Raw genomic sequence first — 52,849 nt, 5'->3', positions numbered from 1 at the left:
GAATTCTATGATTGACCCATATTTGATGGTGCAGACTCCAGAATTAAGGGGCTGAACCGATTTTGTATGTTCTTTCGTACAAACCGCTCTGTCAGGCGCCTTATGGGCGCGTTTTTGTACGCTTTTTCGTACAAACTCTGCTAAGCCGATCGGATGAAGCACGGGTTGATCGGACTATGTGGCGAATCTGAGCGATGGTAGGTACCTTTGTTGGCGGGACGAGGCACGGTTGGTGGAGCTACGTGACCATTTTGAGCGATAGCGCACACTTTTCTCCTCATTTCCGAGGCTATGTGACCATTTTGAGCGATAAGCGCCGACTTTCGGGCGAACGAGTCACTCTTGGCGGGGCTATGTGTGTATTTTGAGCAATAGGCAGCGGCATTAGGAGAGCAGCGTTATTGCGATCAGGTTATAGACGGGGGCTGGAGCAGTCTTATAATGTCGTCCTCAATTTTGGCCGGCTCGTCCGTCGGGCCGAAGCGTTTGACGATGCGGCCTTCGCGATCAACCAGGAATTTGGTAAAGTTCCATTTGATCGATTTCGATCCCAGTACGCCCCTTGCTTCCTCTGTTAGCAACCGGAACAACGGATGCGCCTCTTTTCCCTTCACATCGACTTTGGAGAACAACGGGAACGACACCCCGAAGTTGATTTCACACGCCTGAGCAATTTCACTGTCTTCACTTTTCTCCTGATTGGCGAATTGCGAGCATGGAAAGCCGAGCACGGCAAACCCCTGCTCGCGATACTCATCGTGCAGCTTCTGCAAGCCTTTAAATTGCGGTGCGAACCCACAGCCTGTCGCAGTATTGACGATCAGCACGACTTTGCCTTTATAGGGGTCCAGCGTTCCCGACTCCCCACGTATGGACTTCACTTCTATATTGTAGATAGACTTCTCCGACATCATTCAATTCCTCCCCAAAAAAATAGATATGATCTAATTAAATTGTATACAATTTAATTTGTCATGTCAAAGATGCCGTATACACACTGTCGCGTAAACCGCCCCATATTGCATTCCGACGCAACAAGTCCCGCCGGCTCATGCACGAACCGACGGGACTATACATTAGGACTGTACATTGAGACTGTACATTGGGACATGCGCATTGAGACTGTACATTGGGACCGCACACCAAGACTGTACAATGAGACTGCACGTTGGGACTGCACACCAAGACTGTACATTGAGACTGCAAGTTGAGACTGTACGTTGGGACTGCGCATTGGAACTCCACGTTGGGACTGCACACCAAGACTGTACATTGAGACTGCACGTTGGGACTGCACGTTTCTGCATCGTTGGGACCTTCGGGAACGCTGCAAGCTATCGCGATGTGATCGCGCCGAGAGCGCCGACGACTGCGCCAAGCAGAGCGCCCGCTGCAACTTCTCTTGGCTGGTGGCCGAGCGATTCCTTCAGCTTCTCGCTTCGGCGCTTGTGATAGATGCCGGGATGATGGCCGGCAAGCTGCTCCACATCCGCATCCAGATCGTTCACCTGGATCGCGATCTCTCCCGCATGTCTGCGAATATTCATCGCATCGTACATGACGATAATGCCAAGCATGGATGCAATCGCGAACTCAGGCGTCTTGACGCCATGCTTCATCGCAGTGTAGGCGGCCAGCGCCGTCACTCCGCTGGAATGGGAGCTGGGCATGCCGCCGGAACCGATAATCTTCCCTGGCTTCCATTCTCCCGACTCCTTGTAATGACACGGTATTTTGAGCAATTGCGCAATGCCGACCGCAGCCAGCGCTGTACCTAATCCTCGATTGGCCACACCGTCACCCTTCCTGCTAACGTATATGAGCGTTAGCGTTCCCCTATCGGTTGCATACGATGCGACAGGCGAAATACATGAGCAACGGGTGCCGGTCCTTGCAACTGGGACTCCGGCAATCTGACGGCTATTCCCTCGTCTTCCCTCTTCCATTCCAACGCAACCGGAGTCTCTCCCAGCAGCACAACTTCACTCACTTCTTCCTTATAAGGGAGTTCCACCCACTCTGTTAAGATGCTATCCTCGGAAGGATGCAGGTGGAAGCCGTACACATCGGAACCTTTGCAAGTAAAGGCCCATTCGCCGGTGTAATACGGGGCGCATATGCGCGTGCCGTAGATGGATTCGCCATACACCTTCAGCCAGGCGCCAAGCTCCTTCATCCTCCGGATGGCCCCTTCCGGCAGTCGTCCGTCCGGCTGCGGGCCGACGTTCAGAGCCAGATTGCCGCCCTTGGCCACGACTTCTACCAGCATATGAACCAATTGGCGAAGCGGCTTATACTCGTCCTCATAGCGGAAGGAGAATGACGTTCCCATCGTAATACAGCTCTCCCATGGAATACTCATGGGGTGCTCCGGAATCGTCTGCTCCGGCGTCACGTAATTCTCATACGGACCGCCTACCGTCCGATCCGCCGATAGAAGCCATGGCTGTCCGGCTTGGCGGGCCCGCTCCACAGCCTCGCCTAACCTGATATCTTGTCCCAAGCGTCCTGCCCTTACCCAGCCAGCATCCAGCCACAGAATATCGATACGCCCATACTCCGTCAACAATTCCTCGAGCTGAGCATGGGTGAATTGCACGAATTGCTCCCACAGTTCCGGATGCTGCTGCGGATCGTAGGACGGTCCACGCCAGGTCGTCTCGCTTCGTTCCATCCCGGGAGCCCAATAATGGGGCGTATGCCAGTCCGCTTTGGAGAAGTAGGCCGCGATCGGAAGCCCCTTCTCCCGGAAAGCATCGAATAGATGTCTGCATATATCCGCCTTCGGATGACGATGGAACGGCACCTTCTTATCGGTTATGCGATAGTCTGTCGTCTTTGTATCCCACATACAGAAGCCGTCGTGATGCTTGGTCGTAAAGATCAAATACTTGAACCCATTGTCCGCGGCGAGCTCCGCCCACAGTTCCGGCTGGAAGCGAATGGGATTGAACGTCTCATTCAAGCCGAAATACTGCTGCTTGAACTGTTCCCCGTCCACTTCCCAATCGATGCCATTGCGCGACCATTCCTCATCCTCGTCGCTAAGCGCCCAAGACTCCACGATGCCCAGCTGGGAATAAGGTCCCCAATGCATCATCAGGGCAAGCTTCTGGTCCTTGAACCATTCCAGCCGCTCCAATGTCTGCTCGTTGTCAGGCTTGATCCACTCTTTCTCGCTGCTGAAGGAATGGACGCCTTCCTGAACGCCTTCTTGCTCTTCGTATTCCTGCTGCTCTTGTCCCTGCTGCTCTTGTCCCTGCTGCTCTTGTCCGTGCTGCTCTTGTCCCTGCTGCTCTTGTCCGTGTTGCTCTTGTCCGTGCTGCTCTTGTTCCTGCTGCTCTTGTCCGTGCTGCTCTTGTCCCTGCTGCTCTTGTTCCTGTTGCTCTTGTCCGTGTTGCTCTTGTCCCTGCTGCTCTTGTCCGTGCTGCTCTTGTCCGTGTTGCTCTTGTTCCTGCTGCTCTTGTTGCGCCTGCTGCGCTTCCGCCATAAGCTTTCCCTCCAACTGTAGATGAACTGCGAACGAGTGCCGATCGCCGCCGCGGCCGCTATTCAAGCTCTACGTAGCCAACGCTCTACTCCCCCGCATAATGGAAGGAGAGCGAGCGTATCGCAGGCTCTCTGTCGGCTTCCGTCACTTCCAATATTACGCCCCGCACCTTCACGGCCGGCAGCCGGATGATCGCCTTGTGCCCGATATTGCGGCCTTCATACACCGTCTCCGCTCGATGCGACTTGCTCGTAATAATCGTAATTTTATAAGAGCGGATGAACTCGCCTTCCGTCAAATCTTCCTGCACCACAATATGATCCAACAAATGCGCCGTATCCGTGCGGTATATCCACTGATTCCCGTTGCGCTCGCATTGCTCCAATGTGGCGACTGGGCTCCCGAATCGCCGTTCGATTTCCTTGCCGAGCTCCTTCAATCGATCTACGTCCGGAGCCGGCAGCAGCCCTTCACGGTCAGGCCCGATATTGAGCAGCAGATTGCAGCCCCGTCCGATCGACTGGTAGTACAATCCAACCAGCTCATCCCTGCTCTTGAGCGTGTGCTCATCATGCTCGCTGTAGAACCAGTTCGAGCGCATCTGCACATCGCATTCCGCAGGCAGCCATAACGGGCCGTCCAGCTTCTCCTTCTCCTCCGTCAATATGGAGAAATCTGTGGAGTCCACCACGTTCCAGCATGGGACCGGCGCGATGCCGTCTTCGTTCCCCACCCAGCGGAAGTCGGGATCGCCCATATTGAAGATGAGGATGTTCGGCTGCATGCGTCTGATCTCCCGAATAATTCTGGGCCAATCATACTCATGTCCTTCCGAGCCGCAGCCGTCGAACCACAGGATGTCGATATCGCCATAGTCCGTCAGCAGTTCGGTAATCTGGTTCACGAAGTAATCGTCATAGGACTTGGCGTCAGCGGCATAGAAGTCCGCTGAGCCGTCGAAGGGAGAGTAATACAAGCCAGGCTTTACATCGTATTTGCGGCAAGCAGCCACAAATTCGCCCACGACATCCCCCTTCCCGTCCTTCCATGGCGATGCCGCAACGCTGAAGCTGCTGTATGCCGTCGGCCAGTTGGAGAAGCCGTCGTGATGCTTCGCCGTCAATACCGCATATTGCATGCCCGCTTCCTTCGCCGAGCGAATCCATTGCTCGCAGTCCAGCCCATCCGGCCGGAACGCTTCGGGCGACATCGGCCTCTCATCGAAATCCGCATAGCCTTCATAGAAGGTTCGAAGGCCGAAATGCACGAACAATCCAAATTCCCAATCTTGAAAAGCCAGTTGTCTGGCCGTAGGTTTCACTGTACTTGTATTCAACACATAAACACACCTTCCCAGGCTAGTTTGAGCCCGACAGTCCTCTCTGATAGACTTCCTTGTATTTATCCACCTGGAGACCGTCGAAGCCTTTTACATAATTCTCCCAATCCTTCTCGATATCCTTGCTGCCGGTAATAAACTGTGCCATGTTGGACGTGACGTAGTCCCGGATTGTCGTACGCAGTTGCGCCGCAATCTCCGCATCCTCCAACGGAATGAAGACGCTGGTCGGGTACATCTCCGCCGACTGGTACGGTTCATACTTCGCAGATTCCCGCTTCAGCCGCACCTCGTAGGCGCCTTCCGCCATCGGGTCCTGCAGCGCTACCCAGGAATCGCGATATTGGTACGTGCGCAGCGATGGCCCGATCTGCTCCCAGCCGTCGTTATGCGTCGGCTTTACTTCCTCTTGCGGAATGAGATAATACTTCGCCTGATCCCCGTTCATATCCAACTCGCCCGCTTCCGCCTTGCGCCAATTGACGCCTTCAACGCCGCGCTCCTGCTGAACGATCGCTTCCTCTGTATACAAGTAGTCCGCCAGCCGGACAGCTGCAATCTGTTGCTCCTTAGTCGCTTTATTGGTAATGGCCATCTGCGAATTGCCGACGCCGCCGAAGTAGCTCGCTTGCTGAACGCCGTTCGGCCCTTTCAGCGGCGGAACAGTTACATATTCCTTATGGCGCGGATGGTCGTCGTCCGGGCTAAGCGCATAGCTGATCAGCGCCGTCGTAATTGCACCCAATACATTATCCGGCTCCCGATTGCCAAGCTGGTTGATCGCATCGGCATTCTGTGTGAATGATGCAGGATCGATCAGACCTTCTTTGTACAATTTGTTCAAATAGAGCAGTCCTTGCTTCCACTCTTCTTTATCCGCTACCAGATCCACCTTGCCGTCTACGACGCGCAGCATCGTTCCGCTCTCCTTCGAGGAATAATCGTCGATAATGAAGCTGTTCATCAGGAATGCGGCGATATTGCCCGCCCACATATCGTCGGAGCCCGTCAACGGAATTTCATCGGCTTTGCCGTTGCCGTTCGGGTCCTGCTCCTTGAATGCCTTCATCACTTCATAGAATTCATCGGTCGTTGTCGGCATGCTCAATCCCAGCTTGTCAAGCCAAGCCTGATTGATCCAGAGCTTCTGTGCGAAGTTGCAATGATAGCATTCATTGATTTGCGGCAGTGCATAGATGTTGCCGTCCGGTGCGGTGATGGAGCTCTTCAGATAAGGCAAGTCTTCCATCGCTTGCTTGAAGTTCGGCATATACTGATCGATCAGATCGTTAAGCGGGATGAAGACGCCTTGCTTGCCAAACTTCATCTGCTCTTCTTTCGTCAGACTGCCGTGCAGGATCACCTCCGGATAGTCGCCGCTGGCAAGCATAAGCTGCTTCCGGTCGTTCAAGGAATTATCGGGTACAAGCTCCCAATCGATTTGAATGTTCGTTTTCTCCTCCAGCATTTTGGTGAACGTGTTCGTCGCCATATTTTCGATGCTGGCGAGCTGAGGCGCGAACATTTTAATGGTCATTTTCTCCTTCACGATGGGATACTCGCCCACCGGAGTGAAGAGATCGTCCTTGGAAGCATCCGGCTTCTTGTCCTCGCCGCTTTGTACATTCTGGCCGTCTTGCTTGCCTGTACCGTTATTGTTGTCATTGCTCGAGCTGCATGCGCCGAGTACGAGAGCCATAATAAGCCATGTGGCCAACATGCTAGTCATGATCCGGTTTTTCTTTTTCATTTTGTCGAATCCTCCCTTTTTTTAATCCCGAACTTGTGCTTGACCATTCCTGAACCAAAAACGGAAACAACTCACCTCCCCTCAGAAATTCAAGCCCCACCGCATACTATCCCTTCAGACTGCCGATCATAACCCCTTTGACAAAGTGCCGCTGGACGAACGGGTAGATGATTAAGACCGGGGCGCTCGCCACAACGATAAGCGAATACTTCAGCAGATCCTTCAGCCCTTGTTGTGCCAGCATACGATCGGCATTCATCATCATCGTCGGGTCGATCGTGTTCAGTATGAGAATATTGCGAAGCACGATCTGAAGGGGGAACAGCTCCGGACTCTTCAGGAAGATGAGCGCATCGAAATAAGCGTTCCAATGGCCGACGGCATACATGAGCGTCATAACTGCGATAATGGGCTTCGATAGCGGAAGCACAATGCTGAAGATGAAGCGAAGATCGCTGCATCCGTCCAGCGAGGCGGCTTCCGACAGCTCGTCGGGTATCGTCGTCTGGAAGAAGGTGCGCGCCACGATAACCTGGAAGACAGCGAGCGCTCCCGGCAAGATCATCGCCCAGCGAGTATCCAGCAGATGCAGATTTTTCACCAGCAAGTAATAAGGAATCAGGCCGCCCTCGAACATCATCGTAATGACCAGTATAACCATAATGAGGTTGCGTCCGTGGAACGTCCGGCGTGCCAGCGGGTAAGCCAGCATGACGGTCATGACCACATTAATAAGTGTTCCGGATACCGTATAAATGAGTGAATTCATATAGCCAACCACAATTTGCGGATTATTGAATATGGCCGTGTAGCCCGCCAATGTCACATCGACCGGTAATAACCACACTTTGCCGGAGATAACAGCCTGCGGCGAGCTGAAGGACGAGCTGAAAATATAAACGAGTGGAAAAAGCACAACGATAAGCACAATAGCTAGAAAGACGTATACCCCGTATAAAAATAGACGGTCGCCATTGGATTCTCGAATCGCGTTACGTCTGAACATCGTTCCATTCTCCTTCCCTTGGACGATTTGCCTTTACCACAAGCTGGTATTGGACAATCGTCTCGCCATGTAGTTGACCAGAATAAGCAAGATTAAGTTAATGATGGAATTGAACAGACCAATTGCGGTCGAGAAGCTGAAGCTGGAATTGAGCAGGCCTACCTTGTACACATAAGTGGAGATGACCTCCGAGGTGCTCAAGTTCAACGGATTTTGCATCAAGTAAATTTTCTCGAAGCCAAGCTTCATCAAGTTGCCCAGATTCAAAATAATCAAAATGACCGACACCGGAATGAGGCTGGGAATATCGATATTCCATATTTTCTGCAGACGGGAGGCGCCATCCACCTTGGCAGACTCGTACAGCTCCGGATTGACCCCCGCGAGCGCCGCAATATAGATAATCGCTCCATATCCTGTGAATTGCCATACGTCCGACCACACATATATACTTTTGAACAATCCCGGAATGCCCATAAAGTTCGTGTTCTCTACTCCCAGCCAGGCAAAAAACTTGCTGACGATGCCGACATTGGGCGACAACGTCACGATCAGGATGGAGACCATGATCACTGTAGAAATAAAGTAAGGCGCATATGCGACCATTTGAACCGTCTTCTTGAACAAGCCGTTGCCGACCTCATTCAGCGCCAATGCCAGAATGATGGGGGCGGGAAAGCCCACAAGCAATCCGTACAAGCTGATCCCAAGCGTATTTTTAATGTAAAGCCAGAAGTTGGGCGATTCGAAAAACTGATTGAAATACTTCATGCCTGCCCAAGGGCTGCCCCACATGCCCTGAATGACGTTGTACTCTTTAAATGCAAGAACAATGCCCGCCATCGGAATGTACTTGAATATAATGAGATACGCCATCGGAAGGAGAACGACAAAATACAGCTGCCAATGTCTTCTCATCTTCTTGTAATGGTACTGCAACATCCCTTCCCCTCCATTTCGTCGCTTGTCTATTGCCATTCTATGCGTGGGGCAAACGCCCGAACAAGATACAATAATCGTTGATGAAACCGTTTTCCCGAATTGGAGGCAAACTAATTAAAAACAGCCCCGGACCAAGTCCGAGGCTGCTCGCATTGCGGTACAAACCGATTTCTCATGCCCAACTTTTTTCAACTAGCGCCCTTCCTGGCTTCCCGCTCGCGGAATTCGCTCGGCGTCAGCCCCTTCAGCTTCTTGAACACCCGGCTGAACGATATCGCGCTCGTATAGCCTACCCCTTCAGCCGCTTCCTGAACGGTCATATCCGTCTCAAGCAGCAGCCGCTCCGCTTCCTTCATCCGAATATCAATCAGGAAATCCACGAATTTCTGTCCCGTCTCCTCCTTGAACAATTTGCTGAGATATTTCGGACTGAGGCCGTACACTTCCCCCAGATGATCAAGCGACAAGAGCGGATTGCTATATTCTTCTTTCAAGTAGTGACGTATGCTCCGAATCGTATCCGCATGCTGATTGCCCGCTTGCAATTCTCCGAGCTTATCGGATAGCTGCTGCAGGATGACGCCCGATTGCCGGCCGATCTGATCGACGGATTGACCGTTCTCCATGCAATCGCCAAGCTGCGGCAGTCCATCGCATTCCCATAGCTCCTCCGCCGCCGTGCTAATGGAAGCCATCTCCCTGCCAAGGCTATATATCAGATAGCTCATCAGATGGCGGACCTCGTCTTTCGTCAGCAGCCCTTGCTTCAGTTCAAGGAACAGCTCGTCATGCTTGCTCTTCCAGTCTTCCAGCATGCGGAACGATTGCACGATGGAACGGATCGCATGCAGATGCGCATACACTTCCACCTGCTCCTGATTGGCGATCGTCTCCCACGTAATAATCCGGTTTTCACCCAACGTAATTTTGTACTTCAACGCTTCCTGCGCTTTCCGGAACGAACGGGGGATATCCTCTCTGCTCCGTGCCATCTCTCCGACGCCAATCGTAATCGTGAACTTCAAGTGATGCATCGTCCACTGCCTGACGTTATCCATCATGGAGAGGATATCTGACTCATCCTCCTGGTCCGCATCGACTATGATCACGCCAAGACAGGATGGCGTCACCCATTCGCACCACAGCTTCTTCCCTTCAGCGAGCGCGATCTCCTCCATAATGTGCCTAAGTGCAAACTTCAGCAAGCTCTGATCGCGCGGCGAGAAGCGCTCGCAGAACGCATGAATCTGATCCACCTCCGCGACGAGCAGCAGCTGCGCGTCTGCCGGAGCGGGCAGCAGCATGTCTTCCGCTTCGCGCGCCCATCGCTCCATCGCTTTCGCCTCTCCCTCCGACACCAGCTGCTGGAACAAGTAATTGCGGCGCAACAGCAAGTCTTCCTTGTGCTTCTGTTCGTAATGCTTGAATTCCCCGATCAGATGATCGAACGCCGACTCGATGACGGAGAATTCCTCGATACGTCCTTTCTCCTTCGCATTGAGGCTCTCGGACGGCTGTGTATAGCCGCGGATGCGGCTGACGATCTGCTCCAGCGGTCTGGAGTTGCGGCGGGTGACGAAGATGACCCCCAGCAGCGCGAGGCCTATCATCACAAGGCCGATAATAAACCATACGTTATATAGCGAAGAGATCAGCTTCACGAATTGTCCCTGCATGAGTCCGCTCTCGTAGGTCCATCCCGTATAACCGGACGTATAGCTGGAGAACGTTCTGGCACTGGCAGATTCGGAAGCGCCCTTCGTCAACGCAACGCCGTTCCCGTCCACGATCCTGATGAAGCTCGTCTCCGAATCGTAGAGCCCGCTCGCAAGCGACGCAATCCCCTTCACATCGATATTGACGACGATCATGCCCTTCTCGCCGGACAGGAAGGGAACACCCCGGGCCAGGCTGATCACTGGCTTGTCACCGATGACCGGGAATTCCATGAACGTCCGGACGCCCGTCCATTGCCTGGAGATAACCAGCTCCATATGCCGCTTGATGAAGTCGGCATCCGGGTAGGCGTCCAGATCGCTTGTTGTCGAGTTGCTTAAGACGAACCGGTCGTTGAAGCGGACCAGGTAGATGGAATCAATTAATGTATAGTAGTTCATCAATCTATCCAGCTGCTTGTCCGCATTTATATTAATGTAGACGTTATCGTTCGGCTTTGCGCTGAAGAATGCGTTCAGTGCGGCATTGTTGATCGTCTCCATCATGATCATCTGGTCGATCGCCTTCAGCTGTGTGTCGATTAGTCTGATCGCTTGCTCCGACAGCATCTTGTTCGCTGCTATCGCTTCTTTCCGTTGCTGCTCGCTAAGCATCTGGAAGAAGACGAAGAACAAGAACGAGATGATAATGATGATGATCGGCATGTACGACAACAACAAACGATAAAACCAGGTTTTCCTGAACATAGTACGCCTGCCCTCCATTTCATTTGCTGTATGCATCTTATTATAGCAAACGCTTTCAAGTAATTCGTCTCCGATTCCTCATTTCCTGCTTTCGCACAAAAAAAGCGGGCTCTCTCCATAAGAGAAAGCCCGCTTGCGCGCCGATAGATTATTGCTCCAAAACAGCTTTGATCTCGCCGATCATTTCCGTGACGGATGAAAGGCCGCCGCCGGCCAAATACCAGCTTTCCGCATTCAAGTAACCGATTTTGCCGTTTTTGAACGCATTTGTATTTTCCATAAGCTTGTTCTCAATGAATTCCTTCGCTCCGGCTTCTCCTTCGACGGCCGCATTGCGGTCAAGCACGAACAGGTAATCCGGATTTTTCTCGGCCACATACTCGAACGTCACTTCCGCGCCATGATTGGAAATCTCGATGCCGTCATCGGCCGGTTTCACCCCGAGCACATCATGCGGGAAGCCGAAGCGTGAAGTCGGTCCGTATGCTTTCAGAGTTCCGGAGTTGGCCATGACGAACAGTCCCTTCTTTTCGTCGTTCGCCGTCATATCCGTCACTTCTTTAATCGACGCATTGATCTTGGCCAGTTCCGCCTCCGCCTCCGCTTGCTTGCCGAAGATTTCACCAAGCTGGTTCACGATGGAAGTGAAGGATTCCATATATTTCGTCGTATCGACGTTGAAGTACACGGTAGGAGCGATTTTGTTCAATTCCTCATAGGCTTCCGATGCGCGTCCGGAGATGATGATCAGATCCGGGGAAATGCCGTCAATCGTCTCGAAGTCGGGCTCGAACAGCGTGCCGGCGTCCGTATATTTCTCATCTTTGAATTTCTCCAAATATTTCGGCAGATTGGATTTCGGCAGCGCATCCACCTCTACACCCAGCACATCCAGCGTATCCACTACGCCGTAATCGAATACGACAACAGTCTCGGGATTGGTCTTCACTTTCGCCTCGCCCAGCTCATGCTTCACGACAATTTCAGCTGGAGCCGGCGCCTTGGTAGCGGGCACCTCCGTTGCCGGAGCATTCGTCGCTCCTCCTGTATTGCCGCCGTTATTGCCATTGCTGTTGCTCCCGTTATTGCCGCCGTTCGATCCGCAAGCCGCCAGCACCATTGCGAATACAAGCAGTACCGCAACCATATTAAATGATTTTCTCATTTCTTCCACCCCTATAATGAATTTGTATTATGTGAAATAGACGCCGATACGATTGCCGTTAATGGTCTCGATCGGGATGTCCATATCATAAACGTTCTCAAGCACCTCAGTGTCGATCATGCGGTCCGTCGATCCTTCGTTGACGATTGTCCCGTCCTTCAATGCCACGATGTAATCGGAATAGCAGGAAGCGAAATTAATGTCGTGAATGACGATGACAACCGTCTTCCCCTTCTCCTCCACAAGCCGGCGGAGCACCTTCATAATGCTGACGGAATGCTTCATATCCAGATTGTTCAACGGTTCGTCCAGCAGAATGTAAGGCGTGTTCTGAGCGACCACCATCGCGATGAATGCGCGCTGCGACTGACCGCCGCTTAGCTGATCCAGGAATTTGTCCTGCATCTCCGTGAGTCCCAAATACGCGATGGCCTCGTCGACTTGCTGCCAATCCTGCTTCGTCAGCTTGCCCTGCGAATACGGGAAGCGTCCGAAGCTGACGAGCTCTCTGACCGTTAACCGCAGCGTCAGGTGATTGGACTGCTTCAGAATGGATATCGTCTTGGCAAGCTCGGTGCTGTTCCAGTCCGCCACATCCTTGCCTTGAATAAGCACCTGCCCGGCATCCTTCGTCTGCAGTCTGCTCATCAGGGAGAGAAGCGTGCTCTTCCCCGCCCCGTTGGGACCGATGAAGGAGGTAATCGCTCCTTCCTTGATCTTCAGCGAGACGGCATCCACGACTTTCTTGCCGCCATAGGCTTTCGACACTCCTTTAACCTCGATCATGAGCCCGACTCTCCTTTAACAATAAATATAAGAAGTAGATGCCGCCGACAAAGTTGATAATGACGCTGACGGTCGTATTGAACGAGAATATCCGCTCCACGATCAACTGCCCGCCGACCAGCGCAATAATGCTGATCAGAATAGATGCGGGAATCAGCATGCTATGGCGGTACGTCTTCATGAACTGGTACGCCAGATTGACGACGAGCAAGCCCAGGAAGGTGATCGGGCCGACGAGAGCTGTCGATACCGACACCAGAATGGTCACGATAATAAGCATGTTCTTCACTACGGCGTTGTACGGTATGCCCAGATTGACCGCATGGTCCTTGCCAAGCGACATCGCGTCCAGATACTTGCGGAACCGCAAGCTGTAGACGGCTACGCAGCCAAGCAGAATCACCGACAGCAGCAGCAGCTCGTCGTTCACATTGTTGAAGCTGGCGAACATCCGGCTGGTCAGTATTTGAAATTCGTTCGGATCGATCAATACTTGCAGGAACGTCGATATGCTCTCGAACATCGTCCCCATGACGAGACCGATTAACAGCAGGAAGAACAGATTCTGACCGTCCCGTTGAAACAGCAGCTTATAGAGAATGCCTACAAACAAAATCATAATAATCGTCGTAATGGCAAAGTTCATATGGTCGTTCGCGCTCGGGTAGCTGAGCGAGCCGAATACGAACACGATGAACGTCTGAATGAGCAGGTACAGGTAATCCAGGCCGATCACGCTCGGCGTCAATATGCGGTTGTTCGTCATCGTCTGGAAGATCAGCGTCGCATAACCGATAGCCCCTCCCGTCAATACAATGGCAAGCACCTTCTTCAGCCGTCTGGGCAGTGCGTAATCCCAATTATGCGGCAGGTCGATCAGCACGAAGCAGGCTGCCAATGCGAGCGCCGCTCCGACAAGAATCCACAGTTTAACTTTCATAAGCTCTTCTCCTCAGCAACAAGAACAGGAACACGACACTTCCGATTACGCCTACGGTGAGGCTGATCGGAATCTCATACGGGTAAATGATAATGCGCCCCAGCACATCGCACGCCAGCAGGAAGACGGCACCCATGACAGCGGTATGCACCAGCGTCTTCTTCAAGTTGTCTCCCAGATACAGAGCGACAATATTAGGAATGATCAGGCCAAGGAACGGAATCGTTCCAATCGTCACGATGACGACTACCGAGATAAGCGCCACGATGACAAGCCCTACATTCACGACGAACTTGTGATTGAGGCCCAGATTGGTGGCGAAGTCCTCTCCCATGCCCGCAATCGTAAATTTCCCCGCATACAGATACGCGACGACCAGCAGCGGAATGCTTATGTACAGCAGCTCGTAGCGTCCTGCCATCACAGAGGTGAAGCTTCCCTGCAGCCATGCGGTCAGGCTTTGAATCAAGTCATGCTTATAAGCATAGAACGTCGTAATGGAATTAATGACGTTGCCGAACATGAGACCGACAAGCGGAATGAATATGGCATCCTTGAACTTCAATCGGCCCAGAAATTTCATGAACAGATAAGTGCCGGCCAGCGCGAACGCGAACGCAATCAGCATCTGTACGATCGTGCTTGTCGCCGAGAACAGCAGCATCGACACGACCATTCCCAGCTTCGCGGCGTCGTCCGTTCCCGCGGTCGTAGGGGAGACGAACTTGTTGCGGCTAAGCTGCTGCATAATCAGACCCGCGATGCTCATGCTGAATCCCGCGATAAGGATGCTGATCAGTCTTGGAATACGGCTGATGGACATAATCTGCCATTGCTCCGGCGTCATCGAGAACAGGTCCAACGGCGATATGCCCTTCACTCCGATGAAGAGCGAGGTCAACGATAAGATTACTAGCGCAATCAGCAAATACCAAAGCTTCATTCTTCTACCCTCTAATCTGACTGTAACTTGGTACATCTCTGTGAAATAAAGATAATCATTCTCAGTCAACCCTGAAAAGAAAGCTCCGATGCCCTGGCATGTTGGACTGGGACGAGAGCTTTACTGAAGCCATTATAATATTGATAATGATTATCATAACCATGGATTATGTTACATCATGTGCTCCCCATCGTCAATAGGAAGATGAAAAAAAGATGAAGACTGTGGCAAAAAAGTAAACGGAGCGGCCGTCTCGCGCGACTGGCCGCTCCTTATCGCTATAAAATGACGCCATCCTTGAATATGGCGATTTCCTTGAAGCCGTTGCGCTCATTCAGCGTATGGACTTCACCGGAAGCAATGGCGATCAGTTGCTCCCACAGTTCGTCGCTTAATTCGTCCATGCTCTTCCCTTCCAGCAATTGTCCCGCATTGAAGTCAATCCAGTTCCGCTTGCGCGCGGCAAGCTCGCTGTTCGTGGCAAGCTTCACGGTAGGCACCGGCCCGCCGAACGGCGTTCCCCTTCCCGTCGTGAACAGCACGATATGCGCTCCGCCGGCGGACAGCGCCGTAACCGACACGAGATCGTTGCCCGGCGCTTCCAGCAGCTGCAATCCGCTGTGGCGCACTCGCTCTCCATAAGGCACCACGCCGGAGACGATGGCATGCCCTCCCTTCTGGGTGCAGCCAAGCGACTTCTCCTCCAGCGTCGTAATGCCTCCGGACTTATTGCCCGGCGAAGGGTTCTCGTAGATCTCCTGATTGTGGCGAATAAAGTATTGCTTGAAATCGTTGATCAGATCCACAATCTGATGGAACACCGCCTCATCGGCCGCACGATTCATCAGTATCGTCTCCGCTCCGAACATCTCCGGCACTTCCGTTAATATGGCGGTGCCCCCCGCCCCGATCAGCCGGTCCGACACCGCGCCGACAAGCGGATTGGCTGTTATGCCGGAGAAGCCGTCCGAGCCGCCGCACTTCAATCCCAGCTTCAGCCGCGATACCGGGACCGGCTGGCGAAAGAACGTCTCGGCATAGCCGACGAGCCCTTCGATTCGCTCCAGCGCCTCTTCGATCTCATCGGCCGCTTCCTGCGATTTCATGAACTGGATACGTCTCGCATCATAATCGCCGATCACGGACCGGAACGATTCCACCTGGTTGTTCTCGCAGCCCAGTCCTATGACCAGCACACCTGCCGCATTGGGATGATGGACGAGCGAAGCGAGCAGCTTCTGCGTATAGGTCAGATCGTCGCCGAGCTGGGAGCAGCCGAACGGATGGGCGTAATGATAGATGCCGTCCACCCTTCCCTGGAATGCCGCCGAAGCTTGCCTTGCAATGATTTCACATGTTTTGTTAATGCAGCCGACCGTATTGATAATCCAGATTTCGTTGCGGATGCCGACTTCTCCGTTCTCGCGGACGTACCCCATGAATGTACGATTCGCATCAGGGGTGCTTGACAATGCCTTCGTTCGGTCAGCATCGGCTTGCCGGCTGTCAGACTCATACACATAGTCCAGCAGCCCCTGCAGTCCCGTACGCAAATTATGCGTATGCACCCAACTGCCGGGCTCTATCCGCTCCTTTGCCTTGCCGATGGAATAGCCGAACTTCCGCACATCCATATCCCGCTCCACAAGCTCGGCCGCAATTTTATGCCCTCTTGGCACATCCTCCCTAAGCTCCAGCACTGTCGCGCCATCCTCCAACAGCAGATGCTCTCCAGCAGTGAAGGAACGAAGCGTCACAACGACATGATCATCGGGATGAAGCCGAATCCAATCAGACATGAGGCAATCCCTCCCATACATCCAATTGACTGCTTAATGCTGCCGCCAGCCGATTGCCGGAGGCGAGAGCATTCAGATTGCATCCCCACAGCTCTTCGCGGGACAATAGCTGCGCCACCGTCTCCTGCAGCGGCTGCGCCTGCCGCTCCGCGACCGACCATATTCCGGCGATCAGCTCCAGCAGCTCCTCATCGTCCCTCACTGTATAACGCGAGCCGTTCAGCGCTTCCCCGACGAACCCGTTGTCACCTTTGCTCACCTTATAGTAGCGCAGCAACCCCGCCATGCCCGCCACCAGACCGGCAGGCAGATCAGAATGACGCATCGCATACTGCAGAGAAGGCAGCAGCCTGACCTTGAACTTGCTTAAGCTGTTCATCGCGATATCCGACAGACGGTGGCGAATGAACGGATTCAGGAAGCGCCCGTAGACATCCTGCGCATATTGGCGAAGCTCCGCCGCATCCAGCTCAGGCAGAGCCGGAATGATCTCATGCTCCACGGCCAACTTCACCAGCCGTCCGACTTGGGGATGCTCCATCGCCTCACGGACGGTCTCCAGCCCCAGCACGATGCCCAGCGGCGTCATAAGCGTATGGGAGCCGTTCAGTATTCGCACCTTCCGCAGCTGGAACGGCTTCAGATCGTCGACCCAATGCACATTCAGCCCGGCCTTGCGCAGCGGCAGCAGACGCTCTAGCTCTAGCTCCCCTTCAATTGCCCAGAAGTGATAGGGCTCGGCGGTCGTCAGCATGGGATCGCGATACCCCCACTCCCCGAACCATCGCTCCGTCAATTCCTGCTCCGGATAACCGGTCACGATCCGGTCGACAAGCGAGTTCAGGAAGCGGTTATGCTCCTTCACCCACTGCTTGAACGACTCCGGCAGCTCCCAGTCTTCGCAATACTGCAGCACGCATTGCCTCAGCGTATCGCCGTTCCTCTCCAGCAGCTCGCAAGGCAAGCAGACCAGCCCGGCATCCGGCGAACCGCCGAAGTGCAAGTATCTGCGATACAACAGCACGGTCAGCTTGCCGGGATAGGAGTGTATCGGCTGCCCTTCCGTATACGGCTCCGGCCGGTATGCCAGCCCCGCCTCCGTCGTGTTCGATACGACGACCTTCAGCTCCGGACGCTCCGCCAGCGACAAGAACCTGTCCCATTCCGAATAGGGATCGAACGCTTCGCTGATCGCGGAGATGACCTCTCTCCTCTCGACGGGATTCCCTTCTTCCAGTCCTCGTAGAACCAGGGTATACAAGCCGTCTTGCGCAGCCAGCGCATCAATCTTCGGCTTGCCGCCCGGTCTGGGCTGCGTCACGGCAATACTCCCGTCATACAGACCTTGCTTGCGGCATTGCTCAATCATCCAATCGAAGAAGCCGCGCAGAAAGTTGCCTTCGCCGATCTGCAGTATCGTGACAGGTCCCGCATCTCCTTGCTCTCCTGTATGCCATATATTTCGGTTAATCGTCTGTGCATCCATCCGTCCCATACCCCCTCGTCAATATTGTCATCTATTGCTATTATAAAAAACAAAATAAGCGATAGAAATGATCGATATTCGCATATTTGTACCTTATTATGATAATTGGTACACTATACCTAGCTTAATAAAAGACTGCAATAGGAGGCAGGACGAAAGATGGAGCTATACCGCAAAAAATTCCAATACGATGCCGAATTTCCGTTCGATTATTCGTACCGCGATACGAGGAGCGCACAAAACGAGCTGCCTGACCATATTCACGACTGGTATGAAATCGTCTATATTTATTCCGGCGGCGGCACCTTCTTCATCGACCAAGGCATCTACGAGGCAAGAGCGGGCGATGCACTGCTCATTCCAGGCAATACGATTCATCGCTCCTTCCCTGTGGACAGCGATCCCAAAACATCGACTGCACTATTCTTCAGTCCTTCGCTGGTGCATCATCAGCCGCTTGGCGACTCGTTCTCTTATCTGCGGTTATTCGAGCTGGCCAGAAGGCACCAGTCCTATCGCTTAACACTCGATGCGCAGCAACGGGGACGAATCGAGGAGCTGATTGAGCTTGTCCACCTTGAAATGTCCGAACGGACAGCCGGCTATCGACAAGCCGCGCTCTTGCATCTGCAGCACATTCTGCTGCAGCTTGGCCGCTGCCTAGATCGCGCTCAACCGATTGTCGAAGCAGCCGACAGCCGCACAGCCGTACCCGGCTGGATGAACGGCATTCTGCGTTATATCGAGGACAATCTGGACGGCCGTCTCGGTCTTGCGCAGCTTGCGGAACGGGCTTCCGTCACGCCATCCCACTTCTCTCGCGTGTTCAAAGGACTGACGGGAATGAATGTGACGGACTATGTGACGACCAAACGGATCATCCAGGCCAAGGAGCTGTTGCTGGAGGATGATCGCAATGACGACAATATTGCCGCCATCGCCGCCAGCTGCGGCTTCGACAGCCTGCCTCACTTTCACCGCCGCTTCAAGGGGCTGACGGGCACCACCCCCGCCAAATACCGGCGCGGGATGTAAGCATAGCGGCACGTCTGAGACTGCTGCTTGTCCTTCACATTTCACACCTCCATTTCATACCTCCTCTACATTCCTCGCATGCAAACTCCCTTTCTCATTACCATACTTGTATGGTAGTATGGTAATATCCAATTAGTAATCGAGAGGAGGATGCACGCATGACAAGGTACGATTCACATACATCGTCCCGTTCCACCAGGGATAACGTCTACCAGGCATTGAAGGAGCAAATCGTGAATTTGAAGCTTGCGCCCGGTACGCCGCTTTCCGAGAATGAGACGTCCGTCTCCTTTCAGGTCAGCCGCACTCCTGTCAGAGAGAGCTTCATGAAGCTCGCTCAGGAAGGCCTCGTTCAAGTACTGCCTCAGCGCGGGACGTTCGTCTCGCTTATTGACACGGCGCTTGTAGCGGAGGCTCGATTCATGCGCGAGCAGTTGGAATGCGCCGTCATCAAGCTCGCTTGTGAAGCCATAACGCCTGATGCCCTGCAGCGGCTGGAGACCAACTTACTGCTTCAGCAGGATTGCGTGAGACGCGAAGATGAAGACGGCATGTTCCGGCTGGATCAAGAATTCCACAGACTGCTGTTCGAGAGCTGCGGCAAGAGCAACACATGGAACGCAATGTCCCAGCTGACCGTTCACCTGAGCCGGAGCCGCAAGCTGATGCTGACCGACGATCATGACTGGAGACATCTGTATAATCAACACCGGGAGATGATCGATTGCATTAAACTGCATGACGCCGACAAGGCGGCTTCAATCATGAAGTCCCATATTAGTCTGAACATCGTGGATCAGGCATTACTGAGAGAGAAGTACCCTCACTACTTCACGAATGAAAGTGATTGAATCGCAACTGGAGAATAAAGGAGCTGCAAGCGATGCGCATGACATTCAGATGGTTCGGAGAAGACAACGACACCATACCTCTTCCACATATTCGGCAAATTCCGGGAACGGAAGGCATTGCCTGGTCGCTGCATCACCTGGCCGCCGGCGAGGAATGGCCGATGGAGAGCATTCTGGAAGTGAAGGAACAGGCCGCACGTGCAGGATTGCATATCGATGTCGTTGAAAGCGTTAACGTACATGAGGATATCAAGCTGGGCTTGCCTTCCCGGGACAACTATATCGCCAATTACAAGCGTACAATTCGGAAGCTCGGTCAGGCCGGGGTCAAGGTTATCTGCTATAACTTTATGCCGATCTTCGATTGGACGCGCACCGAACTGCGCAAGGAGCTGGAAGACGGGGCAACTGCCCTGTTCTTTGAGAACAGCCGGATCGACGATGAGCCCGCCCTTCTCGTGGAACGAATTAACAAGGACTCGGCGCTGACGATGCCTGGATGGGAGCCGGAGCGGCTGCGGCATCTGTCGCGTCTGTTCGAAGCTTACCGCAACGTAACCGAGGAGCATCTGTGGCATAACCTTGCCTACTTCCTTCGCGAGATTATTCCGGTGGCGGCAGAGAGCGGCATACGAATGGCCATTCATCCCGACGATCCGCCATGGTCGGTATTCGGACTGCCCCGCATCATGACGAATCGGGACAACTTGCGGAGATTGCTGGAACTGTATGACCATCCCTCGAACGGCATCACGTTGTGCAGCGGCTCGTTAGGCGCCAATCCGCATAACGATATTATCGCCATGATCCATGAATTTTCCGATCGCATTCCGTTCGCCCATATTCGCAATATACGCAGATTCGGCAACGGCGATTTCGTCGAGACGTCGCACCGGACAATGGATGGCTCTGTCGACATTGCAGGTATCGTGAAAGCGTTCCACGACATCGGCTTCGAAGGGTATGCTCGTCCCGATCATGGACGGCACATCTGGGACGAGCAATGCCGTCCGGGCTACGGCCTGTACGATCGGGCGCTTGGCATTATGCATCTGTGGGGACTTTGGGACGGCTATGCATACGTCCGTGCACATGGGGAATCATCCTGAGCTGTTCTATACCGCCGGATCATCCGCATTCATGAATACCACGCAGGGCAATTTGCCATTCTAAGACGAAAGGAGGCCAGCCATTATGACATCATCCAAAAATCGACGCGAGAATGCATGGAATCAGCGCAAGCAAAATCAGCGCCCGCCGCATGGCAAGGTAAAATCGCTGAAGGAATTAAGCGAGGAGTAGCATGACCCGTTTTTGAACAAGATAAAGACACCCCGCACTGCTTTGGCTGGCTGTGCGGGGCATTCCTGTTATTGCTAATGCTGCTGCATCTGTTGCTCTTTCGATTATCGCTATTTAAACGACCTTCATCACAATCTCTTCATGCTTGTCGTCGAAGGAAATGCGAAGCTCCTTATTGTCCAGATACCACAAGTTATCCTCTTCCATATAGAAGGTTATCCCTTCCACCCGCTGACTGAGACCGGGACGCACAGGCTCATCCTTCATGACACCCAGCGACAAGCCGGGATGCACGCTGCCGCAGCCGCCAAGTCTGACGAATATCCGCAGGTGGTCGCCGTCGCGAAGTTCCATTCCGTCCTTGTACCACTTCGCTGCCGCCTGTTCCACTGTCAATTTCATCGCTGTCAGCTCCTTAGAGAATCAGTGGAGAACATATGTGCGCAACACTTATGAACTTATGAATCGTTCTCCCTTACCTCCATTATAACCGCTGCGTGCGTCCCCGACTATCCTTAATCAATGGCGGGACTTCGGCGCAGCAGTGCCGCTGCCCCATACAATACTGCGATAATGACAGCCAGAGCAACGCCGACAGAAGGAACATAATCCGCGGACGAAAGTGTCATGCCGGACGCCAGGGCATAGGCGTAGCCGCTAATTGCACCGGGACTCCATTCCATATATCTCGGCAGCAGACTGGACAGCACACTTAACAGCAAGGACAGTCCCAATGCCGCGAATGCCGCTCCGGCAGCGCTGCGCAGCACCGTGCTGAACAGAATCGTCAGCGTCATGACGAAGCTTAGCCATAGTCCGAACATCGCGAAGCTGGATAAGAACGATGCAATCGGCACGACCTCGATAAGCAGCCATGTATAATACCATGCGGCCAGGTAACCCGCCAGCAACGACCCCCATGCAAGGAGCTGCATAGCCGCCCACTTGGCGCTTATATAAGCGCTGAAGGAGATCGGCTTGACGAGAACAAGCGATGCCGCTCCGCTATTGCGCTCCCCGGATACGGTGCCCATAAATACGAGAACCAGCACCAGCAATCCCATCACGCCGAACTGGGAGAGCGTATCCGCCAGCACTTGACCGCCCTCCGGCATCGGAATTTCGATTACCGTTCCTTCCGGCATATTGCCCGCTTTCTCCAGAATGACCGGCAGATAGTAAGTCGAGACTGGCTGCATAATGCCAAGCAGAATAAAGAGCAGCGGCACCCAGATCAGCTTGAAGCTGCGCTGAAGCTCCAACAATTCCTTCCAAAGCAATACGAACCATCGTGACAACCCGCTCATTCCGCCACCACCTTCATAAACAGATCTTCCAGACTGGAATGGCCAACCTCCAGCCGGTTTACCTTCACGCGTTCCTTGGCAAGCTCGCTCAACAGCCATTCTCTTGCCTTGTCTATATCGTCGACAATGACCTTCATAGCACCTCTTTGATGATGCTCCACTTGCTTGAACAAAGCATGTCCGTTCACCAAGCCTGCCCCGGCGCTCACTTTATCCGCAAAGTCTCGCAGCCAGGACAGTGAACGCTCATCCTCCTCCAGCTGCAGCTCGATCAAGGAACGCCGATGCCGGTTCCTCACGTCGGAGAGTGAGCCTTGAAGCGCAATCTCTCCTCTTCGAATGATGACAACATCATCGCACAGTTCCTCTGCGTCATGAAGCACATGCGTCGAGAACAGCACCGTCGTCTCCCGCTTCAGCTCCTCCAGCAGCTTCAGTACCTCCCGGCGGCCGATCGGGTCCAGCGCCGATACCGGTTCATCCATAATCAGCAGCTTGGGGCGATTCACCAGTGCTTGTGCCAGTCCAAGGCGCTGCTTCATCCCTCCGGAATAACCGCGAATGCGGCGCTTGGCCGCATCGCCTATGCCGACCCGCTCGACAAGCTCAATGGCTCTCTTCTTCGCATCCGATGCTCCCAATCCGCTCAACTTTCCAATGAACGATACATACTCCAGCCCTGTCATCCAGCCGTAGAAGGTGGGGGATTGCGGCAGATAACCCAGCAGGCTTTTTCGTTCCAGCTCCGTACCCGCGCCCTGGAATTGGATATGGCCGCCCGTCTGCTTCAGCAAGCCGGCCAACATGCGTATCGTTGTCGTCTTTCCTGCACCGTTGGGGCCGAGCAGCGCAACGCAGCGCCCTTCATGAACGGTGAAGCTGATTCCCTCCACCGCTCGCGTAGTGCCGAACGACTTGCTTAGATTCTTTACTTGCAGCAGCTCCATTACCCATCCCTCCTCTTGCCGAACAGCAGGAAGGCGATTGGACCAATTAGATTGATGAAAATAATGATCAAAATCCACATGATTTTCGGTCCTCTCGTCTCCTCCGCTTTCACACATTGAATCAAGGCTATAATCATCAAAATCAATTGAATGACAATAATCGGCGCAATAATCGCCAACAGCTTGGACAGCTCCAAATCTTCCGCCATTGCAATGCCTCCCTTTCATATCCATCGTTAGGGATTACCCCAATGATTACCCCAAGCGCTTCGTATTGCCTAGCGCTTCCCTTCTTCACCATCTATCCCGTCTCCGCTCAGTCCGCCGCTTGCGCTTGAACCGCTTCCTTCTTTTCGCTTCAGCAGCCCTTTCCTGACGATAATCCAGTAACAGATCAACGGCAGGGGACATTGAATGAGCCCCCAGATTCCCCAGAACCAGGGCATGCTGTCACGCTTGCGCGCATCCAGAAACAGCCAAGTGGATTGTGCAATCAGCAGAAGCGCGATTGCCGACCAGAAGAGAGGGGACTGCTTCAGCTGCTCTTCCATCCACCGCTCCCCTTTCGTCTCCAATGCATAATTCCCAAGAACAGGATACCGCCCCAGCTCGCGGCAATCTGCAGCGTGACAAACCATATCACATCCTGTGTCCACAGCCAGCCTGCTCCGCCCAGCAGCAGCAGCGCTGTCAGCCAGAACAGCCACAGCTCCTTCCACTGCTTCCGGCGCAAGGAAGATTTATGCTCGCCAATGAACGACTCCAGCTCCTTAATCGAGGGAGCTTCCGCCTCCGCTTCGAACGACTTGTCGAACCTCTGAAGCTCTCCCTTCACATGCCGCTGAAACCACAGTTGGTCATCCATCTCCTCTACGCCTTTAACACCCTTATCTTTGCTCATCGTCCGCAAGCTCCTTTCTTAACTGCTTCAGTCCGGCGTGCAGCCTTGACTTAACCGTCCCTGTCGGCACTTCCAGCATGTCGGCGATTTCCTCTTGCGAATACCCGTAATAATATTTGAGCAGCACCGGCATCCGAATCCGCTCCTCCAGCTGCCCCAGCGCCCGCAGCGCTTCCGGCCAGTCGCCCATGCGCTGCATCGACTCGTACTTCAGCTTGCGAAGCGCTTGCTGCTCCTCTTGCATCCACCTTCGTTCCCTCTCGATCCGCCTGGATCGGTCAATGGCCAGTCGGGATGCAATTGCAATCAGCCAGGTCGAGAATTTCGACTGCGCCTGAAAGCTGCCTATCCGTTCGATCGCTTTCAATATCGTCTCCTGGGTCAAATCTTCCGCGCGCTCCTTATCCATCGTCAGCTTGAGCGCATAATGATAGAGAAAAGAATAATTCCGCTGCACCAATTCCGCGAGCGATCGTTGCTGGCCGCGCTTGGCTTCTCGCACCAGACCAGCTTCTTCTTGTGCAAGCTTGCGTTTATCCTGAATGGGGGGCCCTCCTCCTTGCTCATGCTTCATCTGACAATATGACGCTCAACCTCGTCATTTCGTTCATCGGCTATAAACTTTTTTCAGTTTTCACTGATTTTTATCATAATCAATCGGATTAGCTTCTTTTGTCAACAAGCCAAACAAGTTATAATATCCTACTAGACTTGACCGCAAAACAATGTAAGCGCTTTACGATATGAAATGTTAGAGGTGATGCCAAATGTTCAAGCATTTTAAAATCAAACGCAAAATTCAACTTATTCTTTTGCTTCAAGCCGCAATGATGAGTGTATTCAGTTGGGCTTCAGTCCATGTTTCTTTTCATATCTATGAGAAAAAAATGTATGAGGAGTTTACGGATAAATTTTATCTGTATTCTAAAATGCTTCATTCTACTTTGAATGAAATTGCAGAAATGTCCTTATCTGTCGCCTCCGATCAGGAAATTCAGCAATTTCTGGGCATCATACGTCGGACGCCGGGATCTTATGAAGCCATAGTAGCGGAAGATATGCTTGTGAATAAACTCATGTCATATCCTACAAGTAAACCGTACATCGAGTCCATGGCTATTCTGACAAATCATAAGCAATACAGCGCCGGCATGAACGTTCTGAAGTACAGCGACAAAGAGACAGCAAACTTGATCCGTCTTGCTTCGGACAAGAAAGGGGGAGACTCCTGGGCCCAGTCGCTCGACAGCAGCGGAGCGCTTAATTTCGCAAGGCAAGTACTGGAGATTGAAGGTCTGAGTCTGAATGCATTAGGAAGCGTCGTGATTCGCGTAAGCATGGATAAGCTGCTGTCCGCCGCCAGGTTTCAAATTTCCAACTATAACTCGCGGCTCCTGCTGTTTTCCGGCGACAACCTCCTCTATCCCATTCGAAGCGGCGGGGATTTCACAGAAGTGACGTCCGTCAGTCCGGGGCGGCAGGCGGGAGGTTATCAGATCGTTACAGTCGAAGGCAGCAAATACTTACGAACATTTGCCGAGTTCCCTCCCGCCGGTTGGACATTCGTGCATTTGATTCCTTACGACAAGCTCTTCAGCGACATCGTTCGGATGAAGATATTGATCATCTTGCTTCATATTCTTATGTTCGCCTTCATTATGTATATCGGAATAAGGCTGGCCAGAAGCATTACGACACCTATCGAGACTTTAACGAGAAAGATTGAAGCGGCCGGTAAAGGATATTTTGAAGCTGGGAAGGACGCTGGACCGATGAACCGGGATGAAATCGGATTGTTGAACCGCGATTTCAACAAAATGACGGACAAGCTGGACGCATTGATAAAAGAAAACTATTTAAAGCAAATTGTGCTTAAAGAAACGGAATATCAAGCATTGCGAGCCAAAATCAACCCTCACTTCTTATACAATACGTTCGAATCAATCAATTGGCTGGCAATCATGAACGGACAGGAGCAAATATCCCGCATGATTAAAGCGCTTGGCGATTTACTAAGATGTTCAATTTCGGCCGAGGAGTCAATTACTCTCAGAGAAGAGCTCGCCAACTTGCAGCATTACGTCACGATCCAAAAATTTCGCTTCCAAGATAAATTGGTGTATCGGCAGGACATCGATGAAACCTTTCACCAGCTGAGCCTTCCTTCATTTGTTTTGCAGCCTCTGGTAGAGAACTCTATTATTCATGGAGTTGAAGAATCCTCGGGTGAATGCATCGTTACCGTTACAGCGGAGCATTACGGAGACCGCTTGAAGCTTGGTGTTCACGATACGGGGCCGGGCATGGATGAGATCATGCTGGAGAAACTTCATCGCGGCGAAGCTGTCAATACAGGTACCGGTGTTGGGCTTATCAATATCGACAGCAGAATAAAAATGATGTTTGGCGAGAAGTTCGGCATCAGAATCGGCAAGCCTTCTTCCGGCCATGGAGTTTCCGTATTCATTGAACTACCCTATAAAAAGGAGCTGAAGAAGAATGTTCAAAATCTTGATTGTGGATGACGAGATGCTTATTCGAGAGGGAATTAAGTCCTCGATTAATTGGCATAGCCTGAATATTAAGCAAGCGAATACAGCCAAGGATGGAGAAGATGCCTACAAAAAAGCGGCGGCAGAAGAACCGGACATTATTATTACGGATATAAAAATGCCCAAAATGAATGGATTGGAGCTCATTCGCAAACTGCGCAAGGAGAAGAAGGAAACCAGATTCGTCGTGCTGTCCGGATACGGCGAATTTCAATATGCCCAACAGGCGATGAGCGACGGCGTAAGACATTATTTGTTGAAGCCCACAAACATTGAGGAAATTACGAAAGCACTAACGGAAATTACTGGGGAGCTTGCGGTAGGGAGTGGAAGGGATGATGACAACGGCATTATGCCCGGAAACGATGTCGTTCAACAAATGCTGGAGCTTGTACGGCTGCATTATAGCAAGGAAACGCTGTCTTTAGGCTGGATCGCCAAGGAGAAGCTATTCATGAATACTGACTATTTAGGCAAGCTGTTCAAGAAAGAGCTGGGAGAAAGTTTTTCTCAATATTTGATGAAATATAGAATGACACAGGCCAGGGAACTGCTGATGTCTCCAAAAGGATGGAAAGTTTATGAGATTGCTGAGCGGACTGGCTTCGGAACGAATCCCCAATATTTCGCAAAAGTCTTCAAAAAAACGATGGGCATTACTCCCCATCAGTATAAACAAGTCCGGCGCAATCACTGATAAGTGCAATTATTGGTCTGATATATTCCTTTTGGCGTCGGAATTAAGCGTTTACAATGAAAAGCAAGCTGCGGCATTAGACTTATAGAGGAGGAATTTTTTTGAAAGGTATCAGGTTGTTATCGTTCATGTTGCTTGCTGTCGTTCTTGTGATCTCAGGGTGCGCTGGCGAGAAGGGGACTACGGAGAGCGGGAAAAATGCAGGACAAGAAACCGACAAGTCGACTGGTACTGAAGAACGAAACGGCGTCGGGGACGAAAAGGTTACGATTCGAATGAGTTATTTTGCGGGATCGCAGGCAACAATCGATTTGACTAATCAAATCATTGAGTTGTTCATGAAGAAGTATCCTCATATTTTCGTGGAAACCGAATTTGCCAACTACGAAAGCTACTTTGAGAAATTAAGCGTTCAGGCCGCTTCGAACAGTCTTCCGGATATTATTAGGCAAGATTATGCTTTCATCGCGCAATATGCGGAGAAAGGACTGCTAATGCCGCTCGACGAACAGATCGCAAGCGGTAAGATCGACATGACCGATGTGCATCCCTCCAATCTTGAGGGAGGAATTGTCGATGGAGGTATGTACGGTATTAATATCGGCAATAACGCGATAACCCTCATTTATGATCCTGCTTCGTTCGAGCAAGCGGGAGTGAAGCCGCCTCACGAGCATTGGACGTGGGAAGATTATGAGCAAGCGGTGCTGACACTCCATGAACAAACCGGATTATATGGAGATTCTCATCAGACTTTTCCCTCTTTCGGAATATTTCTGAGACAGCACGAGCAGCATTTGTATAACGAAGATGGAACTGCTCTTGGCTATGAGGATGACAAGCTGTTCATTGATTTCTATGAAATGCAGATGCGGTTGCAAAAAGCGAATGCAATATCCTCAGTAGCTGAAGAGATGGAGTCGAAAGGGCTAGAAGACAATGTTTTTGCGACAAAAAAATCGGCAATGGGCACTTTCTTCAGTAATAACATGGAGAATTTGCAAAAAATGAGAGGCAGTTCTTTGGCCATGAGCATGCTGCCGGGATCGGGCGAAGGGAATGGCATGTACGTTAAGCCTTCGCAATTTATGTCGATTGCACAGTCATCCAAAAATCCGGAGGAGGCCGCTTTGTTTATTGATTTTTGGATTAATGATATCGAAGCGAACAAGCGGATGAATACTTATTTCGGGTTCCCGTATGCCCCAAAAGTCATCGAAGCTATGGAGCCGCACTTCACCGATGCGCAAAAGAAAATAGCTGAATATTTGGAAACCGTGCAAAAATATGCAGCTCCTATTGATCCGCCCGATCCGAATCGCGCATCGGAGGTTACGAAGCTGCTGACCAATGTGAGCCAGGAGTATTTCTTCGATCGCATATCGGTTCAGGAAGCGGCGGCTAAATTCAGGGAATCCGCCAATGCTATTTTAGCCAAAAACAAATGATCGGCGGTGATAAAGCTTGACTAGCAATATAGCGGCAGTTCGAACGCGGTGGAAGGAGCATCTCACCGGTTACGTATTTATTGCTCCATGGCTGCTTGGTTTTATAGGATTCGCCTTATTTCCTTTGACTTCATCCTTGTATTTGTCTTTTACGGAATATGATTTGCTGTCCGCGCCCGAGTGGATCGGCTGGGACAATTACAGGCGGATGCTGTTCGAAGACGAGCGCTATTGGAATGCCGTTCGAGCCACATTAATTTATGTTGCAGTTGCCGTTCCCTTGAAGCTTCTGTTCGCGCTCATAGTGGCACTTATTCTGAATCAATCGCTTCGAGGCATTGCCATTCTTCGTTCAGTCTACTACCTCCCGTCGATTATCGGCGGGAGCGTAGCGGTAGCGGTCATGTGGCGCCAGCTATTCGGAATGGACGGCGCTGTCAACTCGTTTTTGTCCATGCTCGGCAAGACAACGAATGTCTCGTGGATTATGAATCCCGATACGGCGATCTATACGATAGTATTGCTGGGCGTATGGCAATTCGGCTCTTCCATGCTAATCTTTCTTGCTGGACTCAAGCAGATCCCGAGCGGTTTGTATGAAGCGGCGGTTATCGATGGAGCGGGAAGATGGCAGCAATTCCTCAAGATTACGTTGCCACAGCTGACGCCGGTCATATTGTTCAATCTCATTATGCAAGTCATTGCCGGCTTTAAGGTGTTTACCGAGGGCATGATTATAACCGGGGGCGGTCCGTTCGATCAGACACTCTTCTACGCATTGTATTTGTACGAGAAATCGTTCAGCTCCTTCGAGATGGGCTACGGCAGCGCGATGGCATGGGTGATGTTGCTCGTTGTCGCCTTGATAACGGCACTTATATTCAAGAGCTCTACCTACTGGGTTCATTATGAAACAAAGGAGTCGTAGACGATGGGGAGTGGTTTGAAACGAAGCATGCGTATATTGACCTATTCAGGAGTATTTGTATTGGCGTATTTGATGGCTTATCCGATTTTGTGGATGGCAGCCAGTTCTCTGAAGGATAACTCGGAAGTATTTAATCACGCGCACAGCCTTATTCCCAATGAATGGCGGTGGGACAACTACGTACGGGGATGGGAAGGCTTCGGCGATTACACATTTTTCACGTTTTTCAAAAATTCGTTTGTGATTACGATAGCAGCCACTGTCGGTGCCGTCAGTTCTTCCGCACTCGTTGCGTATGGTTTCACGAGAACGATGTTTGCGGGGAAAGGTCTTTTGTTTGTATGCATGATGATGACGATGATGCTGCCTGCACAAGTGCTGGTCATACCGCAATATGTGTTTTTTCAGAAAATCGGCTGGGTTAATACGTTTCTTCCATTGATCGTGCCGGCTTTCTTTGGTTCGGCGTTTTTCATCTTCTTGCTCATGCAATTTATTCGAGGGATTCCAATGGATTTGGATGAGTCGGCTAAAATCGATGGTTGTGGGAAGTTTGGAATCTTCTTCAAGATCATGCTACCTCTAATTGTGCCGGCACTTGTGACCGCTTCTATTTTTCAATTTTATTGGGTATGGGACGACTTTTTCAGTCCGTTGCTTTATCTAAATGAAACAAAGCTGTTTACAGTATCTCTAGCATTAAAGCTATTCTCCGATCCGCAGAACGCGACTGACTGGTCAGGCATGTTCGCAATGTCGGTATTGTCTCTCCTTCCGGTTGTGATCATATTCGTGTTATTCCAACGCTTTATCGTCGAAGGAATCAGCACAACCGGCATTAAAAGTTAACTTGCATCAAGTCGAAGACGGTCGTATTACCGGTCAAGGCGGGCCCAGCCATTCTGTTCAACGACCGCTGCCTGGATATGTCCACTCCCAATCGTTCGCAGGAAGTGTGCTGGAGCGTCGATCACGCTGTCAGCCGACGAATTAGAATCCTGTGCCACAGGCCCGGCTTACTCGCTAGATGCTATACTCATCCTGAGCGGGTGGCTGCGCTGGAGGTCTGGATGGCCGGGCGTCCGGAGCACGAGCAATAACAAGGCCAAGCGGCGTGAAAGAAATAAGCCTCCAACTCGCGCGCTTCATACGAAGTTGGAGGCTGCTTAGCTGGATTTTGAGTAGTTATTATGGTAAAAATTCTCATCCAATACCCTACAAGTGGAAATTATACAGTTAAATCCGACATTATCACGCTAAAACTCGTCTCTTAGCCAGATTAATAGCATAAAATCCAGTTCATTTGTCATAAGTGGGAGTAATTCAATAAATGAATGACATGAACTACAGTTAGATTAACCTCCCGAGCTTCATTGCTTCATCCTCATAAAAAAACTCTGGCAACTCGCTCGCATAGCTTGCGATTGTTGCCAGAGCTCAATGCTTATTCTATTCCTGCTCCATTCCGGCTATACCAGCGCCATACCGGCTCCACATCTTTCTGGTTCAAGCAAGCGACACCATACCCAAGCGAGCTGCCAAGCGCGTGCACGGACAAGGAAATGACACCGTTGCGCCGTTGCCCTCGCGTTCGCTTCACTTTCATCACGACGATGCGCGGCCGCCGGGTGAAGTAAGTCGTACGGTTAATGACACGCCGACGCAACGTCAACTGCCCGTCCTTCAGCATCATGCCGGCTGCGCGATGACAGCATACTCTCCACCATGCGACAAGCGGCAAGAGCAACAGGGACCAGACGGCGGGCCAGCCAAAATAAGCGATACTCCCCGCACATGCCGCCGCTGCGAACAACAGCGGGAATCGCATGTAGTAAATAAGCGATCTGCGCGGAGCGACTGTCATACCATCAAGCTGGGGAAGCGTCATATCCGGCAAAAATTGCTTCAGAAGCTCTGCCACTTCCTTCTTCTTAATAAAAGGGTGCAGCATGAGCCGCTCCTCGTTGTTGGAGGAGACGATCTGGAGCTTGACTTCCGTATAACCGAACGGCTGGCGTACAAGCCCTTCGTCCAGAATGATCGCCTGCACCTTCTTCGGCTCAAATTGATACGTCTTCTTCTCCAGCAGACCGTACGAAATCGAGATCCGTTCTCCCGCTTTCTTCACCGTGAATCCGCTGTACTTGATAATGTAGAGCACGAGAGACAACAGCCAGGCGAAGCCTATAATAATGACGGTAACTACTACGATCAGCAGCGTACTCGGCATTAGCGATACCGTATCCTCCAACGCATTCTCGAAGAAATGCTCCGGCAGCAGCAGCTCCAGAAAATCATCCGCAAAAGAGTACAAGCCGCCGACAAAAGCCGCTACAAGACCGATGTTAAAGGAAGTTGCAGCCGCCCCCAACAGCTGTCCCGCATCCAAGCGCAGCGTTGATTCCCCGGCAGACGGAACATGATCACGATCAGCCGGTTGACGGGAATTATCCGCGGCGAAGGCTCTCTCGGAAGCTGACGCATCCGCCGATACGGATTCTGCGGCTACGACGTTAGCCTCCTGAGCAACCGGGATATCGGCACGAACTGCGTCATCATTCGTATGTTGGGCAGGCTCTCCTTCATGTGCAGCACGCGCTTGCCCTCTCAGCAATTGCTGAATGCTGGCGGCATCTTGCTTGGACAGTACATGAAGGATGCCATCCGAAGTTTTGCTGCCGCCGGGCGTTTCAATCTTCAGCTGGGCTACGCCAAGCAGACGGTGGAACAGAGGCTGTTCCACGTTGACGGAATGAATACGGCTGTAATAGATCGTCTTCTCATCGCGGAACATCAACCCGCTGCGAATAATGATTCGATCGCTCTCCAGCCAATAGCCGAACCGCCGCCAGTTCAAATAGCTGAGCACTAGAATGAGCACAACAGCTCCTGACACGCCCGCTATCCAATACCACTTCAGCAACTGGGACCAGTCCGGCCCACGCAGCAATGCGATGACGATGACAGGCAGGAAGCCGCGCAATACGCTGAACAGCCCATGAAGCACATAGATGGGATGAAGCATTCTCCGCTGCTCATTCATCCTCGTCATCCACCTTCGCAAGCACGCCGATGCGTCGTTTCAACGCCTCCGCATCCTCCCGCTTCAAGCCGCTAATCTCATGGGTTGTCGCAGCCGTCACAACCTTCACGCTTGCCAACCCGTATTTCCGCATCAACGGTCCGCTTCCCAGCTCTACGTGCTGAACTCGGACCATCGGCACAAGCACATTGCTGATGAATATGATGCCGGACTCGATTTCCAGTTCTTCTTCGAACAACTCATATCTGAATCTGGCATACTTGACCTTCGGCACAATCCATGTGAACACGATAAGCGATACCGCCAGCAGCGGCAAGCATATCCATACCGGTATTAGCGTCCAATCAAGCAGCAACGCCGCGATCAGATAGCCGATAATAAGCAGTAGAAAGATGCCGTTAGAAATAAGTTCAGATATCCGATACACCTTCATATAATCGCGGTGAAGCCGCTTCGTTAATTCGCGATTCATTGCATTTTTCTCCTTCCGTTCTATCCCCCCTCCTATTACATCAATTTTAGTATTTGTCGTCAACCTTCAACTATTACTACAATTTCACGCGCTCTCCTTATATGCCACGACATGTCAGATATGAAAATAGCAGTCTGGTTCGCCGGCTCCATATCGCCCTCCCCTTCAAACTCTGCACCAAGTCCATCAATTCCATCTATCCCGTAGTTCTGTCCACGAGCTCTGCAACTCCACGAATATGCCATACGCGATCGTCAATGACCGCAAAACGTCTGGGATGTACAATTCGCACGATCATCACAACCCCAGGCCGCTGCAGCGTTGCTTCAAAATCGTAGGATTCATTGCGGTAATGATAGGGAAAGCTCTCCTCCGAATTGACGATATCCAGCGCCACTACCTCCACCGGATGACGGAGCGGCGAGTGCGGCAGCGGAGCGCCCTGTTCGTCCAGCAACAAATTGTTCCGCAAATAAAGCGATGCGGAGGACAGCGCCTCACTCTCATCGATGCGCAAAATCCCTTCGGCAAGAGCGGTCCGGTCCAATTGCTGCGCGGCGGCATGAGCGGCCCGGTTGACTGCCCGCTTGCTCTGATACATCGTCTTCATCGCCAGCTCTTCTTCCACTTGCATCAACTGGGCAGCCAACCATATCGTCATCATGCCCATAATAATGATCAGCTTGTACATCTTCCGCCCCTCCCGGGCTCCGCTTGTCCCTTCCTCTCAAGGAACATATTCGCTCATCTTCATGCCGAATGCGCTCATTCGGGCATCGGCCGGTATTGGCGTCAAGCCGATCAGGGAATCGATCAGGAACATATTCTCGTAAGGATAACTGATTCGAATAGATATGCCCGTCCCTCTCGGTACCGGCGCAGCGGCATTCGTCGCATTGACTCCGCTCGTCGTGCTGTATTCATAGCGCAGCTCTTCCCTGACCAGCCCAAGACCGGCAAGACGATCCATCGATTGCTGCTGCATCTCTCCGCTAATATAGCCATATGTACCGCTTGCTCCGACCTCCAGCAAATAATCTACCTCCTGCTGCAGGACGGCTCCGCGAATAATCGCGACATGCCTGTAGATCGGCGAGAACATGATCCAGCACAGCATGCCTGCGAACAGGATGAACACCAGAATTTGCCTCATGGATTGGTTCCCCTAATATACTCGCCCATCGCGTCTCCCGACTTGTGAAGCTGCCGCTTCATGCCTTCGTCGCCGTCAGCAACAGCCGTGAACACGATGACAACCGTGATAAGCAGCAGCAATGAGACCAATAATGAACGCATGCTAGCGGCATCTCCCTTCCCATTCCGTTCCCATTAAGGCAGCAGCTGGCTGATTCGCGTATTGGCGGAGTTGCCCTGCGACTGCACTTGCGATCTCGTTCCTGTAGTATCCTCTGCGATAATCGTATTGAACAAGACGATCACTACGACAAGCAGCATTACCGTCATCAGAATATTGCGCATGCCTTCACCTCCTCTCGCTGACGAGCTCGGATTGTTCATTATTCAAGCGATTGAAACAGCTTCTGCGACTCCATAATCCACGGGTAAATAAAAATTTGAAACGTATACAAGATAGGAATGCCGGCAATAACGAAAAGCACATAAGAAGTCGATTCCTTGCGGCTTTCCTTGGCCAGCTCCAGCTTGTCCTTGTAATCGCCGATCCGCACCCGCAGCAGTTGATAGTACTGGCTGCTCTCATGCTGCCTCAGCGCGTCCAGCGTCTCCACGAAGCTCATGCCGTCATCCGTGCCGAGCCTGTGCTTGAATCGCTGCAGCGCTTCGGCCGGGTCGTGATACCATTCCGCCAGCAACCGTTCCATGTCTTCCTTCATCAACTTCGTGAAGGGCAGGCAGCGCACCAGCTTCGTATGCAGATGAAGGGACGAATCCGAGAAGTAGAGCAATTGATTGCTCACCGCATAGATTTCCTTCGTCATCTGCAAGGCGCGCAGCTTGCGGATGGAGCGGAGCCAAGGGATGTCGGCAGCCAGCAGTATTGACCCCAGGAGCGGCAGGCCTATCATAAGCTGCGCCTGCAGCGACAGCGAGAACCCGTACCACAGCAAGCCAATAGCTGCCAAGCCGAGGCACGCCACCATCCCGATGCGGCGCCCCAGCATATACCAGCCAGCATCCGCCGTGAAGCCGCAGCCCGCGAGCAGCACCTCCCGTTCCTGGAAGGAGCCGCTGCTTCTGTCCAGACGGAGTCCCTTCAGCCATCCGGCTGGCGGGGGATTGGCCCGCCATTGCAGGAAAGCAAGCCGCTTCCATCGGGTCGTCTGGCGGACAGGAACGATGCGAAGCAGCGCATACAAGCCGATTGCCGCGAACAGGAATTGTCCCGCCACGGCGGCGAATCCCGTCAATTGCTCTATCCAAGCATGCATATTGGCAACTCCTCTCCTCTCTACAGCTTCTTGCGCGAAAGCCACAAGCCCATCAGGAAGGAGCTGAAGATGAGCAGCAGCGCATTAAGCAGCATATCGCGCCCTCCGGGATCGATCAGATAATAGTAATAGGCGTTCTCACGATTGAAGCGGATATTGATGCCGATGAACAGCGCCAGGAACAGCAGCGGCGTAAAATTGGCGATTCTGATCTCCAGCAGTCTATGCCGCTCCTGCTCTCCCGCCCGTCTGGACTTGCGCATATCGTGAATGAGCTCTCTGAGGCTGTCCGATACGGGAACGCCCTCCATAAGAGCGATACGCAGTATATTGACGAAGTAGTCGGCCCATACGTGGCCCAATGATGCAGCCATCAGCTTCAAGCTGGCTTCGTCGTCGCCGCGCACGGACAGATTGCGATACAACTGCTCGAACACGGCGCCCATCGGTCCCAGCAGCCGCCTCTCTTCCACCGTGCGCTGAAGCGCAATGCGAACTTGCCGCTCTCCTGTCACCAGGTAGCATTGATAGAACAGCTCCACAGCCGGCAGGAAGTCCATCTGCGCACTCATGCGGCGATGAATGAGCAGCGCGCGCAGACTTACGTATGGCGAGAGCCCGACGAGCAATCCGAAGAGAAGCGTCCCCTTCGCCGTCTGGAAGAACATCCCTCCTCCCGCCACGCCCGCAAGCAGCAGGAGAATGGACAGCCAGATGAACAGGTCTGCGCCGAGCTTGATGCGCAGCAGCTCCAGCAGCTCCTCCATATGGCGCCGCAGGCGGATATAGAGATTGAAGCGGTCCCGCAGCAACGCGCGCCAGCTGTATGGAGACACGTACGTCAAGCGGCTTCTGAGCTGCCGCTTATCCGTCCATAGATGAAACAGATGGTAGAACATGAAGTACAGCAGCAAATAAAGCAGCGAGGCTCCCGCCACAATCGTCGTCTGACTCATCGTTCACCTCCGCTTTCCGCAAGACGTCTTCCCGCTTGCGCACTGGGCTCCTCCGGAAAGTTCCAGCAGTCCCTTGTCTCGTCATACAAGGCGAGGTTGCGAACTGACACCGCTCCTCCGCGCCATTCCAGCTCCCCGATCCGCCGAATGACACGGCGGCCGTTCATGTAGCGCATCTCGATGCCGATCTCCGTCACGAATTCCGTAATTCGCTTCACCAGCCTCTCCGGGTTCATGCCGCGCCCGTCCAGCATGCACATATCCGTAATCGCCTCAGGCACGTCCTCCAGCCGGTTGGCGTGCACGGTTGACATGCTGCCCGTATGTCCGCGCGTACACGCTCTCACGTAAATATTGGCGTCATCGTCCCGTATCTCCGCATGAATGATCCGTTGCGGCGACTGTCGGAGCGCCAGCTTGAACGCCTGCGCGGGACCGTGGCCGCCGTCCTCCTCCTCGATCTCGTACTCGATGATGTTCCGGTCCGGAAAGTCGCGGCTAAGCATCATCTCGAATCTGCCTTCGATCGTCACGATCCGCTCCTCCGCCGGCAGCTCCGCAATTAACGCCTTCATCAGATTCGTCTTGCCGGAATTCGTCGCCCCGATAATGATCAGGTTGAATCTGGCTTGCAGCACCGTTTGCAGCAGCGATGCCGTACGCTCGTCGAGCGAACGGTAAGCCGGCTTGCAGAGTGCTTGAAGACTGAATGTGCGAACCGTATAGAAGCGAATTGTAAGCGTAGGCTTGGATGTGAACCCGAAGCCTGTCATCGTTACACGCGATCCGTCGCGCAGCATCACTTCCGCCCACCGCTTGCGCGGATTGATCCGGTCGTTGTTGTACAGCACCAGATTCTGCTGAATCCGTTCCACGTCACGCACGCTGTCGAATGCATAAGCGGACAATGCCGTCCTGCCGCGACGCACCTCGTAGATCCGCTCTCCGACGACTTGAATCTCCTCCAGCCCTTCCCGCTCCGCCAGCACCAGCTCCAGCACATTCAGTCCGACCACCTCCGCGAACAGCGCTTCCGCAAGCGAAGCGAACGGATGCCGCCTGCCGCCGTTCCCGTGAATTCTCAGCCTGATCAACCGGTCTTCGATAACCGCAAGCACCTGCTGTCTCTCATGCGGGAAGCCAAGCACCGCCCGGTTCAAAATCTCGCCGTACTTGCGGCGCTCCTCATCCGTCAGTCCGCGCGGCGCGCTCAAATACGCCCTTATGTCATCTGCGAGCTTCTCGAAGTCGTCACCGCCAGAGGCGTGATCTGTATCTCCAGACTTCCGTGCATCGACCGCCTCCTCTTGAACCGGAGCCGAATTCATCCGTGCGGCGAATTCCGAAGGAGAGAATCGGCTAGCTCCGCCCTTCATAGGAGTTCATCCCCCTTCTGTGAGTCAGAAGCCCGCGATACCATGGCTGCCGCTGCACACTTGCCGTACGCTGCTCCAGGGCGTAACGCTCGACAAGCGTCCCCGCTGTCCCCAGCATCGCCTTCTTCCCGATGCTGTCCGTCGCGAGCCATCTGTCATACGAGCCTCCGTCCAGACTGGCGAAGAGGGATTCTGTCAGCTGGAAGCGGCCCAGAGGCGCAATGCCAAGCTCCTGGCATATATGACGCATCCCGTATGCGTTCTTCCCCCGGTGCGGCTGTACAACGACGCATTCATATTGCTCACGCGGCACATGGAACATGGGCGATACTTGCCCGATCCATCTTCTCCCGTCCTCCTGGAAGTGCGACAGCGCAGGCGTTGTCACCAGGATGCGGGAGGTCGCGCTCCGCATGGCGCACACGGTAGCGGCATTGTCCCAATAAGCGCCTACATCGAGCACAACGAGGGAGAAGGCTTGTTCAGCAGCCAGCAGCAGCTGTTCGATCTCCTCCACCGTGAAGAACTCGGCCTGCTCGCGGTTCAGGCTGCCGAAGAGAATGCGCAAGTTCGGCTGATGCCGCAGCGCGCAGCTTGCGCCCGTCAGCATGCCGGGCGTCAATGCGGCGGATCGCAGCTCCGGCTGCAGCCGGTCCAGCGTCGCTTCCGGCTCTTCGATGCCCAGGTAACGGTGCAGCTTGGCGCTCTTCAGATGGAGGCACAGATAACCGACTGTTCCCTCACATCTCTCCGCCACCCGATAAGCCGTGGCAAATGCAGCGGCGGTCGTCCCGATATTGGGAGTTGTGCCGATGAAAGCCGCGACGGCTGATCCGTTCCTACCACGCTTGCTCATTCCCCACCACCGCCCCTCTCTTCGATAGAATGGAAGCGGTCGAACGATTCCGGACTGTAAGCGACCACCAGCTTGGTCGCACCTCCCGTGCACAGCTCGTCTATCGTCAGCCACTGCTGTTCGGTCAGATTCAGATTCAAGTACTCGATCATCGCGTTCGCATCCCTTCTCGCCGCATACATGCCGTCCATATTGCCCTCCGCCATCGACAGCAGATGGGACTTCTCCGGGCCGTCCACTTCCATATTGCCAGAGCTCTTCACCGAAGCGACGACAACCGTCTCCCGGAACACTTTGCCCGATACCCCTTCCTCACCGGATGCGTATATGGCGACCCGATCCCCGGCTCGAATTCCGTTGGAGATCGATCGGACATATTCCCTTGGAATCTGGAATGTAGATTCGCTCCGGCGGGGCTGCAAAGCGTGATAATCAAGCTTCCAGTCCAGCATGGGCTCGCCGATCCCCAGCGGCATCGCCGCCTCCATGCCCAGCACATTCGCAGCTTCCGTCACCATTTCCGGGGTATACGCGCTATACGGCAGCCGTATAATTCCCAGATCCTCTTCCGCAATGACTTCGCCCGCAGCGATGAATCGGCTCGGCACGATGACCGCGACGGTATCCTGCCTCTGCATCTGCTGCCGCTGCAACTGATACAGACCGTACACAAGCGCCGCCGACAATACGGCAGCCGTCAGGCTAATCCACATATTTCGCTTGTTGCCCATTCCCCACCCTCATTTCTCCCTGAAAATAAAAAAGAACGCAAACGGCTGCCTATAGCAGACCTGTTTGCGTTCTTCGCATCACATGTCACACGTTATGTTCGATGTAGTTGGACTTATCATAACAAATGCCAATGAATTCTGTCCATCCCTTTTCCGATAAAAAATGACAAATTAATTCCCCTTGCGATACTGAAGTGGCGTCTGCCCCGTCTTCTTCTTGAACAGCCCATGAAAAAACTTCGTGTCCTGATAGCCGACAAGCCTGGCGACCTCCGCCACCGGAAGGCGGCTCCTCTCCAGCAGCTCGCGGCTTCGCTCAATTCGCCGGTTCTGCACATATTCCGTAAAGCTCTGACCCGTCTCCGCCTTGAACAACCGCTGCAGATGGCTGACACTGACGGGGATGAGGGAGGCGGCTTCTGCCAGCGTAATTCGCTCCGCATATCGGGCTTCCACATACTGCATCACCTTCGAGACGTCCGCGCTCGCACGCCCCCTTCCTTCTCCCTCCGCCATCTCAATACGGTACAGCACCAGCAGCAATTGCGTTAGATAAGCCAGCATCATCCCTTCCACACCCGGCCTCCCGAGCGCGTACTCCCGGTGGGAATTCATCATAAGCTTGCGTACATCGCCTGAACGGTCCACATACTTCCGGTATTGCGTCTTCGTGAGTCCCAGCGCTTCCGTCAAGTCGCAAGGAAGCGGATACAGGCGCAGATAGTCCTTCAGCGTATCCTTCCCGATCAGAAAGTTGTAGACGACAAGGTCGTCCTTCGCTTCCATGGAATTCGGCCGGTATACGTGGCTCGCGCCAACAGGCAGCATGAAAATATCACCTTGCCGAACGTCCAGCCGACGATCCCCGATATAATGATGTCCGTTCCCCTCCGCGACGTAGTTGATTTCCACAAAATCGTGCGCATGAAGCGGCAACGCAAACCATTCATGCTCCCTGGTCACGACAAGCTGAAGCTCACTGCGCCAAAATATCCGCCCTTCCAGCAATCGGGGATAACCATCCATTCCCATCCGCCCCCATCCTACGATGATGCGATCCACCTATAAATATACCATATCCCCCCCTTCTGCCGCTCCCCTCTCCCCACTATACTGAGACCAAAAGGAGGATGAGCTTATATGTTCAACATAATCAATCCGCTTGTGAACGGACTGACTAATCCGCTCGCTATAGATACTCCCGCCCCCCGCTTCACTTGGCAGCTGACAAGCGAACGCAGAGGGGAGACCCCCGCGGCTTGCCGCGTGAAGGTGGCAGACTCTCTCCGCTCGCTGCAGGAGGGAAGGCTGCTGTGGGACAGCGGCAGAAGAGACGGCGCCCAGCTTCACATGCGCTATGAAGGTCCGCCGCTTGCGGGCAACAGCAGGTATTATTGGCAAGCCTGTGTCTGGAACGAAGAGGAGCGATATGCGGAGATGACGCCGGACTGGTGGGAGAGCGGCTTATCGGAGGATGATTGGCAGGCCAAGTGGATATGGCGAGAGAGCGAAGCTACCAGCAACGACTTCACCTACTTCCGCCGCCTCTTCCGGATGGAGCGTCCCGTGACGCGTGCCAAGCTCTATATATCCGCTCATCATGTGTTCCAATTGTATGTGAACGGTGAGCGGATCGGCGGATACGGCTCTCCTGCGCCCACAAGCATCCCCCGACGCAAGCATTATCTGGCTTACGATGTGAGCGAATCGCTGCGCAGCGGTGACAATTGCATCGGTGTCATCGCCCACTACCTGGGAGGCAGCGGGCAGAACTATGTGAACGGTAAGCCCGGATTGCTGCTGGAGCTTCATCTCTCTAGCGAGGATGGGCGTGAGGAGATCGTCCGTACGGACACCGACTGGCTGACGCTCCGCAGCAGCAGCGTGCCCCACACGGTGGGAACGCCTTATCAGCAGAACCGGAGATTGTCGGCCATCGAGGATTACGACGCATCCCGGCTGGCGAAGAACTGGCTGCTTCCTGAGTTCCCGGAGAACTTGTGCGCACCCGCCATTCTGGCCGATGAAAGCCTGCAGCATTGGAAGCTGCGCTGGCAGCAGCTGCCGGAAGGACAGGAGCATGAAAGGATTATACCGACGCCGGCGGGAGAAGCGATTCATACGGCGGATGAAGGGCTTGTTCAAGTATTCGATACGGGCAAAATCATCTCCGGCTGGCCCGAGATCGTACTGCCCGGCATAGCCGGAACGACGGTTACGCTCCGCTATGCGGAAGATCTGGACGACAATGGCAGGGTGCAGCATCGGGTATGCAACGAGACTTCAGCCCATTACTTCGATCGCTACAGGATGCATGGACGGGGCGGTACGGAAGTATGGGCGCCCAATCTTAGCTACAAGGCTTTCCGGTATGTTGAAGTGACGGGCTATCCTCGCCCGCTGCGGGACGGGGAGCTGAGCATATGCTCCGTTCATACCGGACTTGCGGCGACGGGCAGCTTCGCAAGCTCGTCCGCCCATCTGAACAAGCTCTATGAAGCTTGCATCCAGACCCAGCGCAACAATATCGTGGGACAAGTCGTCGATTGCCCTCACCGGGAACAAGCGCAATACTTGACGGATACGGACTTGCAGGCGGAGACGCTGCTGTACAACTTCGACGCCTATCATATGATGGACAAGACACTGTGCGACTTCGCCGACGGTCAGTTGAAGGATGGTACCTTCCCATTCGTCTATCCGTCCAATTACGAGCATCCCGACTTCTATCTGCAAATACCGGAGTGGGATCTGCACTTCGCCACGCTGCTGTGGAAGCTCTATCAATTCAGCGGCGACAGCGGCCTGCTGGAGCGCTATTACAGGCCGCTGAAGAAGATGCTTGACGCCTATATGTCCACCCGTTCTCCGGAGACGGGCCTTATCCCCGTCAGCAAAGGATGGCATATTAGCGACTGGCCTTATCCTACTGTGGAGCACGAAGGCGATTACTTGACCGTACAGCAGTTGAAAGCCTGGCAAGCGCTTATAATTACAGCGGATACGGCCCGCATACTGGGGCATGAAGCGGAGAGCGCGGCTTATGCCGAGCAGGCGAAACAATTGCGGGACGGCATACTGGCGCACTTGTACAACGCCGACACGAAGCGGCTGCGCGACAGCTCGAGCTCCGCGCAGGCCCATCAAGGCGTTAATGCGCTCGCTCTGCACGCAGGCATCCTCCCGCCCGAGGATGAAGCGGCCGTACTCGCTTACGCAGCTGGCCGTCCGTGGGAAAGCAAAACCGTCCTCTCCCTGCCGCTGCTGCGCGTCCTGTTCGACAATGGATTGCGGGAGCAAGCGTACCGCCTCATGACCAAGACGGAATACCCTGGCTGGGGGTACATGATTGCACAGGGAGCGACGACGATGTGGGAAGGTTGGGACGATATCGAATCCCACTGCCACGCCTGGAACAGCTATCCGTCCCGCATGCTGCAGGAATACGTATGCGGTATAAGAAGCGGCTCCGCGGGATTCGCATCCGCCGTCTTGCAGCCATACTTCGCAGAAGGGCTTTCCTTCGCCGAAGCGAAGACGGGCACTCCAAGAGGCGACATTGCGCTCAGATGGGAGCGTCATGAAGACAATGCATTCACCATCCTGCTGACATTGCCATGCGCGATGAACGCCACTCTGCTGCTCGGAGATCTGCCGGACGGATGCGTGCCGCAACGAATCGTCGAAGGGAACGTTCCGCTATGGGACAATTCCGCCGCTGTCACATTGCCGGACGGGACTGTGTCCTGCTCACAGTCCGAGACCGGGCTAAGCATCGTGCTTCTGTCGGGCACCTACCGCTTCACGCTGCATTATTAATATGGAACCGGCTTACCGGGCTAATTCACGGTCATAGAAGCGGAAAGCAATAACATCCGCCTCAATGATCGTGATGGCCGCCACCGCCCTCCTCCTGTGCAGCTTCCGAACCAAGCTGCATAGCCTCCTGCAGATGGGCCAGTGAGTTCACCGCCTCCGCTCCCACTGCCAGATGCTTCGCAGGCACGAGCAAGCCGTCCTTCATCTCCACTCTGGATTGCACCACATATAATCCGTCCTGTTCGATTGTATGAAGCGCCCTATAGACGCCCGGAGCCGTCTCCTCTGCCCGAACGGCCACAGCCTTCTCCCTGTCCCCTTCCAGCCAGAATACAAATTCGGCCTCATCCACGCCTTCCACGGGCTTGCCGTCCTTGCTGACTTCAACGCTATACCGCCCTTGCTCTCCGGCCACAATCTGCTGCGGAAGCACAAGCTCGACCGAGAAGTGCGGCGGCAAGCCATTCTCATCGGCGGGTGCCACCTTCGCCGTACAGCCGCCCAGCATTACCACCGCCGCAACTGCCCCTAGAAGCCAGATCCAGCGAGATGTGCAGCGGCATTCTCCTAATCTTCTCATAACCATCCCCTCCTCACACCGAGAACCAATGCCGCAATGGCTTTATTCTTCGAATAACAAGCATGTCGATCACGATCACGGTCAGAATGGATACGCCAACAAGCGGCATTACGATACCGCCCAGCAGCATGATAAGCAGCAATACAAGCTTGACCGTGCGGTTGTCCGTACCTGCAGGAGCACCAAGCTTCCCCGTCGGCTTGCGCTTGCGCCACATGATGTAGGAGCTTGCTGCAGTCAGCATCAATCCAAGACAAGCCGCAAGTCCAAGCAACTGATTCGTCAGGCCGAATATCCTTCCTTCGTGGAATGCGATGCCGTAGGAGATCAGCTTTGCCATTATGCCGTAGTCAGAGAAGCGGACATCCGTCAATACAGCCCCGCTGTATTGATCCAGATGAAGGGTCGCATTCCGTCCCGGCTTCTCATGGGCGGTCGACACGGTGAACACACCCTTATCCCCTCGCGGTTGTGTAATCGTATACGGCTTCTCGACGCCTTCACGCTCGGCTATTGCCGCCGCATCGCTCAATTGCAGTGGAAGGAATCCTCCCGCCGCGGAGGTAGGCACCGGCAAGCTCTCCACCGCCCACGGGAGATCCTCGGCGATGTCCTTCGCCACTGTAACCGACTCCGGCTTCTCACCGAAGCTGTAGGCATACGGAGGGGCGTTCGTATTCGTCGCGTTGGCGAACCGGTCGATCTGCTCCCCCATCACTCCGGACCAGGGAAGGCCTCCCATAATGATCAGGAGCAGGACAATGGACAGCCAGAACGCCGGAACTGCATGCAGATCGCGCCAGAATTGGCGGCTTCCCGGCTTGCTCAAGCGCGGGAGCACGGTACCCCATATTTGCGCTTTAGTGCGGGGCCACCACAAATACAGCCCGGTCAACAGCAAGATGACCGCCCAGCATGCTGCCAGCTCGACAAGCCGATTCGCGAACGTCCCTCCCACGACCAGCTGGCTGTGCAGCTTTTTAAAGAATGTGGAGAACGTCTTGTCGCTGTCCAGCATGCCTAGCGCGTGGCCTGTATACGGGTCCACATACATCGTCGTCCCCATTCCGTCGCGAGACACCAACAGCATGTAGCTGGAGCTCGTATTTTCGGGTACCGTTATTGAAGCGACCTTCGTTCCGGGGTAAGCCCGCTCGGATTTGGCCGCAATCTCATCAATCGTCATAGGCGACTCTCCAACCTCCCGGACAGTAAGCATATCCTTGTACAACTGGTCTTCAATTTGCGGCTTGAACAAATAGACGCCCCCGCTGAAGGCCAATATGATGAGGAACGGCGCGAAGATGACACCGGCATAAAAATGCCACCGCCACACCGAGCGATAAAGCGCTTGCCGCCACCCTATGCTCCCTTTTGTTTTTGCCGTCCCGCTTCTTGCTGATTTTGTTATCTTGGATTCCATCGACATCCTCCGTCTCGTCTAAGTCTTCTTTGGGTTACAGTGAAAGTATACCGACGAGCGGCGGATCGGGGATGGCACGATCGAGCCATTTATATATGAACTTTTTTTGAAAGCGCATCACAAATAAGCGTCAAGAAAACAGCCGCCCTTGCGACTTCTTTCTTGACGCTTATTGCATGGCTTGGTTTAGAAATCAATTAAACCGACACTGATTAACAAGGCATCGTCTACTTTGCGCATCGTCTCGTCATCCAGATGGGTAATCTTATCTGTCAGACGCTGCTTATCGATGGTGCGAATCTGTTCCAATAGCACAACGGAATCGCGATCGAAACCGTGCGACTCCGCCTCCATTTCCACATGGGTAGGCAGCTTAGCCTTCTGGATTTGCGCTGTGATGGCAGCCACAATGACGGTCGGGCTGAATCGGTTGCCAATATCGTTCTGAATGACAAGTACAGGCCTGACACCGCCTTGCTCAGAGCCTACGACCGGTGACAGGTCGGCGAAAAACACATCTCCGCGTTTTACGATCAAGCTCTACACCCCGCTTACGAGACGGCCTAATGTATGGTCCGCTTCTTCCTCCGCTTGAAAAGCTTCCGAGGCCATGTTCAGGTTGATTTTTGCCATCTCCATGTACCCGCGCTGCATCGATTCACGAATTTGACGTTTTTTGCGTTCCACCAAATACAGCTTCATGGCTTGTCGAATAAACTCGCTGCGATTGGAATTTTCCTTGGCCACAATACCGTCGACCTCTTCCAGCAGCTGATCGGGCAAGCTAATCATGATCCTTTTCGTGTTATGCACATTGGCCACCGAACTCGCACCTCCAAAACTTTTCCAACACCTATTATTCATTATGACGTAAATATGCCTTCTCTATACTTCCTCATATCTATGTTGGCCGTATATCAATTATGCTATCATTCCTTGATGATGGCCGGCACGCATACTTTCCCTACTCCAATCATTCGTGATGAAGCACGGAATTCCTTTATTATTCTACAATTTTTCGGCTTGAAAATTATTCCTGATGCCGCTTCTCCGTCACGCCAGAGCATTGCGTACAGCAACCGTGCTGCCGCCTTCCGTATATACGCGCGGCACGCGTTCCGCGATCATGCAGGTTACTTCATAATTTATCGTATCCAGATGCTCCGCCAGTTCCTCGACAGAGATGGTCTCGTCCCCTTGCCGGCCTATTAGGACAGCTTCCTCGCCCGTCATGACGGGCGCGTCTTCGCGATTCACGTCATCCAGAGCTATCATGCACTGGTCCATACAGATCGTGCCCAATACGGGAACACGCCTCCCTCGCAGCAGCACATTCGCCTTGCCAGTCAGCATGCGGCTGAAGCCGTCTGCATAACCGATGGGAAGCGTGCCGATCCATTCCTCGCCGCTTGTGACGTAGCGGGTGCCATAGCTGATGCCCCAGCCGGGAGGCGCCTGCTTCACATGAACAAGCCGCGACTTCAAGGACAGCACCGGCTGAAGCGCGATGCGCTGCTTGTTGACTTCCGCCGACGGATATAGCCCGTACATGCTGATGCCGAGCCGCACCATGCCGCCTGCCCACTCCGGCGTGTCGATGCCGGCGGCGCTGTTCGCCGCATGCATGATCGAGAGCGGCCAGCCGCGACGCTTCACCTCTTCCGCCACTTCGCGGAATCGCTCGTATTGCTGCTTCGTGTAGGTCTTGTCCTGTTCGTCCGCCTTGGCATAATGCGTGAACATCCCCTCCACATGAAGGGTCGGCGTCTCAAGCGACCGCTCGATGAAGGCCATCGCCTCCCGATAGCCCAGTACGCCAAGCCGGCCCATGCCGGAATCCAGCTTAATATGCGCCTTCAGCTTCTTGCCGGCGGGCGCCAGCATCTCCGCAGCTTGCCGGATATCCTCACGGAACAGGCTAATCGTGATGTCATGCTCTCTGGCCGTCTCCAGCCCTTCCGCCGGTACGAATCCAAGCACGAGAATAGGCGACTGAATGCCGGCTTCGCGCAGCTTCAGCGCCTCGTCAAGAAAGGCGACGCCAAGATAGTCTACGCCGAAGCGCTCAGCCGCCCCCGCAATTTCCACTAGTCCATGTCCGTAAGCATTGGCCTTCACGGAGGCCATCAGCTTGCACCCTTCCGGCAATGCCTGACGAACGGCTTGCAAATTATGTCTCAAAGCATCGAGTGAAATTTCAGCCCATGTCGGGCGATAAAACGATTCCAACACTTTCACCTTCTTCTGTACATTAAACCATTAGCAGTCCGAGCAGCAATTCGTTATCTTTATCATGTTATACGCTGCTGCAGGGACTGTCAATGAAGAGCTATTCCCAATTATCCGGATAGTATTGGAAGGTGAGGAAACATCTACTTGCCCATCTCCGCCTGAACCGATTTCGCAACGTTCTCCATCTCAACCTGAGGCAGATTGTCGCTTGTTATTCGGAACTGGCTGCCATGATACGTCCAGGTTAGCGTCTGCAGTCCGTCTCCGCCTGTCAGCTCACCAAGCGTAAAGCCCAGATCGACAATTGTTCCCTGCATGAACGATGCCGCTTGCTCCTGAGCTTGCGTCTGGATGAGCGTGTAGCTGTAGATGCCATCGTAACGCGTCATCTGACCCGGCTGCCCGCTGAATACAATATCCGTCTCGTCCAGCACCGCTACCCCCTCCGGTGTATATGACGGCCCCATCACTGTGAATGGCTCCGATTCCGTTCCGACGGATGCGTCAGCATCTTCCTCTTCGCTGGAATTGGCGTCCGTGTCCGCATCTTCGTCCTGGTCCGTCTCGTTCGTATTCGTCTCGGAGTTGCCGTCTACAGGGCTTTCCTCGTTATTCGTCGTGCCGACGCCTTCGTCGCCGGGCGCCGTAATGCCATCTTGCTCCTCATCCTCAGGCCTAGCCGCAGTCGGCTCATCGGATTGTTCGGCAGCGCTCTCGCTTCTCAGATTCGCATCCGTATTGAAGTAGCCTTCGTCGAATCGCTGGTCGAATTTGAACGTGTCGAACTTCACATCCACCTGCACTCTTGCGTTCGTATCGCTCACTTCCACTTGAAGCGGGCTCAGATCCGCCTTGTTCAGCCATATTTTCTGGCGAGCCAGCGAACCGCTGTTGTAATTGGCCATCACATCGAACACATAGGCATCGTCATTCGAAGCGAATTGGCGGGAGCTGTCCGTAATAATGCTTTGCGCCAAAGTTTGATACAGGTAGACTTGCCCCTGATTTTGCGGCCATTCGCTTTGGAAGCGGAACACTTTGTTCAGCTTGGGAGTCAGTACGAATACGCCGTCATCGTTTTTGAGCACAATCTGGGTAATATCCTTCTCCTTGTTCGTCAGCTTAATGCGGTAATAGTGCGGCTGCTGGAACGATACATCCACCTCGTATGATTGCGGCTGCTGCCCGTTATGCAGCGTCATCGTCCCGCTTCCCTGATAGCTCTCCATGCTGTTCACAAATTTGTCCAGATCCTTCACCACGGACTCGGCGTCCTTCGTACCGCAAGCAGACAGCATTAATGCTACTACTAAAATCATTGCCGCGGTCCATGTCATGCGACGCATGTCATCATCCCCTCTGCTTCAATTGTTATTCACTGGCTGATACATATCTATGAGGGGACTTGGACAATTATGCGGACTAGTTTGACAAGCTTCTTATTTCATATTGAATTAAGATAGGTCATTTATGACGATGCTAAATGACCTACGTCAACTTCAACGTTATGATCATACTCCTTCCGTGCATCCGTACCTTGTTCCTGGTGGCTTGTATGTTGCCGCTGCTGCGGTCCCTCATATGATATGTGTTGCCGCTAATAAGTTAATTTGTAAGTACGCAGGCTTCATGATAGCCTAGAAAGATCAATGACTGAAGGACGGGAACGGCATGGAGAGGAATAAGAATGATGTTAATGAACGGTAAAAATTTCGTATTGCTTAACCGGATGAACGACTTCACCCATACCGACCCGTTGTACGCATTCGCGCTGGACGAGCTATTGTGCCGCAGTGCAGGGAAAGGAGGGCCAGCCGTCTGTCATATATGGCGGCATCCGGGCGCATTCATTATGGGGCTGCGCGACAGCCGCATGCCCCATGTTCTGGAGGCTAGGCAATGGCTGGAGTCTAGCGGCTGGGCGACCGCTGTGCGCAATTCCGGAGGTGCGGCCGTGCCGCTGGATGCCGGCGTCGTCAATATCTCGTTGATCAAGCCCAAGACCAATGTGCTGGACTATCACTTCCATCACGACTTCGAGGGAATGTTCGCCCTTATCCGTGAGGCGCTTAAGGGTACAGGCCGGCAAGTGGATAAAGGGGAGATTGCCGGAGCCTATTGCCCGGGCGAGTTCGATCTGAGTATAGACGGCTTCAAATTTTGCGGCATTGCGCAGCGCCGGCAGACGCATGCGACCATCGTGCAGGCATTCGTCGTAGCGGAAGGCTCAGGCAGCGCCCGAGCCGCATTCGTGCGCCAGTTCTACGATATCGCGTCCGGAGGCGACGACACGCTGGGACACCCGATCGTCGCGGCGGACAGCACCGCCAGTCTGGAGGAGCTCGCGGGGCTCGTACCGCACGGTCCGCATTTATTCGCCCAGGCTGTGCAGCGGACGCTGCTTCCTTCTCGGCCGGCGTACTACAGTACCGACTATCCACCCGAGCTGCAACTGCCCGAGCCCGCGGAAGTGGAGGCCATGGTCGCCACGCTCCGCTCGCGTTATACGATTGGGCAATAGCGCGATTTTCATAGATTGTGAACCGCCAATCGTTCCGCTCACTCTATTTCGCACTAAATTAACTGCTCTACTCTTCGGATACATTGTCAGTTGGGGCCGGAGTGGCAATATTGGCGGGGCTATGTGAGCATTTTGAGCGATAACGGGTACTTTGAGGCACTTTTCCGATGGCTATGTGAGCAAAATGAGCGATAGACAGCTTCTTAGAAGCCGGAGTGGCAATATTGGCGGAGCTATGTGAGCATTTTGAGCGATAGCGGGTACTTTGAGGCACTTTTCTGATGGCTATGTGAGCAAAATGAGCGATAGGCAGCTTCTCGGGGGCCGGAGCGGCAATATTGGCGGATGCCCCTCCCCTCATCGCAGCCCCGCCCTCCGTCGCAGCTCCCCCCGACCAAAGGCCAGTCTCCGCAACCGACCTTCGTCTGTTCCTTGATCACCCTGCAGCTTGTTACAATAGGTTTATCAAAGAGCTGCACGAAAGGACGACTAAACGATGAGAAAACTATTTCGATCAAAAACCGACAGCAAAATTACTGGACTGTGCGGAGGCATCGCGGAATACTTCAATATAGACGCTACAATTGTACGGCTGATCGTCGCCATCTCCGCCTTGTTCAGTTTCGGAACAACCGTACTCGTCTACTTTATCGCAACGCTGTTCATACCGAAAGCCGCTTATCCGGAGCAACCTCCTTATATGGGACATCATCCTTACTAAGTGGAACATCAAGAAGTTCCTGCCCGGTAGAATGTTCTGCCGGGCAGGAGCTATTTCAAGGCGGTTATTTCAAAACGATCACTACACCAGCAATCACTATATTTAAGAAATAATCCCCCCCTTCATAACATCGAACCACACCTTATATGTACTTATTTTCCTTACGAAAATTCACTTGTAGGTCCGCTCACTCAAATATATGAGTTTTGATTACGCTTGCCCGCCTAATAAAACTCTTCTAGTTTTACCATTCTTTTTTCTACTCTGGAACGTTCAGCAGCAAATGCCATAAGGTGACTCTGCACCGATTCTTTGGCCGATGTTTGGCTCACACTCGCTCCCTGTCCCGATTCCAAGGCGTGAACAGTTCGTGCAAAGTCCTGCACAAGACGTCCATCACCGCCTCCATGACCGACATGCCCTGCAGCTTCTTCAAGCTTTATCAGTTCGGTTCTCCCTGCACCGAAAGGACGAACTTCAATTTCATTCGTCTCCATCGTCGCACGAATCTCACCAGTCGTTCCCATTAGCTTGAGCGTACGGCTAGTCTTCTCCGTAAAGGCGCTCATTGTAAACGCGACTGTAACCTCATTATCAAAATCCATGGCCACTACTTGATGGTCAACCACATCATTATCGCTTTGGAACACACAACGACCGAACGGGCCCTCTTTCATCGCCTTATAGCGAGCTTCAAAGCTGGGATCTGTACTTGCTGCTTCCGCTTTCCACCCGCCATTGTCGATCAAATACGTATCTGGCGCGTAATATACGCAAGAATCGGCAACCGGGCAACCGTCGATACAGTATTCGGGCGCTCCCTCAGGCGCATTCTCCTTGTTGAAATATGACAAATGCCCATACGACGCTACACTCAGACATCTGCCGCCCGCGAACCATTGAATAATATCCATATCATGACAGGATTTAGCCAAAATCATCGGACTGGATCTCTCTGCACGATTGAAATACCCTCGCACAAAGCTATGCGCCTGATGCCAGTAGCCAACATTCTCATTGTGCTGAATGGACATCAAACGACCGATTCGCCCTTCATCCAGTAATTGCTTGAGGGTCCGGAAGAAAGGGGCGTAACGCAGCACATGACAAATCGTTAGAATACGATTATGCTTTTCCGCCATCCTCTCCAGCTCAATACATTCTTTCCAGCTTGGCGACATCGGCTTCTCCAGCATCACATGATATCCGGCTTCCAACGCCTTCATAGCCGGAATATAATGATCCTGATCCCGTGTACAAATAATCACAGCATCTGATTGCTTGCCGGCAGCGAACAGCTCATCCCAGCTTTTGAAACACTTCTCCCCCGGAAAGCCGAAGGCTTCTTTTGCACGATTGCGTTTGAAATCATCCGGTTCTGCAACAGACACGATCTTCATCTCATGCGGTTGCTTGTTAGCGTATTCACCGTATCTAATTCCTCTGAGACCCGCGCCAATCAATGCAATTGTAACTGGTTTCATCGAAATTCCACTATTCCTCTCCTGTTCATATCAGCTGTACGAACTTTCACAAGCTTGGCAGCCCGAACACCAAATGTATCACTTGGCGGTTCTCTCCTCGTCCTATCCCTTCATGCCTGTAGATGCAATTCCTTGCACGAACTGCTTCTGCGCAACAAGATATATAATGACCACTGGCAGCGTAGTAATT

52 protein-coding genes are annotated in these 52,849 nt (G+C 53.2%); 12 read left to right on the top strand and 40 right to left on the bottom strand.

What is annotated here, in order from left to right:
- Positions 1-407 precede the first annotated feature (407 nt).
- The 14 genes from M6D81_RS27840 to M6D81_RS27775 all read right to left on the bottom strand — a co-directional run bounded on the left by M6D81_RS27840 (position 408) and on the right by M6D81_RS27775 (position 18,069).
- Positions 408-914, bottom strand: a complete 507-nt coding sequence (locus tag M6D81_RS27840) for a glutathione peroxidase (protein ID WP_317259171.1) — start codon at positions 912-914, stop codon at positions 408-410.
- A gap of 420 nt (positions 915-1,334) precedes the next feature.
- Positions 1,335-1,793 carry a divergent PAP2 family protein gene (locus M6D81_RS27835; protein WP_262680508.1) on the bottom strand — a complete coding sequence of 153 codons (459 nt, stop codon included), beginning with the start codon at positions 1,791-1,793 and terminating at the stop codon, positions 1,335-1,337.
- 32 nt (positions 1,794-1,825) lie between these two features.
- Positions 1,826-3,490 (bottom strand): alpha-L-fucosidase, encoded by a 1,665-nt coding sequence (locus M6D81_RS27830; protein WP_262680506.1) that lies wholly within the window; start codon positions 3,488-3,490, stop codon positions 1,826-1,828.
- Between the two features lie 85 nt (positions 3,491-3,575).
- Positions 3,576-4,829, bottom strand: a complete 1,254-nt coding sequence (locus M6D81_RS27825) for an alpha-L-fucosidase (RefSeq protein ID WP_262680504.1) — start codon at positions 4,827-4,829, stop codon at positions 3,576-3,578.
- Positions 4,830-4,848: 19 nt separating this feature from the next.
- Positions 4,849-6,579, bottom strand: coding sequence for an ABC transporter substrate-binding protein (locus tag M6D81_RS27820; RefSeq protein ID WP_262680502.1), 1,731 nt, complete (start codon positions 6,577-6,579; stop codon positions 4,849-4,851).
- Positions 6,580-6,685: 106 nt separating this feature from the next.
- Positions 6,686-7,585, bottom strand: a complete 900-nt coding sequence (locus M6D81_RS27815; RefSeq protein WP_262680500.1) for a carbohydrate ABC transporter permease — start codon at positions 7,583-7,585, stop codon at positions 6,686-6,688.
- Positions 7,586-7,618: 33 nt separating this feature from the next.
- Entirely contained in the window at positions 7,619-8,527 is a 909-nt protein-coding gene (locus M6D81_RS27810) for an ABC transporter permease (RefSeq protein ID WP_262680499.1), read from the bottom strand.
- 188 nt (positions 8,528-8,715) lie between these two features.
- A complete protein-coding gene (locus tag M6D81_RS27805; protein WP_262680497.1) occupies positions 8,716-10,950 on the bottom strand; it encodes a helix-turn-helix domain-containing protein in 2,235 nt (744 codons plus the stop codon).
- A gap of 148 nt (positions 10,951-11,098) precedes the next feature.
- Positions 11,099-12,115, bottom strand: a complete 1,017-nt coding sequence (locus M6D81_RS27800) for a siderophore ABC transporter substrate-binding protein (protein WP_262680495.1) — start codon at positions 12,113-12,115, stop codon at positions 11,099-11,101.
- 27 nt (positions 12,116-12,142) lie between these two features.
- Positions 12,143-12,901, bottom strand: a complete 759-nt coding sequence (locus M6D81_RS27795; RefSeq protein ID WP_262680494.1) for an iron ABC transporter ATP-binding protein — start codon at positions 12,899-12,901, stop codon at positions 12,143-12,145.
- Positions 12,888-13,841 (bottom strand): iron chelate uptake ABC transporter family permease subunit, encoded by a 954-nt coding sequence (locus tag M6D81_RS27790; RefSeq protein ID WP_262680492.1) that lies wholly within the window; start codon positions 13,839-13,841, stop codon positions 12,888-12,890. The genes M6D81_RS27795 and M6D81_RS27790 overlap by 14 nt, the downstream gene beginning before the upstream one ends.
- On the bottom strand, positions 13,831-14,784 hold the full coding sequence (locus M6D81_RS27785; protein WP_262680490.1) for an ABC transporter permease: 954 nt from the start codon (positions 14,782-14,784) through the stop codon (positions 13,831-13,833). Before M6D81_RS27785 ends, M6D81_RS27790 begins: the two co-directional genes overlap by 11 nt.
- 278 nt (positions 14,785-15,062) lie before the next feature.
- Positions 15,063-16,583: a UxaA family hydrolase gene (locus M6D81_RS27780; RefSeq protein WP_262680488.1), complete on the bottom strand. Its 1,521-nt coding sequence runs from the start codon at positions 16,581-16,583 to the stop codon at positions 15,063-15,065.
- Positions 16,576-18,069 carry a tagaturonate reductase gene (locus M6D81_RS27775; protein WP_262680486.1) on the bottom strand — a complete coding sequence of 498 codons (1,494 nt, stop codon included), beginning with the start codon at positions 18,067-18,069 and terminating at the stop codon, positions 16,576-16,578. The genes M6D81_RS27780 and M6D81_RS27775 overlap by 8 nt, the downstream gene beginning before the upstream one ends.
- Positions 18,070-18,228: 159 nt before the next feature.
- Here M6D81_RS27775 and M6D81_RS27770 point away from each other — a divergent pair, with 159 nt between their 5' ends.
- The 4 genes from M6D81_RS27770 (at position 18,229) to M6D81_RS27755 (ending at position 21,257) form a co-directional block, all read left to right on the top strand.
- Positions 18,229-19,104, top strand: coding sequence for an AraC family transcriptional regulator (locus M6D81_RS27770; RefSeq protein WP_262680484.1), 876 nt, complete (start codon positions 18,229-18,231; stop codon positions 19,102-19,104).
- A gap of 158 nt (positions 19,105-19,262) precedes the next feature.
- Entirely contained in the window at positions 19,263-19,955 is a 693-nt protein-coding gene (locus M6D81_RS27765; protein ID WP_262680482.1) for a GntR family transcriptional regulator, read from the top strand.
- 32 nt (positions 19,956-19,987) lie between these two features.
- Positions 19,988-21,064, top strand: coding sequence for a mannonate dehydratase (gene uxuA, locus M6D81_RS27760; RefSeq protein ID WP_262680480.1), 1,077 nt, complete (start codon positions 19,988-19,990; stop codon positions 21,062-21,064).
- 85 nt (positions 21,065-21,149) lie between these two features.
- On the top strand, positions 21,150-21,257 hold the full coding sequence (locus M6D81_RS27755; protein ID WP_262680479.1) for a DUF6254 family protein: 108 nt from the start codon (positions 21,150-21,152) through the stop codon (positions 21,255-21,257).
- A 114-nt stretch (positions 21,258-21,371) separates the two neighbouring features.
- Here M6D81_RS27755 and M6D81_RS27750 read toward each other — a convergent pair whose 3' ends face one another.
- From M6D81_RS27750 to sigY, 7 genes are all read right to left on the bottom strand, one after another.
- Positions 21,372-21,659 carry a HesB/YadR/YfhF family protein gene (locus tag M6D81_RS27750; RefSeq protein WP_262680477.1) on the bottom strand — a complete coding sequence of 96 codons (288 nt, stop codon included), beginning with the start codon at positions 21,657-21,659 and terminating at the stop codon, positions 21,372-21,374.
- Between the two features lie 113 nt (positions 21,660-21,772).
- A complete protein-coding gene (locus tag M6D81_RS27745) occupies positions 21,773-22,564 on the bottom strand; it encodes an ABC transporter permease subunit (protein ID WP_262680476.1) in 792 nt (263 codons plus the stop codon).
- Entirely contained in the window at positions 22,561-23,511 is a 951-nt protein-coding gene (locus M6D81_RS27740; protein ID WP_262680474.1) for an ABC transporter ATP-binding protein, read from the bottom strand. The genes M6D81_RS27745 and M6D81_RS27740 overlap by 4 nt, the downstream gene beginning before the upstream one ends.
- Positions 23,511-23,720 (bottom strand): PLDc N-terminal domain-containing protein, encoded by a 210-nt coding sequence (locus tag M6D81_RS27735; RefSeq protein ID WP_262680472.1) that lies wholly within the window; start codon positions 23,718-23,720, stop codon positions 23,511-23,513. The genes M6D81_RS27740 and M6D81_RS27735 overlap by 1 nt, the downstream gene beginning before the upstream one ends.
- Before the next feature lie 69 nt (positions 23,721-23,789).
- Positions 23,790-24,062, bottom strand: a complete 273-nt coding sequence (locus tag M6D81_RS27730) for a hypothetical protein (protein ID WP_262680470.1) — start codon at positions 24,060-24,062, stop codon at positions 23,790-23,792.
- Complete coding sequence (locus M6D81_RS27725) at positions 24,047-24,412, bottom strand: DUF5345 family protein (protein WP_262680468.1); 366 nt, start codon at positions 24,410-24,412, stop codon at positions 24,047-24,049. Before M6D81_RS27725 ends, M6D81_RS27730 begins: the two co-directional genes overlap by 16 nt.
- Positions 24,399-24,986: an RNA polymerase sigma factor SigY gene (gene sigY / locus M6D81_RS27720; RefSeq protein WP_262680466.1), complete on the bottom strand. Its 588-nt coding sequence runs from the start codon at positions 24,984-24,986 to the stop codon at positions 24,399-24,401. Before sigY ends, M6D81_RS27725 begins: the two co-directional genes overlap by 14 nt.
- Before the next feature lie 193 nt (positions 24,987-25,179).
- Here sigY and M6D81_RS27715 point away from each other — a divergent pair, with 193 nt between their 5' ends.
- The 5 genes from M6D81_RS27715 to M6D81_RS27695 all read left to right on the top strand — a co-directional run bounded on the left by M6D81_RS27715 (position 25,180) and on the right by M6D81_RS27695 (position 30,886).
- On the top strand, positions 25,180-26,937 hold the full coding sequence (locus M6D81_RS27715; RefSeq protein ID WP_262680464.1) for a sensor histidine kinase: 1,758 nt from the start codon (positions 25,180-25,182) through the stop codon (positions 26,935-26,937).
- Positions 26,912-27,661 carry a response regulator transcription factor gene (locus M6D81_RS27710; protein WP_262680462.1) on the top strand — a complete coding sequence of 250 codons (750 nt, stop codon included), beginning with the start codon at positions 26,912-26,914 and terminating at the stop codon, positions 27,659-27,661. Before M6D81_RS27715 ends, M6D81_RS27710 begins: the two co-directional genes overlap by 26 nt.
- A gap of 101 nt (positions 27,662-27,762) precedes the next feature.
- Positions 27,763-29,109 carry an ABC transporter substrate-binding protein gene (locus tag M6D81_RS27705; RefSeq protein ID WP_262680460.1) on the top strand — a complete coding sequence of 449 codons (1,347 nt, stop codon included), beginning with the start codon at positions 27,763-27,765 and terminating at the stop codon, positions 29,107-29,109.
- A 16-nt stretch (positions 29,110-29,125) separates the two neighbouring features.
- On the top strand, positions 29,126-30,037 hold the full coding sequence (locus M6D81_RS27700) for a carbohydrate ABC transporter permease (protein WP_262680458.1): 912 nt from the start codon (positions 29,126-29,128) through the stop codon (positions 30,035-30,037).
- Between the two features lie 3 nt (positions 30,038-30,040).
- A complete protein-coding gene (locus tag M6D81_RS27695) occupies positions 30,041-30,886 on the top strand; it encodes a carbohydrate ABC transporter permease (RefSeq protein WP_262680456.1) in 846 nt (281 codons plus the stop codon).
- Positions 30,887-31,481: 595 nt separating this feature from the next.
- Here the strand turns inward: M6D81_RS27695 and M6D81_RS27690 are convergent.
- The 12 genes from M6D81_RS27690 to M6D81_RS27635 all read right to left on the bottom strand — a co-directional run bounded on the left by M6D81_RS27690 (position 31,482) and on the right by M6D81_RS27635 (position 40,911).
- Complete coding sequence (locus tag M6D81_RS27690) at positions 31,482-33,080, bottom strand: PH domain-containing protein (protein ID WP_262680454.1); 1,599 nt, start codon at positions 33,078-33,080, stop codon at positions 31,482-31,484.
- Positions 33,073-33,552 (bottom strand): PH domain-containing protein, encoded by a 480-nt coding sequence (locus M6D81_RS27685; RefSeq protein WP_262680452.1) that lies wholly within the window; start codon positions 33,550-33,552, stop codon positions 33,073-33,075. The genes M6D81_RS27690 and M6D81_RS27685 overlap by 8 nt, the downstream gene beginning before the upstream one ends.
- Before the next feature lie 196 nt (positions 33,553-33,748).
- Positions 33,749-34,243 (bottom strand): hypothetical protein, encoded by a 495-nt coding sequence (locus M6D81_RS27680; protein WP_262680451.1) that lies wholly within the window; start codon positions 34,241-34,243, stop codon positions 33,749-33,751.
- Between the two features lie 36 nt (positions 34,244-34,279).
- The gene (locus M6D81_RS27675; protein ID WP_262680449.1) at positions 34,280-34,705 is read right to left on the bottom strand and encodes a hypothetical protein; all 426 of its coding nucleotides are present in this window, start codon (positions 34,703-34,705) and stop codon (positions 34,280-34,282) included.
- Positions 34,702-34,848 carry a hypothetical protein gene (locus tag M6D81_RS27670; RefSeq protein ID WP_262680447.1) on the bottom strand — a complete coding sequence of 49 codons (147 nt, stop codon included), beginning with the start codon at positions 34,846-34,848 and terminating at the stop codon, positions 34,702-34,704. The genes M6D81_RS27675 and M6D81_RS27670 overlap by 4 nt, the downstream gene beginning before the upstream one ends.
- 33 nt (positions 34,849-34,881) lie before the next feature.
- On the bottom strand, positions 34,882-35,031 hold the full coding sequence (locus tag M6D81_RS27665; RefSeq protein WP_262680445.1) for a hypothetical protein: 150 nt from the start codon (positions 35,029-35,031) through the stop codon (positions 34,882-34,884).
- 38 nt (positions 35,032-35,069) lie between these two features.
- Positions 35,070-35,960, bottom strand: a complete 891-nt coding sequence (locus M6D81_RS27660; RefSeq protein WP_262680443.1) for a hypothetical protein — start codon at positions 35,958-35,960, stop codon at positions 35,070-35,072.
- 20 nt (positions 35,961-35,980) lie between these two features.
- Complete coding sequence (locus tag M6D81_RS27655) at positions 35,981-36,916, bottom strand: type II secretion system F family protein (protein ID WP_262680441.1); 936 nt, start codon at positions 36,914-36,916, stop codon at positions 35,981-35,983.
- The gene (locus M6D81_RS27650; RefSeq protein WP_262680439.1) at positions 36,913-38,292 is read right to left on the bottom strand and encodes a CpaF/VirB11 family protein; all 1,380 of its coding nucleotides are present in this window, start codon (positions 38,290-38,292) and stop codon (positions 36,913-36,915) included. Before M6D81_RS27650 ends, M6D81_RS27655 begins: the two co-directional genes overlap by 4 nt.
- Positions 38,276-39,148 carry a CpaE/TadZ family protein gene (locus M6D81_RS27645; RefSeq protein WP_262680437.1) on the bottom strand — a complete coding sequence of 291 codons (873 nt, stop codon included), beginning with the start codon at positions 39,146-39,148 and terminating at the stop codon, positions 38,276-38,278. Before M6D81_RS27645 ends, M6D81_RS27650 begins: the two co-directional genes overlap by 17 nt.
- On the bottom strand, positions 39,145-39,879 hold the full coding sequence (locus tag M6D81_RS27640) for an SAF domain-containing protein (protein WP_262680436.1): 735 nt from the start codon (positions 39,877-39,879) through the stop codon (positions 39,145-39,147). The genes M6D81_RS27645 and M6D81_RS27640 overlap by 4 nt, the downstream gene beginning before the upstream one ends.
- Positions 39,880-40,050: 171 nt before the next feature.
- Entirely contained in the window at positions 40,051-40,911 is an 861-nt protein-coding gene (locus M6D81_RS27635; protein ID WP_262680435.1) for an AraC family transcriptional regulator, read from the bottom strand.
- Between the two features lie 108 nt (positions 40,912-41,019).
- On the opposite strand from M6D81_RS27635, the gene M6D81_RS27630 reads away from it, so the two are divergent.
- The gene (locus M6D81_RS27630; protein WP_262680433.1) at positions 41,020-43,698 is read left to right on the top strand and encodes an alpha-L-rhamnosidase; all 2,679 of its coding nucleotides are present in this window, start codon (positions 41,020-41,022) and stop codon (positions 43,696-43,698) included.
- A 61-nt stretch (positions 43,699-43,759) separates the two neighbouring features.
- Here M6D81_RS27630 and M6D81_RS27625 read toward each other — a convergent pair whose 3' ends face one another.
- From M6D81_RS27625 to M6D81_RS27600, 6 genes are all read right to left on the bottom strand, one after another.
- On the bottom strand, positions 43,760-44,278 hold the full coding sequence (locus M6D81_RS27625; RefSeq protein ID WP_262680431.1) for a FixH family protein: 519 nt from the start codon (positions 44,276-44,278) through the stop codon (positions 43,760-43,762).
- A gap of 13 nt (positions 44,279-44,291) precedes the next feature.
- Positions 44,292-45,701 carry a PepSY-associated TM helix domain-containing protein gene (locus M6D81_RS27620; RefSeq protein WP_262680429.1) on the bottom strand — a complete coding sequence of 470 codons (1,410 nt, stop codon included), beginning with the start codon at positions 45,699-45,701 and terminating at the stop codon, positions 44,292-44,294.
- Positions 45,702-45,887: 186 nt separating this feature from the next.
- Complete coding sequence (locus M6D81_RS27615) at positions 45,888-46,238, bottom strand: type II toxin-antitoxin system PemK/MazF family toxin (RefSeq protein WP_262680428.1); 351 nt, start codon at positions 46,236-46,238, stop codon at positions 45,888-45,890.
- A 3-nt stretch (positions 46,239-46,241) separates the two neighbouring features.
- Entirely contained in the window at positions 46,242-46,523 is a 282-nt protein-coding gene (locus tag M6D81_RS27610; RefSeq protein ID WP_116048851.1) for a CopG family ribbon-helix-helix protein, read from the bottom strand.
- 231 nt (positions 46,524-46,754) lie between these two features.
- On the bottom strand, positions 46,755-47,930 hold the full coding sequence (alr, locus tag M6D81_RS27605; RefSeq protein ID WP_262680510.1) for an alanine racemase: 1,176 nt from the start codon (positions 47,928-47,930) through the stop codon (positions 46,755-46,757).
- Positions 47,931-48,073: 143 nt separating this feature from the next.
- The gene (locus tag M6D81_RS27600; RefSeq protein WP_262680424.1) at positions 48,074-49,279 is read right to left on the bottom strand and encodes a DUF4367 domain-containing protein; all 1,206 of its coding nucleotides are present in this window, start codon (positions 49,277-49,279) and stop codon (positions 48,074-48,076) included.
- Positions 49,280-49,620: 341 nt separating this feature from the next.
- Here M6D81_RS27600 and M6D81_RS27595 point away from each other — a divergent pair, with 341 nt between their 5' ends.
- Both M6D81_RS27595 and M6D81_RS27590 read left to right on the top strand, forming a co-directional pair.
- Positions 49,621-50,454: a lipoate--protein ligase family protein gene (locus M6D81_RS27595; protein WP_262680422.1), complete on the top strand. Its 834-nt coding sequence runs from the start codon at positions 49,621-49,623 to the stop codon at positions 50,452-50,454.
- 496 nt (positions 50,455-50,950) lie between these two features.
- Complete coding sequence (locus M6D81_RS27590) at positions 50,951-51,175, top strand: PspC domain-containing protein (protein ID WP_262680420.1); 225 nt, start codon at positions 50,951-50,953, stop codon at positions 51,173-51,175.
- Positions 51,176-51,399: 224 nt separating this feature from the next.
- Here the strand turns inward: M6D81_RS27590 and M6D81_RS27585 are convergent, their stop codons facing one another.
- Complete coding sequence (locus tag M6D81_RS27585) at positions 51,400-52,659, bottom strand: Gfo/Idh/MocA family protein (protein WP_262680418.1); 1,260 nt, start codon at positions 52,657-52,659, stop codon at positions 51,400-51,402.
- Between the last annotated feature and the right edge of the window lie 190 nt (positions 52,660-52,849).

The organism is Paenibacillus sp. J5C2022, from assembly GCF_025567625.1.
Classification (GTDB): Bacteria; Bacillota; Bacilli; order Paenibacillales; family Paenibacillaceae; genus Pristimantibacillus.
Note: the sequence above shows the minus strand (reverse complement) of the source record. Positions and strands in the feature narration are given on the sequence as shown.

Excerpts from the sequence above, each read along its gene's own strand:
- M6D81_RS27660 (WP_262680443.1), bottom strand. The coding sequence starts at position 35,960 with ATGCATGCTTGGATAGAGCAATTGACGGGATTCGCCGCCGTGGCGGGA.
- M6D81_RS27730 (WP_262680470.1), bottom strand. The coding sequence starts at position 24,062 with ATGGAAGAGCAGCTGAAGCAGTCCCCTCTCTTCTGGTCGGCAATCGCG.
- M6D81_RS27695 (WP_262680456.1), top strand. The coding sequence starts at position 30,041 with ATGGGGAGTGGTTTGAAACGAAGCATGCGTATATTGACCTATTCAGGA.
- M6D81_RS27650 (WP_262680439.1), bottom strand. The coding sequence starts at position 38,292 with ATGAAGGGCGGAGCTAGCCGATTCTCTCCTTCGGAATTCGCCGCACGG.
- M6D81_RS27675 (WP_262680449.1), bottom strand. The coding sequence starts at position 34,705 with ATGAGGCAAATTCTGGTGTTCATCCTGTTCGCAGGCATGCTGTGCTGG.
- M6D81_RS27800 (WP_262680495.1), bottom strand. The coding sequence starts at position 12,115 with ATGAGAAAATCATTTAATATGGTTGCGGTACTGCTTGTATTCGCAATG.
- M6D81_RS27755 (WP_262680479.1), top strand. The coding sequence starts at position 21,150 with ATGACATCATCCAAAAATCGACGCGAGAATGCATGGAATCAGCGCAAG.
- M6D81_RS27595 (WP_262680422.1), top strand. The coding sequence starts at position 49,621 with ATGATGTTAATGAACGGTAAAAATTTCGTATTGCTTAACCGGATGAAC.
- M6D81_RS27805 (WP_262680497.1), bottom strand. The coding sequence starts at position 10,950 with ATGTTCAGGAAAACCTGGTTTTATCGTTTGTTGTTGTCGTACATGCCG.
- M6D81_RS27785 (WP_262680490.1), bottom strand. The coding sequence starts at position 14,784 with ATGAAGCTTTGGTATTTGCTGATTGCGCTAGTAATCTTATCGTTGACC.
- M6D81_RS27585 (WP_262680418.1), bottom strand. The coding sequence starts at position 52,659 with ATGAAACCAGTTACAATTGCATTGATTGGCGCGGGTCTCAGAGGAATT.
- M6D81_RS27655 (WP_262680441.1), bottom strand. The coding sequence starts at position 36,916 with ATGAGTCAGACGACGATTGTGGCGGGAGCCTCGCTGCTTTATTTGCTG.
- M6D81_RS27620 (WP_262680429.1), bottom strand. The coding sequence starts at position 45,701 with ATGGAATCCAAGATAACAAAATCAGCAAGAAGCGGGACGGCAAAAACA.
- M6D81_RS27820 (WP_262680502.1), bottom strand. The coding sequence starts at position 6,579 with ATGAAAAAGAAAAACCGGATCATGACTAGCATGTTGGCCACATGGCTT.
- M6D81_RS27600 (WP_262680424.1), bottom strand. The coding sequence starts at position 49,279 with ATGCGTCGCATGACATGGACCGCGGCAATGATTTTAGTAGTAGCATTA.
- M6D81_RS27710 (WP_262680462.1), top strand. The coding sequence starts at position 26,912 with ATGTTCAAAATCTTGATTGTGGATGACGAGATGCTTATTCGAGAGGGA.
- M6D81_RS27715 (WP_262680464.1), top strand. The coding sequence starts at position 25,180 with ATGTTCAAGCATTTTAAAATCAAACGCAAAATTCAACTTATTCTTTTG.
- M6D81_RS27625 (WP_262680431.1), bottom strand. The coding sequence starts at position 44,278 with ATGAGAAGATTAGGAGAATGCCGCTGCACATCTCGCTGGATCTGGCTT.
- uxuA (WP_262680480.1), top strand. The coding sequence starts at position 19,988 with ATGCGCATGACATTCAGATGGTTCGGAGAAGACAACGACACCATACCT.
- M6D81_RS27830 (WP_262680506.1), bottom strand. The coding sequence starts at position 3,490 with ATGGCGGAAGCGCAGCAGGCGCAACAAGAGCAGCAGGAACAAGAGCAA.
- M6D81_RS27745 (WP_262680476.1), bottom strand. The coding sequence starts at position 22,564 with ATGAGCGGGTTGTCACGATGGTTCGTATTGCTTTGGAAGGAATTGTTG.
- M6D81_RS27795 (WP_262680494.1), bottom strand. The coding sequence starts at position 12,901 with ATGATCGAGGTTAAAGGAGTGTCGAAAGCCTATGGCGGCAAGAAAGTC.
- M6D81_RS27630 (WP_262680433.1), top strand. The coding sequence starts at position 41,020 with ATGTTCAACATAATCAATCCGCTTGTGAACGGACTGACTAATCCGCTC.
- M6D81_RS27740 (WP_262680474.1), bottom strand. The coding sequence starts at position 23,511 with ATGGAGCTGCTGCAAGTAAAGAATCTAAGCAAGTCGTTCGGCACTACG.
- M6D81_RS27810 (WP_262680499.1), bottom strand. The coding sequence starts at position 8,527 with ATGTTGCAGTACCATTACAAGAAGATGAGAAGACATTGGCAGCTGTAT.
- M6D81_RS27815 (WP_262680500.1), bottom strand. The coding sequence starts at position 7,585 with ATGTTCAGACGTAACGCGATTCGAGAATCCAATGGCGACCGTCTATTT.
- M6D81_RS27735 (WP_262680472.1), bottom strand. The coding sequence starts at position 23,720 with ATGGCGGAAGATTTGGAGCTGTCCAAGCTGTTGGCGATTATTGCGCCG.
- M6D81_RS27670 (WP_262680447.1), bottom strand. The coding sequence starts at position 34,848 with ATGCGTTCATTATTGGTCTCATTGCTGCTGCTTATCACGGTTGTCATC.
- M6D81_RS27635 (WP_262680435.1), bottom strand. The coding sequence starts at position 40,911 with ATGGGAATGGATGGTTATCCCCGATTGCTGGAAGGGCGGATATTTTGG.
- M6D81_RS27645 (WP_262680437.1), bottom strand. The coding sequence starts at position 39,148 with ATGAGCAAGCGTGGTAGGAACGGATCAGCCGTCGCGGCTTTCATCGGC.
- M6D81_RS27790 (WP_262680492.1), bottom strand. The coding sequence starts at position 13,841 with ATGAAAGTTAAACTGTGGATTCTTGTCGGAGCGGCGCTCGCATTGGCA.
- M6D81_RS27590 (WP_262680420.1), top strand. The coding sequence starts at position 50,951 with ATGAGAAAACTATTTCGATCAAAAACCGACAGCAAAATTACTGGACTG.
- M6D81_RS27770 (WP_262680484.1), top strand. The coding sequence starts at position 18,229 with ATGGAGCTATACCGCAAAAAATTCCAATACGATGCCGAATTTCCGTTC.
- M6D81_RS27665 (WP_262680445.1), bottom strand. The coding sequence starts at position 35,031 with ATGCGCAATATTCTGATGACGGTAATGCTGCTTGTCGTAGTGATCGTC.
- M6D81_RS27680 (WP_262680451.1), bottom strand. The coding sequence starts at position 34,243 with ATGTACAAGCTGATCATTATTATGGGCATGATGACGATATGGTTGGCT.
- M6D81_RS27775 (WP_262680486.1), bottom strand. The coding sequence starts at position 18,069 with ATGGATGCACAGACGATTAACCGAAATATATGGCATACAGGAGAGCAA.
- M6D81_RS27750 (WP_262680477.1), bottom strand. The coding sequence starts at position 21,659 with ATGAAATTGACAGTGGAACAGGCGGCAGCGAAGTGGTACAAGGACGGA.
- sigY (WP_262680466.1), bottom strand. The coding sequence starts at position 24,986 with ATGAAGCATGAGCAAGGAGGAGGGCCCCCCATTCAGGATAAACGCAAG.
- M6D81_RS27725 (WP_262680468.1), bottom strand. The coding sequence starts at position 24,412 with ATGAGCAAAGATAAGGGTGTTAAAGGCGTAGAGGAGATGGATGACCAA.
- M6D81_RS27765 (WP_262680482.1), top strand. The coding sequence starts at position 19,263 with ATGACAAGGTACGATTCACATACATCGTCCCGTTCCACCAGGGATAAC.
- M6D81_RS27690 (WP_262680454.1), bottom strand. The coding sequence starts at position 33,080 with ATGAATGAGCAGCGGAGAATGCTTCATCCCATCTATGTGCTTCATGGG.
- M6D81_RS27780 (WP_262680488.1), bottom strand. The coding sequence starts at position 16,583 with ATGTCTGATTGGATTCGGCTTCATCCCGATGATCATGTCGTTGTGACG.
- M6D81_RS27840 (WP_317259171.1), bottom strand. The coding sequence starts at position 914 with ATGATGTCGGAGAAGTCTATCTACAATATAGAAGTGAAGTCCATACGT.
- M6D81_RS27640 (WP_262680436.1), bottom strand. The coding sequence starts at position 39,879 with ATGGGCAACAAGCGAAATATGTGGATTAGCCTGACGGCTGCCGTATTG.
- M6D81_RS27685 (WP_262680452.1), bottom strand. The coding sequence starts at position 33,552 with ATGAATCGCGAATTAACGAAGCGGCTTCACCGCGATTATATGAAGGTG.